Annotated in this window: 44 protein-coding genes and 2 pseudogenes (2 of these 46 only partly in view); 23 read left to right on the forward strand and 23 right to left on the reverse strand. The window is 73.7% G+C overall.

The genetic code is table 11. The annotated features are described in order from the left end of the window. The 5 genes in view from HCK00_RS09935 to HCK00_RS09955 are tightly spaced (at most 6 nt apart) and all read left to right on the forward strand, a layout consistent with a single transcriptional unit that may run on beyond the window. On the forward strand, positions 1-190 hold the final stretch of the coding sequence (locus HCK00_RS09935; RefSeq protein WP_168101455.1) for an amino acid synthesis family protein. Its footprint begins 362 nt before the window's first position; only the last 190 of its 552 coding nucleotides appear in the window; its start codon lies beyond the left edge, outside the window; its stop codon occupies positions 188-190. Positions 191-196: 6 nt separating this feature from the next. Beyond that, entirely contained in the window at positions 197-928 is a 732-nt protein-coding gene (locus tag HCK00_RS09940) for an alpha/beta fold hydrolase (RefSeq protein WP_168101456.1), read from the forward strand. Then, complete coding sequence (locus HCK00_RS09945) at positions 921-2,408, forward strand: aldehyde dehydrogenase (protein ID WP_168101457.1); 1,488 nt, start codon at positions 921-923, stop codon at positions 2,406-2,408. Before HCK00_RS09940 ends, HCK00_RS09945 begins: the two co-directional genes overlap by 8 nt. 1 nt (position 2,409) lies before the next feature. Further along, entirely contained in the window at positions 2,410-2,712 is a 303-nt protein-coding gene (locus HCK00_RS28435) for a tautomerase family protein (protein WP_311765242.1), read from the forward strand. Then, positions 2,709-3,752 carry an LLM class flavin-dependent oxidoreductase gene (locus HCK00_RS09955; RefSeq protein ID WP_168101458.1) on the forward strand — a complete coding sequence of 348 codons (1,044 nt, stop codon included), beginning with the start codon at positions 2,709-2,711 and terminating at the stop codon, positions 3,750-3,752. The genes HCK00_RS28435 and HCK00_RS09955 overlap by 4 nt, the downstream gene beginning before the upstream one ends. 199 nt (positions 3,753-3,951) lie before the next feature. On the opposite strand, the gene HCK00_RS09960 is transcribed toward HCK00_RS09955, so the two are convergent. Beyond that, positions 3,952-4,317, reverse strand: a complete 366-nt coding sequence (locus HCK00_RS09960) for an STAS domain-containing protein (protein ID WP_206320149.1) — start codon at positions 4,315-4,317, stop codon at positions 3,952-3,954. A 608-nt stretch (positions 4,318-4,925) separates the two neighbouring features. Between HCK00_RS09960 and HCK00_RS09965 the strand changes: the two genes are divergently transcribed. Together HCK00_RS09965 and HCK00_RS09970 are read left to right on the forward strand one after the other, a co-directional pair. Beyond that, positions 4,926-9,002 (forward strand): SpoIIE family protein phosphatase, encoded by a 4,077-nt coding sequence (locus tag HCK00_RS09965; RefSeq protein WP_240965458.1) that lies wholly within the window; start codon positions 4,926-4,928, stop codon positions 9,000-9,002. Then, entirely contained in the window at positions 8,999-9,313 is a 315-nt protein-coding gene (locus HCK00_RS09970) for an STAS domain-containing protein (protein ID WP_168101459.1), read from the forward strand. The genes HCK00_RS09965 and HCK00_RS09970 overlap by 4 nt, the downstream gene beginning before the upstream one ends. Before the next feature lie 228 nt (positions 9,314-9,541). Here HCK00_RS09970 and HCK00_RS09975 read toward each other — a convergent pair whose 3' ends face one another. After that, positions 9,542-10,138, reverse strand: coding sequence for a dihydrofolate reductase family protein (locus HCK00_RS09975; RefSeq protein ID WP_168101460.1), 597 nt, complete (start codon positions 10,136-10,138; stop codon positions 9,542-9,544). Between the two features lie 638 nt (positions 10,139-10,776). On the opposite strand from HCK00_RS09975, the gene HCK00_RS09980 reads away from it, so the two are divergent. Then, on the forward strand, positions 10,777-11,604 hold the full coding sequence (locus HCK00_RS09980; RefSeq protein WP_168101461.1) for a pectate lyase: 828 nt from the start codon (positions 10,777-10,779) through the stop codon (positions 11,602-11,604). A 477-nt stretch (positions 11,605-12,081) separates the two neighbouring features. Here HCK00_RS09980 and HCK00_RS09985 read toward each other — a convergent pair whose 3' ends face one another. Then, on the reverse strand, positions 12,082-12,615 hold the full coding sequence (locus HCK00_RS09985) for a hypothetical protein (RefSeq protein ID WP_168101462.1): 534 nt from the start codon (positions 12,613-12,615) through the stop codon (positions 12,082-12,084). Positions 12,616-13,378: 763 nt separating this feature from the next. Here HCK00_RS09985 and HCK00_RS09990 point away from each other — a divergent pair. From HCK00_RS09990 to HCK00_RS10000, 3 genes are read left to right on the forward strand one after another with little or no spacing between them, the layout of a single operon-like run. Next, positions 13,379-13,852 (forward strand): nuclear transport factor 2 family protein, encoded by a 474-nt coding sequence (locus tag HCK00_RS09990; protein WP_168101463.1) that lies wholly within the window; start codon positions 13,379-13,381, stop codon positions 13,850-13,852. Positions 13,853-13,876: 24 nt separating this feature from the next. Continuing rightward, on the forward strand, positions 13,877-14,425 hold the full coding sequence (locus HCK00_RS09995) for a TetR/AcrR family transcriptional regulator (protein WP_168101464.1): 549 nt from the start codon (positions 13,877-13,879) through the stop codon (positions 14,423-14,425). A 34-nt stretch (positions 14,426-14,459) separates the two neighbouring features. Further along, complete coding sequence (locus tag HCK00_RS10000; RefSeq protein ID WP_168101465.1) at positions 14,460-14,660, forward strand: DUF397 domain-containing protein; 201 nt, start codon at positions 14,460-14,462, stop codon at positions 14,658-14,660. Between the two features lie 107 nt (positions 14,661-14,767). On the opposite strand, the gene HCK00_RS10005 is transcribed toward HCK00_RS10000, so the two are convergent. The 9 genes and pseudogenes from HCK00_RS10005 to HCK00_RS10045 form a co-directional block, all read right to left on the reverse strand. Beyond that, the gene (locus tag HCK00_RS10005; RefSeq protein WP_168101466.1) at positions 14,768-15,214 is read right to left on the reverse strand and encodes a hypothetical protein; all 447 of its coding nucleotides are present in this window, start codon (positions 15,212-15,214) and stop codon (positions 14,768-14,770) included. A 52-nt stretch (positions 15,215-15,266) separates the two neighbouring features. Continuing rightward, complete coding sequence (locus HCK00_RS10010) at positions 15,267-16,463, reverse strand: hypothetical protein (RefSeq protein WP_168101467.1); 1,197 nt, start codon at positions 16,461-16,463, stop codon at positions 15,267-15,269. A 73-nt stretch (positions 16,464-16,536) separates the two neighbouring features. Next, complete coding sequence (locus tag HCK00_RS10015) at positions 16,537-18,471, reverse strand: hypothetical protein (protein WP_168101468.1); 1,935 nt, start codon at positions 18,469-18,471, stop codon at positions 16,537-16,539. Positions 18,472-18,491: 20 nt separating this feature from the next. Further along, on the reverse strand, positions 18,492-19,328 hold the full coding sequence (locus tag HCK00_RS10020) for a toll/interleukin-1 receptor domain-containing protein (protein ID WP_168101469.1): 837 nt from the start codon (positions 19,326-19,328) through the stop codon (positions 18,492-18,494). Positions 19,329-19,347: 19 nt separating this feature from the next. Beyond that, the gene (locus tag HCK00_RS10025; protein WP_206320150.1) at positions 19,348-20,658 is read right to left on the reverse strand and encodes a helix-turn-helix domain-containing protein; all 1,311 of its coding nucleotides are present in this window, start codon (positions 20,656-20,658) and stop codon (positions 19,348-19,350) included. A gap of 328 nt (positions 20,659-20,986) precedes the next feature. Then, positions 20,987-22,627, reverse strand: a complete 1,641-nt coding sequence (locus HCK00_RS26910; RefSeq protein WP_206320151.1) for an erythromycin esterase family protein — start codon at positions 22,625-22,627, stop codon at positions 20,987-20,989. 195 nt (positions 22,628-22,822) lie between these two features. Beyond that, positions 22,823-23,944, reverse strand: coding sequence for a DUF5954 family protein (locus tag HCK00_RS10035; protein WP_168101470.1), 1,122 nt, complete (start codon positions 23,942-23,944; stop codon positions 22,823-22,825). 388 nt (positions 23,945-24,332) lie between these two features. Beyond that, a pseudogene (locus HCK00_RS10040) lies at positions 24,333-25,367 on the reverse strand (glycoside hydrolase family 10 protein); the annotation flags it as partial. 660 nt (positions 25,368-26,027) lie between these two features. Next, entirely contained in the window at positions 26,028-27,464 is a 1,437-nt protein-coding gene (locus HCK00_RS10045; RefSeq protein ID WP_168101472.1) for a glycoside hydrolase family 10 protein, read from the reverse strand. Positions 27,465-28,237: 773 nt separating this feature from the next. On the opposite strand from HCK00_RS10045, the gene HCK00_RS10050 reads away from it, so the two are divergent. From HCK00_RS10050 to HCK00_RS10060, 3 genes are all read left to right on the forward strand, one after another. Then, positions 28,238-28,636, forward strand: coding sequence for an SH3 domain-containing protein (locus tag HCK00_RS10050; protein ID WP_168101473.1), 399 nt, complete (start codon positions 28,238-28,240; stop codon positions 28,634-28,636). Between the two features lie 309 nt (positions 28,637-28,945). After that, positions 28,946-30,454, forward strand: a complete 1,509-nt coding sequence (locus tag HCK00_RS10055) for an FtsW/RodA/SpoVE family cell cycle protein (protein ID WP_168101474.1) — start codon at positions 28,946-28,948, stop codon at positions 30,452-30,454. Then, complete coding sequence (locus tag HCK00_RS10060) at positions 30,451-31,917, forward strand: peptidoglycan D,D-transpeptidase FtsI family protein (protein ID WP_168101475.1); 1,467 nt, start codon at positions 30,451-30,453, stop codon at positions 31,915-31,917. Before HCK00_RS10055 ends, HCK00_RS10060 begins: the two co-directional genes overlap by 4 nt. A gap of 47 nt (positions 31,918-31,964) precedes the next feature. On the opposite strand, the gene HCK00_RS10065 is transcribed toward HCK00_RS10060, so the two are convergent. Further along, positions 31,965-32,369, reverse strand: coding sequence for a DUF397 domain-containing protein (locus tag HCK00_RS10065; protein WP_168101476.1), 405 nt, complete (start codon positions 32,367-32,369; stop codon positions 31,965-31,967). 9 nt (positions 32,370-32,378) lie between these two features. Beyond that, the gene (locus HCK00_RS10070) at positions 32,379-33,266 is read right to left on the reverse strand and encodes a helix-turn-helix domain-containing protein (protein WP_168101477.1); all 888 of its coding nucleotides are present in this window, start codon (positions 33,264-33,266) and stop codon (positions 32,379-32,381) included. A gap of 259 nt (positions 33,267-33,525) precedes the next feature. Between HCK00_RS10070 and HCK00_RS10075 the strand changes: the two genes are divergently transcribed. After that, a complete protein-coding gene (locus HCK00_RS10075) occupies positions 33,526-33,981 on the forward strand; it encodes an ATP-binding protein (protein WP_168101478.1) in 456 nt (151 codons plus the stop codon). A 150-nt stretch (positions 33,982-34,131) separates the two neighbouring features. Here HCK00_RS10075 and HCK00_RS10080 read toward each other — a convergent pair whose 3' ends face one another. Further along, positions 34,132-35,076, reverse strand: a complete 945-nt coding sequence (locus HCK00_RS10080) for an ADP-ribosylglycohydrolase family protein (RefSeq protein WP_206320152.1) — start codon at positions 35,074-35,076, stop codon at positions 34,132-34,134. 219 nt (positions 35,077-35,295) lie between these two features. Here HCK00_RS10080 and HCK00_RS10085 point away from each other — a divergent pair, with 219 nt between their 5' ends. The 3 genes and pseudogenes from HCK00_RS10085 to HCK00_RS10095 all read left to right on the forward strand — a co-directional run bounded on the left by HCK00_RS10085 (position 35,296) and on the right by HCK00_RS10095 (position 37,878). Beyond that, the gene (locus HCK00_RS10085; RefSeq protein ID WP_168101480.1) at positions 35,296-36,225 is read left to right on the forward strand and encodes an AurF N-oxygenase family protein; all 930 of its coding nucleotides are present in this window, start codon (positions 35,296-35,298) and stop codon (positions 36,223-36,225) included. 427 nt (positions 36,226-36,652) lie between these two features. Beyond that, positions 36,653-37,411, forward strand: a pseudogene (locus tag HCK00_RS10090) (TetR/AcrR family transcriptional regulator); the annotation flags it as partial. 197 nt (positions 37,412-37,608) lie between these two features. Then, on the forward strand, positions 37,609-37,878 hold the full coding sequence (locus tag HCK00_RS10095) for a DUF8847 domain-containing protein (protein WP_168101481.1): 270 nt from the start codon (positions 37,609-37,611) through the stop codon (positions 37,876-37,878). Positions 37,879-37,951: 73 nt separating this feature from the next. On the opposite strand, the gene HCK00_RS10100 is transcribed toward HCK00_RS10095, so the two are convergent. The 5 genes from HCK00_RS10100 to HCK00_RS10120 all read right to left on the reverse strand — a co-directional run bounded on the left by HCK00_RS10100 (position 37,952) and on the right by HCK00_RS10120 (position 44,492). Beyond that, the gene (locus HCK00_RS10100; protein ID WP_168101482.1) at positions 37,952-39,205 is read right to left on the reverse strand and encodes a styrene monooxygenase/indole monooxygenase family protein; all 1,254 of its coding nucleotides are present in this window, start codon (positions 39,203-39,205) and stop codon (positions 37,952-37,954) included. A 101-nt stretch (positions 39,206-39,306) separates the two neighbouring features. Continuing rightward, entirely contained in the window at positions 39,307-40,053 is a 747-nt protein-coding gene (locus HCK00_RS10105; RefSeq protein ID WP_168101483.1) for a GTP-binding protein, read from the reverse strand. Continuing rightward, complete coding sequence (locus tag HCK00_RS10110) at positions 40,034-40,447, reverse strand: DUF742 domain-containing protein (RefSeq protein ID WP_168101484.1); 414 nt, start codon at positions 40,445-40,447, stop codon at positions 40,034-40,036. Before HCK00_RS10110 ends, HCK00_RS10105 begins: the two co-directional genes overlap by 20 nt. Continuing rightward, positions 40,444-40,995 (reverse strand): roadblock/LC7 domain-containing protein, encoded by a 552-nt coding sequence (locus HCK00_RS10115; protein WP_168101485.1) that lies wholly within the window; start codon positions 40,993-40,995, stop codon positions 40,444-40,446. Before HCK00_RS10115 ends, HCK00_RS10110 begins: the two co-directional genes overlap by 4 nt. Beyond that, positions 40,992-44,492: a nitrate- and nitrite sensing domain-containing protein gene (locus HCK00_RS10120; RefSeq protein ID WP_168101486.1), complete on the reverse strand. Its 3,501-nt coding sequence runs from the start codon at positions 44,490-44,492 to the stop codon at positions 40,992-40,994. The genes HCK00_RS10115 and HCK00_RS10120 overlap by 4 nt, the downstream gene beginning before the upstream one ends. A gap of 455 nt (positions 44,493-44,947) precedes the next feature. Between HCK00_RS10120 and HCK00_RS10125 the strand changes: the two genes are divergently transcribed. Then, on the forward strand, positions 44,948-45,853 hold the full coding sequence (locus HCK00_RS10125) for a protein phosphatase 2C domain-containing protein (RefSeq protein WP_168101487.1): 906 nt from the start codon (positions 44,948-44,950) through the stop codon (positions 45,851-45,853). A gap of 397 nt (positions 45,854-46,250) precedes the next feature. Here the strand turns inward: HCK00_RS10125 and HCK00_RS10130 are convergent, their stop codons facing one another. The 3 genes from HCK00_RS10130 to HCK00_RS10140 all read right to left on the reverse strand — a co-directional run bounded on the left by HCK00_RS10130 (position 46,251) and on the right by HCK00_RS10140 (position 50,748). Continuing rightward, entirely contained in the window at positions 46,251-46,751 is a 501-nt protein-coding gene (locus HCK00_RS10130; protein WP_168101488.1) for a MarR family winged helix-turn-helix transcriptional regulator, read from the reverse strand. 412 nt (positions 46,752-47,163) lie between these two features. Continuing rightward, positions 47,164-49,596, reverse strand: coding sequence for an endopeptidase La (gene lon / locus HCK00_RS10135; protein ID WP_168101489.1), 2,433 nt, complete (start codon positions 49,594-49,596; stop codon positions 47,164-47,166). A 672-nt stretch (positions 49,597-50,268) separates the two neighbouring features. Beyond that, positions 50,269-50,748 carry an ATP-binding protein gene (locus HCK00_RS10140; protein ID WP_168101490.1) on the reverse strand — a complete coding sequence of 160 codons (480 nt, stop codon included), beginning with the start codon at positions 50,746-50,748 and terminating at the stop codon, positions 50,269-50,271. A 187-nt stretch (positions 50,749-50,935) separates the two neighbouring features. Between HCK00_RS10140 and HCK00_RS10145 the strand changes: the two genes are divergently transcribed. The 4 genes from HCK00_RS10145 to HCK00_RS10160 form a co-directional block, all read left to right on the forward strand. After that, positions 50,936-51,757 carry a spermidine synthase family protein gene (locus HCK00_RS10145; protein WP_240965436.1) on the forward strand — a complete coding sequence of 274 codons (822 nt, stop codon included), beginning with the start codon at positions 50,936-50,938 and terminating at the stop codon, positions 51,755-51,757. Between the two features lie 95 nt (positions 51,758-51,852). After that, positions 51,853-52,602 carry a response regulator transcription factor gene (locus HCK00_RS10150; RefSeq protein WP_168101491.1) on the forward strand — a complete coding sequence of 250 codons (750 nt, stop codon included), beginning with the start codon at positions 51,853-51,855 and terminating at the stop codon, positions 52,600-52,602. Beyond that, complete coding sequence (locus HCK00_RS10155; protein WP_168101492.1) at positions 52,599-53,723, forward strand: HAMP domain-containing sensor histidine kinase; 1,125 nt, start codon at positions 52,599-52,601, stop codon at positions 53,721-53,723. The genes HCK00_RS10150 and HCK00_RS10155 overlap by 4 nt, the downstream gene beginning before the upstream one ends. A 286-nt stretch (positions 53,724-54,009) precedes the next feature. Beyond that, positions 54,010-57,671: the 5' portion of a multifunctional oxoglutarate decarboxylase/oxoglutarate dehydrogenase thiamine pyrophosphate-binding subunit/dihydrolipoyllysine-residue succinyltransferase subunit gene (locus HCK00_RS10160; protein WP_168101493.1), read on the forward strand. It continues 187 nt past the right edge of the window; 3,662 of the gene's 3,849 nt are visible here — the first part of the coding sequence; it begins with the start codon at positions 54,010-54,012; its stop codon lies beyond the right edge, outside the window.

Here is a 57,671-nt window from a genome sequence, read left to right on the forward strand (position 1 = left end):
CGGCCCGGCCGGCGTGGTCTTCGACATCCCGCTGAAGCACATCACCGACGCCACGATCCGCTCGCACCACCAGAGCTTCGAGGTCCGCGTCTCCGACGCCCCCCACCCGGACGAGATCGTCATCGCGCTCGCGGCGGCCGCCCAGGGCCGCCCCCAGCAGCGCCTGGCGCCGCTCACCACCGAGCAGTAACCCGCCATGAGCAAGCCCACCGTGGTCCTGCTGCACGGCGTCGGGCTCGACCACACCATGTGGGAGCCCGCCGCCGCCCTGCTGGCCGACCGTTTCACCGTGCTCACCCCCGACCTGCCGGGCCACGGCAGCCGCCCGCCGGTGGGCGACGGGGTGAGCCTCGCGGACCTGGCCGACGGAGTCGCCGGGGACATCCCGGCCGGCTCACACCTGGTCGGCTTCTCCCTCGGCGCTCTGGTCGCCCAGCATCTGGCGCTGCGCCGCCCGGCGTCGGCGGCCACGCTGACCTCGGTCAGCTCGGTCTGCCGGCGGACGGCCGAGGAGCGGGCGTCGGTCCTCGCCCGGCTGAGCCGGGCGGAGGCCGACTTCCCCGCGAGCGCCGCCGCCTCCCTGGAGCGGTGGTACGCCGGGACGGGCGTCGGCCCCGACCGGGTGGCCCGCACCAGGGCCACGCTGCTCGCCAACGACACCGGGTCCTTCCTCGCCTGCTACCGCGTGTTCGCCACGGCGGACGCCGACCTCGCGCCGGAGCTGGCCGGCATCACCGTCCCCGCGCTGGCCGTGACGGGCGAGAGAGATCCCGGCTCCACCCCGGCGATGACCCACCGGCTCGCCGCGGCGCTCCCCGACTGCCGCGCGGTGGTCGTCCCCGGAGCGCGTCACATGCTGCCCGTCGAGCGCCCCGAGGAGTTCACCGACTCCCTCACCACCTTCATCGGAGAGTGCGCGCATGTCTGACCTCACCACGCTGGAGCACTTCATCGGCGGGGAACGGGCCGGGCCCGCGTCGGGTGAGTACTTCGAGAGCACCAACCCGGCCACGCGCGAGGTCCTCTACCGGGCCGCGCGCGGGAACGCCGCCGACATCGGCAAGGCCGTGGCCGCCGCGCGGACGGCGTTCGAGGACCCGCGGTGGCGCGACCTCAGCCAGACGCGGAGGGGGCACCTGCTGCGGCGCCTGGGCGAGCTGATCGCCGAGAACGCCGAGGACCTGGCCCGCACGGAGAGCCTGGACAACGGCAAACTGCTGCGCGAGATGCGCGGGCAGCTCGCCACCCTGCCGGAGTACTACCACTACTACGCCGGGCTGGCCGACAAGATCCACGGCGATGTCATCCCCACCTCCGACCGGCGGGTCCTCAACTACACCTCCCGGGAACCGCTCGGCGTGGTCGGCGCGATCACGCCCTGGAACTCCCCGCTGACGCTGACCAGCAGCAAGCTGGCGCCCGCGCTCTGCGCCGGGAACACCGTCGTGATCAAGCCCTCCGAGTACACCTCGGCCTCGGTCCTGAAACTCGCCGAACTGGCGCTGGAGGCGGGGTTCCCGCCGGGCGCGGTGAACGTCGTCACCGGCTACGGCGCCGAGGCCGGGCAGGCCCTGGTCGACCACCGTGACCTGGCGAAGATCTCCTTCACCGGCTCCACCGCCACCGGGGCGGCCATCGCCGCCGCGACGGCGAGCCGTTTCATCGGCTCCACCCTCGAACTCGGCGGCAAGTCGCCCAACATCGTCTTCGAGGACGCGAACGTCCCGAACGCCGCGATGGGCGTCGTCGCCGGCATCTTCGCCGCCGCCGGGCAGACCTGCATCGCCGGGAGCCGGGTGCTCGCGCACCGCTCCGTCTACGACGAACTGCTCGAACGGGTCGCGGAACGCGCCGGGTCCATCGTCATGGGCGACCCCCTGGACGAGCGGACCGAACTCGGCCCGCTGGCCTTCGAGGCCCAGCGCGACAAGGTCGCCGGCTACGTCGACCTCGGGCGCGGCGAGGGGGCCCGGGTGCTGACCGGGGGCCGGGCCACCGACGGCGGCCTCGGCGGTTACTTCTACGAACCGACGATCCTCGTGGACGTCGACAACGGCATGCGCGTCGTGCGCGAGGAGATCTTCGGGCCCGTCCTGGCGATCATGCCGTTCGACACGGAGGAGGAGGCCGTCCGGCTGGCGAACGACACCGACTACGGCCTCGCCGCCGGCGTGTGGACGACGAACCTCGCCCGCGCGCACCGGATGGCGGCGCGCCTGGACGCCGGGACCGTGTGGGTCAACACCTACCGGGCCATGTCCCCGATGTCCCCGCGCCAGGGGTTCAAGACCAGCGGCACCGGCGTCGAGCACGGCACCGAGACGATCCGCGAGTACACGCGGCTCAAGAGCGTGTGGATCAACACCGGCGAGGAGCCCGTGGCCGACCCCTTCACGATGCGGAGCTGACATGCCACAGGTCGCCATCACCCTTGCCGGGGGCCGCACCCCGGCGCAGATCCGGGAACTGATGCACGAGGTGCACGCCGCGGTCCTGCGCACCGTGGACACCCGGCCCGAGTACATCCGCGTCGTCGTCCACGAGGTGCCCCGGACGCACTGGGCCACCGGCGACGTCACCCTCGCCGAGACGGACGCCGCCCGCCCGCCGGCCACCGGGGCGGACGGCGCGGCGGACCCGGCGGCGTCCCCCGCGGCGGACGCGGCAGACGCCGTAGCCGTGGCAGACGCGGCAGACAAGGAGCAGTCATGAGGTTTTCGTTGTTCGTGCACATGGAGCGCTGGGACGAGGAGGTCGGCCACCGGCAGCTCTTCGAGGAACTCTCCGAGCTGGTCGTGCTGGCCGAGGCCGGCGGGTTCCGCACCGTGTGGATCGGTGAGCACCACGGGATGGAGTTCACGATCTCCCCCAGCCCGATGCCGCTCCTCGCCCACCTGGCCGCGAAGACCTCCACCATCCGGCTGGGCGCCGGGACCGTCATCGCGCCGTTCTGGCACCCGATCCGGGTCGCCGGTGAGTGCGCGCTGCTCGACGTCATCAGCAACGGCCGGGCGGAGGTCGGACTGGCCCGGGGCGCCCACCAGTTCGAGTTCGACCGGCTGGCCGGCGGGCTGCCGGCCGCCGACGGCGGGAAGCACCTGCGGGAACTCGTGCCGGCCGTCCGGGCGCTCTGGCAGGGCGACTACGCGCACGACGGCGAGATCTGGCAGTTCCCGACCTCGACCAGTGTGCCCAAGCCGGTGCAGCGGCCCACCCCGCCCATGTGGATCGCCGCCCGCGACCCGGCCTCCCACGACTTCGCGGTGGCGCAGGGCTGCAACGTCATGGTCACCCCGCTGATGAAGGGGGACGAGGAGGTCGCCGCCCTCAAGGCGAAGTTCGACACCGCCGTGGCGAACCACCCGGACGTGCCGCGCCCCGAGCTGATGGTGCTGCGCCACACGCATGTCCACTCCCCCGACGAGCCGGAGGGCTGGCGCCCGGCCGCGGAGGCGATCAACCGCTACTACCGGACCTTCGACGCGTGGTTCGGCAACAAGACCACCCCGCGGAACGGGTTCCTGCCGCCCAGCCCGGAGTCGAAGTTCGAGGAGCGCCCGGAGTTCCGGCCGGAGTCGCTGCACAGGACGGCGGTGATCGGCACCCCGGACGAGGTGATCGAGCGGCTGCGCGGCTACGAGGAACTCGGCGTGGACGAGTACAGCTTCTGGATCGACAACGGTCTGCCGCACCGGGAGAAGCGCGCGTCGCTGGAGAGGTTCATCAAGGAGGTCATGCCGGCCTTCGAGTGAACCGGCACCATCCCGGGCCACCCCGGCTCACTCCGGCGTCACGTCTGCCGGGCCCCGCCCGGACGCCACCGGGCGAGACCGCCGTGGCGTGAACGGCGTCCCCGCCCGTGAACCGCTCCGCCCGTGAAGCCGTGAACCCGTGAACCCCGTGAGGCCCACCGGCCTCACGGGGTTCACGGTTTCCGGGGGAGCGCCGGGGTCACCTCCCCAGCTGCTCGACGGCTTCCTCGGTGCTCGCGTACAGGGTGAAGAACTGGTCGAGACCGACGATGGTGAAGACCCGCCGCAGATCGCGGCTGAGGCCGGCGATGCCGAAGCGCGCCCCGCCGGCCTCGGCCCGCTGGTTGGCGCTGATCAGTACGGTCAGGCCGGTGGAGTCGCAGTAGGCGAGCTCCGTCACGTCGAGGATCACGTCCGTCCCGGCGGAGAAGGTGATCTCGTCGAGGGCCCGGCTGAGGCGTGGAGCGGTGTGGTAGTCCAGCTCGCCGTCCAGGTGGAGCACGATCGGCCCCGCCGGGTGGGACCGGTGGGTGACGGTCAGTGTGCGCTGTGCCTCGGTCACCATGCCTCCTGTGCTGCTGCCCGTACGGACCGGATGGCCGCGGCACGGCGGGCCGGGCCCGGAGTGCGCCGGGCGGTGCCGTGGACCACGCGTTCCGTAGGTGTCAATTCTCTGCCTCGTGTCTGCTGCTTCTGCTGGATGGACCGGGCAGGTCTCCAGGCCGGCTGGCTTATCCTACGAAGTCGCAGAGCCTCCACAAGGGACGGTCTCGCGAAGCGGAGTCCGGACGTCACCGCGACCCTGCGACGCCGGTGGACGGGGGAGACGAAAGACATGGCGGCCTTGTGCCCGGTCTGCGGCTTTTCATCAGCGGCAGGCGCCGGCAACCGAAGATCCGCGTGTCGGTCTCCCGTCTCCCCCGCCGGTCGCGTGTGGTTTCCGGAAGATGCGCGGCAGGAACGGAGAGGTGTCGTCACGTGGTGCGTTCCGGAGACGAAGACGGGGACCGTGAGCCGCCGGTGACGACCGGGGCGGAGGTGTTCGCCGCGGACCCCGAGATCGGCCCGGACCTGGCCCGGGTCGACTGGGCGGCCACCCCCCTCGGAGTGCCCGAGGAGTGGCCGCAGAGTCTCCAGACGGCCGTGAGCATCCTGCTGTCCTCCCGGTTCTCCATGTGGATGGCGTGGGGACCCGATCTCACCTTCTTCTGCAACGCCGCCTACCGCCGGGACACTCTGGGCGGGAAGTACCCCTGGGCGCTGGGCCGCCCGGCGAGCGAGGTGTGGGCGGAGATCTGGGAGGACATCGGCCCCCGGATCTCCGCCGTGCTGGAGACCGCCCAGGCCACCTGGGACGAGGCGCTGCTGCTGTTCCTGGAGCGCTCCGGTTACCCGGAGGAGTCGTACCACACCTTCTCCTACAGCCCGCTGCGGGACGACGCCGGAGCGGTGGTCGGCATGTTGTGCGTGGTGAGCGAGGAGACCGAACGGGTCATCGGGCAGCGGCGGATGGCCACCCTGCGGGACCTCGGCTCCGACCCGAGCGTGGTCCGCACCGAGCGGGAGATCCTGGACTTCACCGGCCGGCAGCTCGACCGCAACCGCGAGGACCTGCCGTTCACGTTGACGTATCTGCTCGACGAGGACGGCTCGGCCCGGCTGGCCGGGGCGACGGGCATCGGGCGCGACCATCCGGCGGCGCCGCCCGTGCTGCGCGTGGACGGGGCGGACGGCACGCCCGGGGAGGCGGCAGGCGGGACGGGTGCGCGCGATACAGGCGGTACGGGCGGTGAGCGCCCCGGCGGCCCCGGTGACACCGGCGCCCTCTGGCCCGTCGCGGCGCTCTCCCGCGGCGAGGAGGCCCTGATCCCGCTGGAGGGCCCGCCGTTCACGGACCTGCCCTCCGGCGCCTGGCCGGAGCCGCCCACGCAGGCGCTGGCCGTGCCGCTACTCCAGCAGGGCGGCGCCCCGTACGGCTTCCTGGTGACCGGGCTGAACCGGTACCGGCCGCTGGACGACGGCTACCGCGGGTTCGTCGAGCTGGCGGCGGGCCACATCGCGGCCGGTGTGGCCAGCGCCCGCAGCTACGAGACCCAGCAGCGCCGGGCGGAGGAGCTGGCGGAGCTGGACCGCGCGAAGACCGCCTTCTTCTCCAACATCAGCCATGAGTTCCGCACCCCCCTGACCCTGATCATGGGGCCGGTGGAGGAGCTGCGCACCCGTTTCGCCGACAGCGATCCGCAGGCGCGGCAGGAGCTCGACGTCATCCACCGCAACGGGCTGCGGCTGAGCAAGCTCGTCAACACCCTGCTGGACTTCTCCCGGATCGAGGCCGGCCGGATGCGGGCCACGTACCGGCCCGTCGACCTGTCCGTCGTCACCGCCGAGCTGGCGAGCGTCTTCCGCTCGGCCGTCGAGAAGGCCGGGCTGGGCTTCCACGTCGACTGCCGCCCACTCGCCGGGCCGGTCTTCATCGACCGCGACATGTGGGAGAAGGTGATCCTCAATCTGCTCAGCAACGCGCTGAAGTTCACCTTCACCGGCTCGGTCCGGGTCACCGCGGCCGACGACGGGACGCACGCGGTGGTCACCGTCGCCGACACCGGGATCGGTGTCCCGGCCCACGAGATGGACCGGCTGTTCGAGCGGTTCCACCGCATCGAGAACGCCCGCTCCCGCTCCAACGAGGGCAGCGGTATCGGCCTGGCCCTCGTCCAGGAGCTGATCGGGCTACACGGCGGCACCATCACCGCGCAGAGCACCGAGGGCGCCGGCACCACGTTCACCATCCGCCTGCCCTACGGCACCGCGCATCTGGACCCGGAGACGATCGCGCCGGACGCCGAGCCGCGCCCCACCTCCCTCGCGGCCGCCCCGTATGTGCAGGAGGCGCTGCGCTGGCTGCCGGCCGGCTCCTCCGGCGCCGAGCCCGCCGGCCCCGGCGATCCGGCCACCCCCGGCGATCCGGCCACCGTCCCGGCGCCGGCCACCACGGCCCGGGTGCTGGTCGCCGACGACAACGCCGACATGCGGGAGTACCTCACCCGGCTGCTGGCCGGCGCCGGGTACCGCGTAGACGCCACCGCCGACGGCCGGGAGGCCCTGGAAGCCGTCCGCCGGGACGCCCCTGACCTGGTCATCAGCGATGTGATGATGCCCGGCATGGACGGCCTGGAGCTCGTCGCCGCGTTGCGCGGGGAGACCCGCACGGCGTCGGTGCCCGTGCTGCTGCTCTCCGCGCGCGCCGGGCAGGAGGCCTCCATCGAGGGGTTGCAGGCCGGGGCGGACGACTACCTCGTCAAGCCGTTCGCCGCCGCCGAACTCCTCGCCCGCGTCCGGGCGAACGTCGAGCTGGCGCGGTTGCGCGGCCACCACGCGCGCTGGCGCACCGCGCTGGTGGACTCCTTGCAGGAGGCGTTCTTCGTCTGCGACGAGGACGGCGCCGTCATCGAGATCAACGCCGCGTTCACCGACATCCTCGGCTACGGCCCGGAGAACCTGCCCTACCCGGCAATCCACCCCTGGTGGCCGGACGCCGCCACCGACCCCGAGGCGCACCAGCTCGTCGAGGACGCCTTCGCGCTCCTGCTCGAGAGCAACCAGGGCACCTACACCATCCCCGTCGACCACCGTGACGGGCACCGGCTGTGGGTGACGGCCACGTTCGCCCAGGCGCAGGATCCCGACAGCGAGCGCAGCGTCACGGTGGGCACCTTCCGGGACGTCACCGCCGAGCACTACGCCATCCAGCGCGAGAGCGCCCTCGCCTCCCTCAGCACCCGCCTCTCCCGGGCCACCAGCCTCACCGAGGCCCTGGGCGGCGCCCTGGCCGAGTTCCAGGAGCTGTGGCGGGCGCGGTGCGTGCTGGCCGCCGTCTTCGAACAGGGCGAGGAGCCCTTCCTGGCCGCCACCGACACCACCGCCTGGCAGGACCTGCCCGCGGAACGCCGCCGCGTGATCGCCGACGTGCGCCGGCAGCCGCTGCTCGCGCCGGTGGTCGTCGAGCACACCGGCGCGGGCATCCTGCTGGAGCACCCCGAGGGGCCCATGGTCGTGTGGATCGACCTCGGCGAGAACCGGCCCTTCACCGAGGAGGACCAGCTTCTGCTCTCCCTGCTCGCCGGTCACCTCGCGCAGGCCCTGACCCGCGCGCACCAGATCGACCAGCAGCGCGAGACGGCCATCGCCCTGCAACGCGCCATCCTCGGCCCCTCCCACCTGCCCGACGGATTCGCCGTCCGCTACGAGCCGGCCACCCAGCCGCTGGAGGTCGGCGGCGACTGGTACGACACCGTCCCGCTGCCGGACGGGCGGATCGGCATCGTCGTCGGTGACTGCGTGGGCCGCGGCCTGGAGGCCGCCACCGTCATGGGTCAGCTCCGCAGCGCCTGCCGCGCCCTGCTGCTCCAGGACGCCAGCCCCTCCCGCACCCTGATGGCCCTGGACCACTTCGCCGCAGGCGTCCCCGGCGCCATGTGCACCACCGTCTTCTGCGGCGTCCTCGACCCGGGGACGGGGCAGCTCACCTACTCCAGCGCCGGTCACCCGCCCGGCATCCTCACCCACCCCGACGGCACCACCCTGCTGCTGGAGGACGGGCGCTCCCTGCCGCTGGCGGTCCGCCCCGGCCGGGACCGCCCCGACGGGCAGTGCGCCATGTCCGCCCGCTCCACGCTGCTGCTCTACACCGACGGGCTCGTCGAACGCCGGCGCCGCCCGCTGAGCGCGGGTATCGACCAGGCCGGGGCCGCCATCCAGGCCGGCCGCCACTCCGCCGTGGACGACCTCGCGACCCAGGTCATGAGCCGGCTCGCCCCGGCCGAGGGCTACGACGACGACGTCGCCCTGCTGCTCTACCGCCACCCGGCCCCGCTGGAGATGGCCTTCCCGGCCGAGTCCTCCCAGCTCGCGCCGGTCCGCAAGGCACTGCGCGGCTGGCTCGACCAGTGCGAGCTGCCCCCGCGCACGGTTCAGAACGTCCTGGTCGCCGCCGGCGAGGCCTGCGCCAACGCGATCGAGCACGGCCATCGCAGTACCCCCGGGGACACGGTGCGCATCCGCGTCGAGGCCTTCGTCGACGACCTGCGCCTGACCGTCACCGACACCGGGCGGTGGAAGGCCCCGCAGCCCGAGCTCAACACCCACCGGGGCCGCGGCATCGCCCTGATGCGTGCCCTGATGCAGCAGGTCACCATCACCCAGGGCGCCGCCGGCACCACCGTCGACATGCACACGAGGATCGCTTCATGACCACGCAGCTCACTCTCATCCCCGGGCAGCGCCCCGACGGCACCCGCAAGCTGTCGGTCGCGGGCGAGATCGACATGAGCAACACGGGGCTGCTCGCCGAGGCGCTGGACGCCACCTCCGGCCCGCTCGTCCTCGATCTGTCGGGTGTGGAGTACCTCGACAGCGCCGGGCTCAGTGTGCTCTTCGCCCACGCCGAGCGGCTGGAACTCATCGCCACCCCGCTGCTCGGGCCCGTCCTGACCATCTCCGGGCTCGCCGAACTGACCACCGTGCACGGGCTCGACGGGGCCGACGGGGTGGCCGGGGTCTGAGCCGGACGGGGCGGGCCGGACGGGGCGGGCCGGGAGGCGGAGGGGCCGGGCCGGGCGGGCCGGAAGCCGGAAGGAGCCGGGCCGGGAGCCGGGCAAACGGGGGAGCCGGGCGGGCGGAGCGGACGGGCCGCCCGCCGGCCCCGCCGGCGCGGACCCCCGTCCCGCGCCGGCGCGGACCCCGTCCCCCCGCCGGCGGTCCCTCCGTCCCGCGCCGGGCGCCGGGGGCCGTCACCCCTCCGTGGCCGCCGGACGGTAGGTGCAGAGCTGGACGCCGGTGGGCGTGGTGGCCGAGGACACCAGTTCCAGCGCGCGGAGCCCGCCGCCGGCGGGGAAGATCGACTTCCCGCCGCCGAGCAGCACCGGCATGACCATGAGCCGGAGTTCGTCCACCAGCCCCTCCGCCAGCAGGGTGCGCACGAGCGTCGCGCTGCCCATGACGAGGAGGTGCCCCCCGTCCGCGGCCCGGAGCTCCCGGATGCGGGCGACGGCCTGGTCGCCGGGGATGTGCTCGCTGTTCCAGCGCAGGTCGCCCTCGCCGAGCGTGCCGGAGACGACGTACTTGCGGATCTCGTTCATGCGGTCGGAGAAGGGGTCGCCGGACCGCTCCGGCCAGGCGTCCGCCATCGTGCTCCAGGTGCGGCGGCCGAAGAGCAGCCCCTCGGCCCCGGACAGGCCCTCGTCCACGTAACCCCCCAGCACCTCGGGCTCGAAGAAGGGGTGGGTCCAGCCGCCGTGCGCGAACCCGCCCTCGGTGTCCTCCTCCGGCCCGCCCGGGGCCTGCACGACGCCGTCCAGGCTGATGAACTCGCTGACCACCATGCGCACGGGGCTCACTCCTCTTGTTCCGCTCCCGGTGTTACGGCAGTGCAGACGGCGGGCCGGCCCGGAACTCATCGCCCCGGCACCGGGGAGCTGTGTGATGTGGGACACATTGGCATACCGGGCGGCGAGAGGCGCCGCGCTGCGCGCCGGCCTCCACACCCGATCAAGCGGAGCGGAGAAAGCGCTGACATCGGGCCGGCCTTCCGGCAGGCCGACGCCCCGGTGGACACCGCCACGGAGACGCACCTCGCGAACACCGCGGCGCCGGCACTCCGATCACCCGCCTGAACTGGGGGTACGGTGGATTCCGCGACCTCCCCGGACGCCGGGTCTTCCCGGATCCCGGTGAACGCCGACGGCACGCCCACCCCGAAATCCTCACCACCGTTCCGTGCCGGACCCGTTGACGAGAAAGCGCTTACCCTCTACTTTCCGTTCAGCGGCCCGCACCGTCCCTCTCGCCCCCGGCCCCCGCCGACGGCAGGACGCCCCGCCCCGGACCGCGCACGACCGGCCCCCGCTTCCCCGCCCGGGGACGCGCCGGGCCGCGCACGCCCAGCTCACCGTTCAGCCCGCACGCGCGAAGGCTCCTCGCCGGGCGCGTGCGGAACCAGCGGAATTCTCCCGAAAGGCACAGTGGCATGCGTCTTCGTCCCCCACTCTCGCGTCTCCGCCGGGCGGCTCTCGCCGGGCTCGGCGCCACCATCCTCGCCGCGTCCTCCGTCCTCGCGGGCGGCACGGCGGGCGCCGCCGGCACCGCCGGCACGTCGGCCGCCGCCGCGGCCTGGCCGAACCCGAGCAGCAGTGTGCCCGTCTCCTCCACGATCAGCGTCTCCGGCACCTACGACGGCAAGCTCCAGCGGTTCTACGGCAGCGGCAGCCTCGGCAGCGGCGGCCAGGACGAGGGCCAGAAGCCCCTGTTCAACCTCGCCGACGGCGCGACGCTGAAGAACGTCGTCCTCGGCGCCCCCGCCGCCGACGGCGTCCACTGCGCCGGGAGCTGCACGCTCCAGAACGTCTGGTGGGAGGACGTCGGTGAGGACGCCGCCACCTTCAAGGGCAAGTCGTCCTCCGCGCGTTACACCGTCAGCGGTGGTGGCGCGCGGAAGGCGTCCGACAAGGTGTTCCAGTTCAACGGCGCCGGCACGCTGACCGTGACCGGCTTCCAGGTCTCGGACTTCGGCAAGCTGGTGCGCTCCTGCGGCAACTGCTCCACGCAGTACAAGCGCTCGATCGTGGTGCAGAACACCGATGTCACGGCGCCCGGCAAGCAGATCGTCGGCATCAACCAGAACTACGGCGACACCGCGAGCCTCTCCGGCATCCGCGTCCACGGCGACAGCAGCAAGAAGATCAAGCCGTGCGTCCGCTACGAGGGCAACAGCTCCGGCAAGGAGCCGAAGGAACTCGGCAGCGGGTCCGACGGCACGTACTGCAAGTACAGCTCGTCGGACATCTCGTACAACTGATCGGCGTACGAGCCGGTGCCCCCGCCGCCGGGCGGGGGCACCACCCCACTCGCTCCCCTCCCCCACCCCCGCCGCACCGGCTCCCCGCCGCGCGCACGGAAGTTCTCGGCGCGAGACCGGCGCCCCCACCGCGGGTGAACCGCGTCGAGCCCGTGACCCGGCGGGCACCCGGGCCGGGCGGCGGGCCAGGAGCCGGCACGTCCGCCCCGCCGCGCCGCGCCGCGTGGCGCCACGGGGGCGTGCCGGCTCCGTTCCCTTCCCTCCCTCCCCGCCGCGCCTCGTTTCCGGCCCTCCGGCCCTCCGGCTCTCCGGTGCGGCGGGGGTGGTGATGTGCGGCCAGGGGGCGCGGGGCAGGTGCCGAGAACGGTCCCGTGGCGGTGACCCGATCCGGGGGGGCCGGTCTCCGGCCCGTCTCCGGCCCGTCTCCGCGTGCCGGCCCGGCGGCTCCGGGAGGCGGGTGACGTCTCAGCTGACGTCTCAGCCCAGTCTTTCGACGACGCGGATGACGGCGAGGCAGCTCTCGATGAAATCCCGGGCGGCTGCGGGCGTGACGTCCCCGGCCCCGTGCAGGGCCCGGTTCCGCAGGTCGCGCAGCTGGTCGAACGCGCTGACCGCGTCGGGCGGCAGCCCCACCCGCTCCAGCCGGCGCACCATCTCGGGCGCGGTGGCGCGCTCGGCATCGGCGAAATGCTCCCCCAGCACCCCGGCGCTCACGCCGATCAGAACGCTCCACGCCTCGTCCACGGCCCGGAGCGGGAAGTCGCCGGCCAGCCGCCACGCCTCGTCCAGGACACCACCGCCCCGCAGCGGAGCCTGGGCCTGCGCGGGGTCGCGGACCCGGCGCTTACGGCGCCTGGTGCGCTCGGGGGTCCAGGGGACGGGGTACGGCCCCCCGTCCGTTCCACCCGGCCCGGGACCCTGCGGGGGCGGGGAGCCGTACCCGGGGGGCGGGAAGCCGTACCCGGGGGACGGAGGCCCGTAGCCGGGCGCGGGGAACGGGGGCGGGGACACCGCGCCGTCACCGGCGGGAGGGGGAGGCGGCGGGACCGGGCCCGGGTCCGCGCCCGGGTCGGGCTCCGGGGCCGGGGGCGAACCCGGTGGAGGGGCCGAACCCGGTGGCGGGGTGTCGTCCCGCGACGGCGGACCGGCGGGCTCCGGAACCGGCTCAGGCCCCTGCGGCCGGCCATCCGGCTGTGGCTCCGGATGCGGCTCCGTTTCCGTTTCCGGCTCCGGTGGGACGGGGACCGGAACGGTGTCCCAGGGCGTCCACGGAACCGGCGGCGGGACGGGCGCCGGGGCCGGAGCGGGTGCCGGCACAGGAGCCGGAGCGGGTACCGGAGCCGGGAACGGGGGCGGGACACCAGCCCTGTCCGCCTGATCGGCCGCCGCCTGCGCCTGCCGCAGGGTGTCCCGCACATCGAGGGCGAACTCGACGGCCCCGGCCGGGGTTTCGAGCCGCGTCATCCGCCGGAACGCCTGCCCGAGATGACGCCGCAGGCTCCAGACCAGCCCGACGGTCACCAGCGGCCAGGCCAGCGCCTCGACGTACTTGAGGACGAGTTCCGCGATCTCCACCCGCCCATGATCCCGCCAACTCCGCCTCCGGCAAGGCCCGTACCCGACTCCGTGACGGAGAAGAGACGTGCCCCGGGGCGGGGCGCGGAGGGCGGGGCCGGGTGACCACACACAGTCGGGTGACCACACAAAGGCCCCGGGTGGTACGGTGCGGTTAGTTATCGATCGACCACTAACCACTCCGACCCGTGGAGACCGCATGGCCACCGAGCAGGACCCCACCGGCCGCCGCACCGCCGCCCAGCACGCCCTGGCCGAGCATCTGCGCCTCACCTCCGCGGGCGAGGTCGACGCGTGGGTGAAGCTGTTCACCCCGGACGGGGTGCTGGAGCTCCCCTACGCGCCGGACGGCGTGCCCCGGCGGGTCGAGGGGCGGGACGCGCTGGTCGCACACATGCGCCACTTCCCCGAGACCTTCGACGTCGAGTTCCGCGACCTGGTCTTCCACGAGACGCTCGACCCGGGTCTCGCGATCGCCGAATTCCGCTCAGTGGGCACCGCACTGCCGACGGGCAAGCCGTACGAGCAGACGTGCATCTCCGTCGTCCGCACCGATGACGACGGGCTCATCACCCACTACCTGGACTACTGGAACCCGCTGGTGGCGATCGAGGCGCTCAACCCCGGCGACGCACCCTCCGGCCCCGGCCCGGGCGTGACTTTCGGGGCCTGAGGCCACCGTGCTTAACTGAGCCCCATGCCCGCCGCCGGCACCAGCACGAAGAGCGACGAACGACGCCGGACCATCGTGGCCGCCGCGGTCGAGTGCTTCGCCCGAAAGGGTTTCTACGGTACGACGACCCACGAGATCGCCGACTGGGCCGGCATCTCCCAGCCGTACCTCTACCGCCTGTATCCGAACAAGGAAGCCCTGTTCGCGGCGGTCGTCGACCACGTGTCCACCGTCATGACCGAAACCCTGACCGCGCACGCGCCGGCATCGGGCGGGGCCGGCGAGGCGCCCGGCGCGGCGCTGGACGCGGCGCGCGGTGCCTACGCTGCCCTCGTCGCCGACCGGAACATCCTCCGCTTCCTCATGCACGCGAACTGCGCCGCGGGCGAGCCGCTGGTGCGGCAGGCCGTACGCCGGTGCTACGCGAAGCAGGTCGCCACCGTTCAGCAGCTCCTGGGCGACGACGAGGCCGTGCGGCACTGGTTCGGTGCCGGGATGCTCGACAACGTCGCGACCATGCTCGGACTGGCCGACGTCGACGAGCCCTGGGCCCGCGTCCTCACCGCCCGCTGACCCGGCCCGGGCCCCGGGCCAAGGAGTACCAGGAATGAAGAACCCAGGCCAGAGCACGCCTCACCTGCCGGGCGCGATATGGCGCAGCAGCAGCTACAGCGGCGGTAACAACGAGTGTGTCGAGGTGGCCCGTCTCCGGGACGCCGTCCCCGTCCGGGACAGCAAGCGTCCGGCCGGGCCGGTGATCGGCTTCAGCCCCGCCGCGTGGCGCGGGTTCCTCGACAGCCTGCGCTGAGCCGGCCGGGAGTACGCGGCAACGCCGTATCTGCTCCGCGTGGTGGGCCGGGGCCGCCACCCCGTGGGCAGCCGCGCCCCGGCCCCCTGCCGCGAACTGTTCCTCCCTCAGGCGTCCGGCTCCGGTTCGCCGGAGCCGGAGTGGATGGTCAATCCTGTGATCAGGCCGCTCTGGATGACCGGCCCGTTCCTGACTTCGCCGTTCACGACGTTGTGGACACCCTCCAGTGAGGGTGACGGTGTGTCACCGCGGCCGAGTTCATCGAGGAGACGGCCGAGTTCCCGGCCGGCCGCCGGGTCGGTTCCGAGCAGGCCGGCCAAGCGGGACCGCCACTCGGCTTCGACCAGGGCCGCCGCCTCCTCGTCGTCGTCGCGGTGGGCGGCGACGAGGACGCGCCTGGAGCGTTCGAGTTCGCCGGCCGGGGCCCGCCCGGCCCGCCCGCCGCCGAGGAGCCTGCCGATCCGGTCCCTGATGTGCGGCCAGGAATCGGACACCATCAGGCCGACCAGTGTGGATGCCGCCGTCCCCGCCAGCGCCAGGATCTCGGACTCCATGGGTCACTCCCTTCCGTCGGAACGGGCTCCGGCCGGTGCGGACGGCGGCCGGTCAGGGTCCCGGGGCATGAGGCCACGAGGTCTCCCCGTTCGAGGATTCGGCGTTCGGGAAACCGCTGTCCGGGGAATCGCCGCCGAACGGGGAGGGCTCATCCGGGTCACCGGGGTCACCGGGGTCATCAGGGGCGGGGCCCGGGGGCCTGGGAGTGAGGTCGAAGTGGAGCCGTAGGGCCTCGGCGGCGTCGGGCCGTCCGTCCTGTTCGAGGAGGCTCGCGATCTGCTCCGCCAGGAGCAGACGCTGCGGTGCGTCGGCCGCGAAATCCACGGAGCGGAGAAAGGCGTCCAGGTGCTCCCCCGGACCGTCCGCGCGAGGGACGCCGTTTCCGGCGCCGTACCGGCCGTGCCACTCGTCCCCCGGGAGGGGCGGGGCCACCGGCGCGGCTTCGGCGGCGGACGCGAGGTGCGGTACGAGGGCGTGGTACCGCTCCGGGATGTCCTCGTCCCTGGCCGCCGAGGAGAGCTGGGCGAGCAGACCGATGTCACCGACGGTTCTCTCGACCTGGTCGTCGTTCTTCGCCAGCCACCAGACGACGGCGCTGCCGGTGTTCCTCAGCACGTCCTTGCCGAGGTACTCCCGGCGGCTCTGTTCGTATTTCCGCTCGTGCTGCCACACGGCCTCGTCCTTGCGGACGGCGGCGAGCTTGTCCAGTCGTTCCTGGTCGCGCTCGGAGAGGGTGAGGGTGACGGATTCCGCCATGGCCCGCAGATGCCCCGTCGCGTCGGGGCGCATCAGTCCCAGCGCTCCGTTGAGTTCGTGCTGGACGAGGCCCGCCCGGCCCGGTTCACGCTGCTCGGTGATCGCGCGGGCTCGTGCGATCACGGCCTCGGCGGCGAGGCCGCCCGGGTTCACCACCGGTTCGTCCACGGCGGCGCCCGTCGGGCACCAGCGCACGGTGGCGGTGAAGAGAAAGTCGTAGTCCGCCCACTTGCTCGGCAGGGTGACCCCGCTGACGCGCAGCTCCCTGCGTTCCACGGGTTCCAGCGGCAGATGCGCCACCATCTCGGGTGGCACCAGGGCCGGGCGGCGGCGCGCGGACCAGGTCACGGCCACCGGGGCGCCCGCCAGCACGACGAGCAGCAGCCCCCAGGCCCAGCCCGGCCACTCCAGGCACAGGCCGAGGACGGAGAGCAGCAGGCCGCAGATGACGGTCAGCAGTACCGTCACGGTCGTGCGACCGGAATGGTTCACGGTGGTGTCCCCCTCGGTTCTCTTCATCGGTCGGGGTGATGGTCGGGTCGTCGCCGGGTGCCGCGCACGCGCGTCAGGCGGCGCGCAGCCCCTGGGCGTCGTTGATCTTCCGGAGCAGACCTCCGGCCAGGGAGTCCCTCGCGGTCGCCGGCGGGCCGGCCACCGGCTCCCGCGCCCAGCGCCGCGCGACGCCGTAGAGGCGGGCCAGGGTCTCGCCGTTCCCTCCGGCACCGTCCACCAGGAGGGTGAGCAGCGGACCCGCCCGTTCAGCGTCCGTACTCGCGGCGGTGTACCAGCGGCGTACGTGTTCCTCCCACCGGTGCTGCGGGAGGTGGCGGAACACGGCTCCCCAGCCCGACACCACGGCCTTCCTCACCCCCGGTTCCGCGAACAGCGCGTCCAGGCGGCTCTCCCGCGCGCCGGGCGCCGCCGGGTCGGTCAGACGGAGAAAGAGCATGGCGTCGGCCGGCCAGTCGTTCCTCATGAGGGGGCCGGCCAGCCGTTTCAGCATGAGGCGCACGAGGCTGCGGTCCCTCCCGAGGAGACGCAGAAGAGCTTCACGGGCCTCGGCGACGTGTCTCTCCCGCCGGGCCAGGTGGTGCAGACGGACCACAGCCTGGTCGGGGTGGCGTACCGCCATGACCTCGGCGCAGACCCCCACGAGCACCCGGGCCAGGCCGGCCGGCAGCGACCTTCTGGCCCACTCCAGGATCTCCTGCCGGAAGTACCGGGCGTGGCGCTGGTTGTTGAGGCCCTGTTCGAGTGCCTGGGCCGCCGCTCGCAGCCGACCGGTGTGGACCGTCGAGGAACTGCACTGGAAGACGAGGTCGCGGAGCAGCGAGGTGTGCCCGGTACGCAGGCACTCCGCGGAGAAGCGCCGGACCAGCCGGTCCTGATCGTCCTCTGTCAGGGCCACCCGCTCCACGGTGGTGCCCGTCCAGTCCCGGAGGTGTTCGCGGAGTTCGGGGATGTGGTCCCAGAAGTGCCGGCGTACCGCGGCCTCGTAGTTGACCTTGCCGAAGATCACGCGGCCGTCGCCGGCCGTCTCCGCGCCGACCTCCTTCAGCCGCTCGGCGAGATCGGCCCGTTCCAGCAGGTGCTGGTCGTCCCGCGGATAGCCGGTGGTGGACAGCAGGTTGAGGGTTGCCTGGTGCACGGTGTCGGCGGGGGCGCCGTGCAGCATCGCGGTGGCGAGCAGGAGGGCGCGCTGCGGGCCCCGGCGGAGCGTTTCGACCTTGTCCGCGACGTCCCGGAGCCACTGGTCCATCGCGGCGCGGGCCTTCTCGCACCACTGGGGATACCCCGCCCCCGGAGCAGCGGACCGGGCCCGTACGACCAGCGAGGCGAAGGCCGCCACCTCCGCCATCGGCCGGCTCCGGCTCAGGAACGCGTTGACGGCGGGAGCGGACGCCACCGTCTCCTCGGCGGGTACTTCCGCCGAGCGGAGGTGACTCTGGAGCACCCGCCCGGCCAGGGGCGGCCGGATCTCCGCGAGGTACTCCCGTGGTTCCCCGGTGACCGGTCCGGACCGGTGGTGCGGCAGGACGATCACGAGGTGCGCGCCGCGCTGCCGGACCGTCTCCCGGAGCGCGGAGAGCTCCGGCCGGACATCCCGCCAGAGCTGCTCGTCCCCGTCGGAGAGGTCGAGCAGCAGCAGGTCGCTGTCACCGACGGCTTCCCGGTCGAGGCGGTCGGCACCGTTCCGGGGATCGTCCGGCAGCAGTTCGTGCAGGTGCCGCCCGGGGCCGCCGATCTCGCGGAGGAGTACGCGAGCCGCCGCGTTGCGTCCGCTCCCGGGCGGTCCGTCGAGGATCACGGTGCGCCGGCCGTGGAGGATCTCCCGCGCCGCCGCGAAGCCGGGCGGATACACGAAGCGCCGGCGCAGCCGGGTGACCTCCTCCAGATCCACCGCGCGCGGGGTTCTGCCCCGCGAGTCGTGGAACAGCTGGGTGATGTTGTTGTACTGATCACCCGGACCGGTGTTGACCGGACCCCGCGCGTCGGCCACCCACGAACTGCTCCCGCCGTTCACCGGTCCCCGTCCTCGCCCTCGCGCTCCGCCGGGCGGCCGGTGGTCTGCTGGTGACGGATTCCCTGGTGGTTGTCCCCCGCGACATAGGTCGTCCCCTCACCGGTGAAGTGGTGGGAGTCCTGGTGGTGACGGGAGTTCTGGTAGTGCGCCGAACCCTCGTAGTGCGCGGAGCCCTGGTAGTGCTGGGCGTCCTGGTAGTGCGGGGAGTTCTGGTAGAGGTTGCCGCTGCCCGTGTGTACCGGGCCCCGGCTGTCCTTCACCACGTTGTGCCCGACATCGCCGGTGAAGTCGCGGGACTGGACGGCCGTACCCCGGACCTCCGAGATGGAGTTGCGCACTTCGCCGGTCTCCCGTTCCTCCGCGGCGGCACGGTCCCGGGCGCCGAGTGCGGGCACCAGGTCGGCGAGCGTGTCACCGATGCGGGCCAGATCGGCTTCCGACGTCTGCATGTCGAGGCGCAGCGACTGGATCTCGGCCAGCTGCGCCAGCCCGGCGGGGAGCGACGCGGGGTCAAGCCGTGCCGTTGCCCGGCCCAGCAGGACGGGGAGCAGGGGGATATGACAATCGAGGGCCTCCACGATCTCCTTGCTGACCCAGTCGTTGCTCCGGCCCAGTCCACCGGACTTCGTCCAGGCCGGGCCGATGACGGAAAGCAGGACGCTGCTGCGCCGCACACCCTGGAGCAGTTCCACGGGGAACGTCCTGCCGGGCTTGATGGAATCCGAGGCCCGGAAGGCCGTTCCGTCGCCGAAGCGGTTGTTGAGTTCGCGTGCGATCAGCGTGGCGGCCTGGTCCCCGTCTCCGGTGCGGTAGTTGACGAACACTTCTGACATGGAAGGTCTCCGTTTCCCATCAGGTGGGGATGGTGGGCAGTGCCGCGCTCAGCCGGGGCGACAGTTCCCGGGCCGAGGCGTTGCGCGGGTGACGGGCGAGGGTGCGCGCCACCCGCCGCAGATCGGCGGCGACGGTGGCGGAACTGACGGTGGTGGTGTGGTCGAGCAGATCCGCGGTCAGCGCGCAGGCGTGGTCGATCTCTCCGGCCGCCGCGGTGGCCAGCGCCCGCCGCACTCCGTAACGGACCCGGGTACGGAGGGCGTGTTCGGGCACCTGTGCCAGCTGACGGCCCAGGACGTCGGCGGCCTCCGCGGGCCGCCCGAGATCGTGGAGGCACCACCCGGTGATCATCGACACGGGATCGGAGAGGTGCGTGGTGCCGATCACCGGGGTGTCCGTGTCGGCCCCGGAAGAGGAGAGCAGTTCACGAGCCCGGTCCAGGCAGCGCATACAGGCGTCGTAGTCCCCCGCCAGCGCGTGGCCCTGGGCTTCGCGCTGCGCGGCCAGACCACGGATACGCGGAGGGAGCGCGCCCTCCTGGGCCCGGGCGGCCAGGTCGATGGTCTGCCGGGCGTCGTCCTGGTAGAGGGTGACGAGGGCGCGTCGGACCTGGGCGTATGCGGCCAGGTGCCGGTCCCCTCCCGCCGCGGCCAGTTCGACGGCTCGCCGCGTCCACCACAGAGCGGCGCGATCGTCCCCGGTTTCCTGAACCAGCCAGCCCACGTACTCGGCGTAGCGCGAGCCCATCCTCAGCAAGGCGGGGCGGGTGCGGGCCCCGCCATGGGCCGCCGTCTCCCGCAGGGTGTGGGTCTGGGCGATGAGCGCGGGGAGCAGGAGCCGTGGGTCGGCGGTCTGCCCGAGTCGCCGGTAGTGGTCGAACAGGGAACGCGACATCTCCAGCAGCGGCTCCCCCGAACTCTCCGCGTGGGCACCCGATGTGCCCAGGCCCAGACCGACCACCGAGGCCGCGCCCGCGGCCACGGCCTGGCGCCGGCCCATCGGCCGGAACCAGCTCCGCCCGTCGGTGGACAACTCCATGACCCACACCTCCTCCTGTGGTTCGCTTCCCGGCTCCGCCTCGGCACCCGCTGCCGGACGGAGAGGTACCAGCGCCGCCAGTGCGCCCCCGGCGTCGAGCGCCGTGTCGCACAGCCGGGCGAGTTCGTGGCTCGGGGCCTTGCCGCCACGTTCGACCTTGCTCAACTGGCCTTTGCTGTAGTGCACCCGGCCTGCCAGGCCGGTCAGGGTGAGCCCCGCGGCAAGCCGTCGCCGCCGGAGTTCCGGTCCGAAGCCGCCGGACGGCTGGATCTGCTGGATCTGCTGGACCAACGTCGACCTCCGTCACCGCCGTCCGTCCCGGCCGGCCGAGTGACGCCGCCTGTAGCGTGCGCCGGACGGCACCGGACGAACAAGGCGAATGCCCTTGTTTCCCGTTTCCAGTTCCGAGACCCCAGGTCAGCAGTGGGGCGCGGCGCTGTCGAGACCGCGCGGCGCGGAGGCGCGGTCTCCGGAGCGCGGGGTGTGACGGGGGGTGACGACGCGCGCGGCGCGACGGTCGATGACCGCCGCGCCGCTTCCCTGATCACGGTGGGCCGCACCGCGCGCGTGAGGCACCGGAGGAAGTGCGAGCCGGAGCACCGGACCCCGGGCGTCCGTGTCAGTTCTCCGGGAGGAGGTCCGACGCGTGGACGGAGTGGAGGTGGATCAGGATGTCGTGGTTGCGGGAGAGCGCGATGGGGCGCGCCGGGTCGGGGTAGGCCGTGCCGATGCTGCGGGTGGGGTGCTCGGTGGCGAGCCAGGCGCGGGCGGGGCCGCGGGCGGTGCGGAGGTCCAGGACGTAGTCGCGGTGGCGGACGCGGTCCAGCAGGTGTTCGGTGGTGCCGGGGGCGGCGGGGCCCGCCGTGTGGGCCTTGAGCCGGCCGTCCGCCGTGTCGTACGCCTGGAGTGATCCGCGCTCGAAGGTCAGGCCCGCGCTGACGTAGCGGGCGCCGAGACGGTCGCGGAGGAAGGCGCCCTGCATCTTCGGGTACGAGCGGTCGTACGGCTGGTAGCCGACGTGCGCGTTGTGCGCGGAGAGCAGGGTCTTGCCCCCGGTGAGCCGGTTCCACCGGATGACGGTGTCGGCCATCACCCGGTCCCGGTAGCGCATCGCGTCCGCCGACCCGGCCTCGTCGTCGAGGTCGTGGGCGTAGAAACGGGCGGTCCGGTGGATCGCGCGGGCGTCCTCGACGGCCAGGTCGTGGGCGCGCCGGGCAGCCGGCCCGGCGGCGGGTTCGCTCCGTTCCAGCAGGCGGAGGGCTTCGCGCGTGCGGGCGGCGTTCGCCTTCCGCTCCGCGAGGGGACGGGCCGGGTACTCCGCCATCCAGGTCCCCGCGCCGGTCTCCGGGCGCAGACCCCGGTGGAGCCCGGTGATCGTGGGGAGGAGACCGGGGTGGGTGGCGGACACGTACGCCCGGAGCCGGTCGTGGAGTTCGGGGCCGGCCCAGCCCAGGTCGTCCCCGGCGAAGCGGACGGGGTCGCCGGGGTGGCGGCGGTTGTGGTCGCGCATCCAGTGGATCAGGTCCAGGTACTCCTGCGTGTTCCACAGGCGGTAGGAGCCCTGGAACTCCTCGCGGAGGATCCGGCGCGGGTCGCCGGCGCCGGTCCGGACGTACGTGTCCAGCCGGAGGCCGGTGCTCCAGCTCGCCTCCAGGGCGAAGGTGCGGAACCCCTTCTCCCGCACGAGGTGGCGGAAGACCCGGTGCTTGAGCTGGAAGAACTCACGGGAGCCGTGGGTGGCCTCGCCCAGGCCCACGACCTCGGCGCCGCCCACCATGCGGCTCAGCGGGCGAAGGTCGGCGTCCGCGCCACGGGGCTCGGTGGTGCGCAGGGGATGGGCGGTGCGTTCCAGCGCCGCGACGACGGCGGTCTCGGTGGATCCGGCCGCCTCCGTGAACCCGGCGGAACCGGCGGACCCGGCGGACCCGGCGGACCCGGTGCTCGCGGTGGCGGGGACCGCGGATGCGTGCGGGGGTGCGGCGCTCAGCAGGGTGGCGAGGGAGAGCAGAAGGGTGAGGGCCGCGGCGGTGCGGTGACGCCGGATGCCACCGGGCCGGGCGGGCCGGGCGGGCCGGGCGGGCTGGGCAAGCCGGGCGGGCCGGGCGGGCCGGGCGGGCCGGGCAAGCCGGGCGAGCCGGGCGGGCCGGGCAAGCCGGGCGAGCCGGGCGGGCCGGGCAAGCCGGGCGGGCCGGGCGGGCCGGGAAGCGGCGGGGGCGTACGGGGCGGTGGGGACTGCTGGGGTCGTGCCGTGGCGTGTCATGCCGTCAGACTGGCCCGGCGCGGCGGGGGCCCACCAACCGTCCGCCACCCCGGTGGTGGGTGGTGCCGGCACCACCCGCCACCGGGTGCGCGCGGGCAGCGGGCGGGCCGGCCCGCGGCTGCGCCGCCGCGGGCCGGCCGCCGGCCGGTCCGGCCCGTTCGGGCCGGTCGGGCCGGTCACCCCGGCCCCCGCCGGTCAGGCCTTCCCGTCCGGCCCATCCACCCCCTTCGCGCCGTCGCCCCCGGTACCCTCGGCACCCTCGGCGCCACCGGTGACTTCGTCGCCCTCGTCGTCCTCGTCGTCCTCCTCCCAGAGGCCCTGCTCCTTGAGCTGCTGGACGTGGACCTTGATGGGCGGTTCGGGGTCGAAGTCCGACGGGCGCGGGGTCTCCGGGCCGTCCGGGCCGACGCGGACGAGCCGTTCGACGCGGGCCACGCGGTAGCGCACGCCCGCGACGGTCACCTCGTCGAGCCGTTCCTCGGCCATCCGGGCGCCCGCGGCGGCGAACTCGGCGTGCAGTTCGGGTGTCATCTTCCGGAACTGGGCGAAGAACGGACCGCCCCAGTGGGCGGCCACGCCGTCCCGCGCGGCCTGCGGGCTGTAGGCGGTGCCGTCGGTGTCGGGGCGCCAGTGCCCGTCGGAGTCCTCCGCGATCATGAAAGTCGGGGGGAGGAGGACCCCGCCGGGGTGGGTGTGCAGGGCCCGCCGGGAGTCGGCGCGCATGTCGTCCGGGACGGTGCCCTCGGCGCGGACCATGGACAGGAGTTCGGTCTTGAGGATCCCCTCCGACATGCCGGTGGCGGTGGTGGTGTCGATGACGAAACCGACGGAGGGGTCGGGGTGGTGGTGGGACTCGCCGGGTTCGGCGGGGTCGGGGTCGGAGGGGCGGGGCGGCTCGGGTCCCTCGGGGCCCAGGCGGATGAACCGCTCGGCCCGCACGATGCGGTACCGGGTGCCCAGCACCGTCATGTCGTCGATCACCTCCCAGTCCAGCCGCTCCGCCGCCTTCAGGCAGGTGTCGCGCACGGCGGTGTCGCCTTCGGCCTCGCCCAGGTCACGGGCCATCAGCCGGAAGACGGCGCCCAGGCTGTCGCGCGCACCCTGCGGTGCGGTGTTGCAGAAGTACGGCCGGATTTCCCAGCCGCCTTCCTCACGCTCGACCGCGATGCCGAAGATGGGGGCGCCGGCCGAGCGGATCTCCGGGTACGCCTCTCGCGCCTCCCATGCCTCCAGGTCCGCCATGGCGGCGACCGGATTCTCCAGGGCGGTCACCCGGACGGTTCGGTACGCGGGGTTCTGCTCGTCAAACTGATTCACGCGCTCAGCATGGACGGCGGGCCGGGGTGAGAACAGCAGGATCCTCGCGTATCCCTCGTACAGTTGGATTCTGTCGGCCCCCGTCGGATATCTGTCCTATTCGGCGCGGGAGCCACGGGAAGCCGGAGGCCGGTACGGGCGCGTGAGGGGCGGGGCCGGTCCGGGCGACGGACGAGGGGCGCCGGGACGCGACGGTGACGGTGACGGGACGCGGCGGGAACGCGCGGCATCCCCGGGCCCCCGGACCCCCGAACGCCACGGCGGCGCGGGCCGCGGGCGCACACGCGAACGGCGCGGCGACCGTGGGGGATCGCCGCGCCGCGCGCGGTGCCGTGGGCGGTACGCCGTCCGCGGGGACGACGAGGCCCGCCGGCCGGTGTCAGCGGTTCAGTTCCTCCAGCACCGCGTTGTACGCGGGCTTCTTGTTGTAGTTCCGGTCGAACAGCAGCGGGGTCTGGTCGGCGCGCCAGGAGTAGTGGTCCGGGATGCCCCAGACGGTGATCCCGGTGCAGCGGGAGACGTTGAGGCAGGCCCGCGTGACCGTGCGGTAGGACTCCGCCTGCTGCTGGCCGGAGCCGGCGATGTCCAGCTCGGTGATCTGGACGTCCACCCCGAGGTTGGCGAAGCTCTGGAGGGTGGTCTGGTAGTTGCCGGGCACCGGGCTCTGGTTGTTGAAGTGCGACTGGAGACCGACGCAGTCGATGGGCACGCCACGGTTCTTGAAGTCGCGGACCATGTTGTACACGGCCTGCGTCTTGGCGTGGCTCCAGTCGTCGGTGTTGTAGTCGTTGTAGCAGAGCTTCGCGTTGGGGTCGGCCTGCCGGGCGGTGCGGAACGCCTCCTCGATCCAGCCGTTGCCCAGCCGCTGCTGGAACACCGAGTTGCGCCGGGCGCCGCTGCCGCCGTCCTCGAACGCCTCGTTCACCACGTCCCAGGAGTGGATCTGGCCCCGGTAGCGGCCGGCGAGCTGGTTGATGTGGTTGTTCATCGCCGACCGGAGGTTGTTCGTGTCCAGCCCCTGGACCCAGCCGGGGAGCTGGGAGTGCCAGACCAGCGTGTGCCCGCGGACCATCTTGCCCTGGCCGCGCGCGTGGTTGACGATCCGGTCGGCGTTGCCGAACTGGAAGTTGCCGCGGGAGGGCTCGGTGGCGTCCCACTTCATCTCGTTCTCCGCGGTGACGCTGTTGAACTCGCGGTTCAGCGTCGTCACGTAGTTCGACTCGCCGAGGCGGTGGTTGGCGACGGCGGCGCCGAAGTACCGGCCCTTCTCGGCCGCCGACTGGCCGAGGGTGGTGCCCGCGGCGGCCGTGCCGGCCGTGGCGAGCACGCCGCTCGCGGCGAGGAGACCGGCCAGCCCGAGGACGACCGCCTTCCGGGCGCCCGATCCGGGACGTCCGCGTACGGCTGACGAAACGTTGATCATTGGTGCCCCTTCTTCCGGGGTGGCGGACGGAGGTGGAGGAGCCGTCCGCTGTGGGGGTGGGATGACCGGTGCGCCGTTCCGGTCCCCGCCGTTCCCCGAGGGCGCGGTGAACGGAGGAAACCATGGCGGTCGGCAACGATCGCTCCGGAGTATGGCGGCGGCTCCGAGGGGGCGTCAACGCTCATTTCCGGAAGTTTTCGATGGGGTGACGGGGCCGATCGGACCGCCCTGCCGGTCTGAGCTGGAGAGCTGTACACGGGGAAGCGGCTGTACCGATGACGGAGATACGCCGGGCGCCCGCCTTCCCGGCAAGTTTCCGTTAGACGGCCCTGGGGCTCCGCACCGTTGTGGCCGGAGTCCGACCGGCGCCGAAGCGGACGACCGTCCGTGGCCTGCGGAATCACCGCCCAGGGGTGGCCGGCGACGGGTGGCGCCGTTCCGGAAGGCCCTGCGTCGGCCTTCCGGACGAGTCTGTCCCGGGGAACGCCGGTTCGGCGGATCAGCGGTGCCTGCGGCAACCCGGCCCGGCCGGTCCGCACGTCACGTCCCGGCCGGACCGGCCGGTTCCGGTCACCCGCCGGGGACGGGCGGGTGACCGGAGGTGGCGGGACCCGCCGCGGCGTGGGGGGAGGATCCGCGGCGGGTGGGCGCGGGGCCCGGTCAGGAGACCGAGCAGGCACCGATCCTGGGCTGGGACCAGTTGCCGTTCGCCATCACCGTGAAGCCGAAGCTGGTGGAGGATCCGGCGGACAGGGTGCCGTTGCCGTTCGGCCGCATCGTCATGACGTTGCCGCTGCCGTCCCAGGTGGGACTGCCGTTCCAGGTGGAGGAGATCCGCTGCGGCGAGGCCACGGTGACGGGCACCGACCAGCCGCTGATCGGCCCCCCGGTCGCGGTGACGGTCACCTGGCCGTTGAAGCGGTCGCCCCAGCGGTCGGTCTGGGTGTAGGTGGCCGTGCAGGTCGCGCCGTTGCCGCCGTCGTCACCACCGCCGTCGTCACCGCCGCCGTCGTCACCGCCGGAGTTGCTCCCGCCGAGTGCTTCCAGCACCGCGGTGTAGGCGGCCTTCTTGTTGTAGTTCCGGTCGAACAGCAGCGGGGTGTCGCCGGAACGCCAGGAGTAGTGGTCCGGGATGCCCCAGACGGTGATGCCGTTGCAGCGGGAGACCGCCAGGCACGCCTGGGTGATGCCGCGGTACTGCTCCGCCTGCTGCTGGCCGGAGCCGGCGATGTCCAGCTCGGTGATCTGGACGTCCACCCCCAGGTCGGCGAAGTTCTGAAGAGTGGTGTGGTAGTTGCTCGGGACCGGGTTGCCGCTGTTGAAGTGGGCCTGGAAGCCGACGCAGTCGATGGGCACGCCACGGGACGTGAAGTCCCGGACCATGGCGTAGACGGCCTGCGTCTTGGCGTGGCTCCAGTTGTCGGTGTTGTAGTCGTTGTAGCAGAGCTTGGCGTTCGGGTCGGCCTGCCGCGCGGTGCGGAACGCCTCCTCGATCCAGCCGTTGCCCAGCCGCTGCTGGAACACCGAGTTCCGCCGCGCCCCGCTGGAGCCGTCCTCGAACGCCTCGTTCACCACGTCCCAGGAGTCGATCTGGCCCCGGTAATGGGCCATCACCTGGTTGATGTGGTTGTTCATCGCCGATCGCAGGTCATTGGTCTGGAGGTTCTGCACCCAGCCGGGAAGCTGGGAGTGCCAGACCAGGGTGTGCCCGCGCAGCTTCATGCCCTGGCCACGTGCGTGACTGGCGATGCGGTCCGCGGTGGCGAACTGGAAGCTGTTCCGGTTCGGCTCCAGCGCGTCCCACTTCATCTCGTTCTCGGCGGTGACGCTGGTGAACTCGCGGTTCAGGGTGGACACGTAGGTCGACTCACCGAGGTGGTTGGCGGCCACGGCGGCGCCGAAGTAGCGGCCCTTCTCGGCCGCCGCGGCGCCCAGGGTGCTCGCCGCCTCCGCGGTGGAGGCGGTGGCGACCAGGCCGGTGGAGGCGAGGACGGCGGCGGCCCCGAGGACGGCCGCGCGGCGGAGCTGCCGCAGGACGCGGGATCGCGTGGGTCTTCCGGACCGGCCGGCCCGTTCGGCCGGCGCATGACTGTTCATGACTGCCCCTTCTTCCGGGGACCGGACGGGAGTGGAGGAACCGTCCGGGCATGGTGGGTGGGACCGGCCGCTTCTCGCGGGACGCCGTCCGTTCCGTGGGGGACCCGTGGGGGAGGGGAAGGAACGCCCGGCGCGGTGCGCTCATCGGTCGGCCGATCCGGAGTATGGCCACACCACTGACACAGCGTCAACGATAGTTTCCGGAAAATTTTCAGCGGGGCAACCTGGGGGTTATCCCCGAATGCCCGAGATTGACCAGGGGGTACTGCGAGCCAAGGTGCGGTTGAACTGCGAACTTCAGCGGATCCCGTGATTCGATTTCCGGAATTTTCGGCGGCTCGACCCTTTCTTTACCTTCACCTCCGGCCCAGACCTTCCCCCACAGGGGATGCAGCCCGCCGCCACCTGGCCCTTCCTTCGACGCTCCCGGCCGGCGAAGGGCGCTCACCGCGGCACACCTTCCGGAAGGCCCCGTCGACCGCCTCACTCACCCCCGAGGATCACCGGCCCCCTCCAGCCACCGAGCCGCCCCGGCGGGCCACCGGCACCGGGCCCGGCGCCACCGGGGTCGGCACCTCCGCCGCGACCACCTCCGGCGGGGCCGCCGCCCACTCGCGCCGGAGCGTGACAGGTTGCGGGCGCACGGTGACCGATTTAGCGTCATTTACACCGGTTGATAACGGTCAACGAAGTCCACGCGTCAGCCGGTCAGCCGAGACCACTCCGCCCGTTCCCCGGAGGCCGGGCACTCCCCGCCACAGGAGGCATCGCAGATGCTGCAGTCCACGTTCCGCAAGATCGCGGTCGGCGTCGCCACCGGCGCGCTCGCCGCTCTCACCGCCGCCGCCCCGGCCGTCGCGGCCACCGCGGCGGCCCCGGTCACCGCCCCCACCGGTGGTGGCTGGGACCACCCCCGCGGTGACCACGACGGCCACCACCTCTACAAGGGCCGCGTCATCGCGCACTCCGGCCTGCTGCTGCGCTCGGCGCCCAACCAGGGCGGCCGTGTCGTCGGCTCCAAGCCCTACGGCGCCATCGTGAAGATCAAGTGCAAGGTCAACGGCCAGAACATCGACGGCAACCCGCGCTGGTACCTGCTGGCGGACGGTCAGTACGCCTTCGCCTCGGCCCGCTACATCGAGAACATCGGGCCGGCCCCGCGCTGGTGCTGACGGCACCCCGGCCGTGACGGCCCGCCGGCCGCGTGACCCGTACGGCCTCACTCCGCCGCACCCCCCGCGCACCGCGTGCACGGGGGGTGCGGCGGGTGCGGCGGTGCGGGACACGACGGCCCCCGCGCCCCCGGGCGGGCGCCGCTCCCGGGCGTGCGCCGGCCAGGGCGCACCGGGCCCCGCCCGGCATAGGTCACGGAGCCCGCGGGCAGGGTTACGTCCACCGCGGGCGGCCGGCCCAGGACCGAGGGCCGCCGTCGGCTCCGACGGCGCGTCGGAACTCTCCCGAAGTGGGTGACGCTCTCCGGTATGGCCGCATCGACAGCGGGTCCTCCCCCGGACGGTCCGGGCGCGTCCCTGCACACCGATCCGGCGGAATCGCCGCCTCCGCCGGTGCGGCACCCCCGGCGGCGCGGCACCGAACTGCTGCTCCTGCTGATCGCGGTCCTGATCTCCGGTTACGGCTACGTCGAGGTCGGCCTGGCCACCGGCGGTGCCGTGCCGGCGGGCGCCGCGGGCTACGGCGCCGGTCTCGGGCTGCTCGCCCTCCTCGCCCATGGGGCCGTACGGCTGCGCGCCGGTTACGCCGATCCGCTGCTGCTGCCCATCGCCGTGCTGCTCAACGGGATCGGCCTGGTGCTGATCTACCGGCTCGACCTGGCCACCCCGTCCGACGAGGCGGCGCCCACCCAGCTCGTCTGGTCCGCGCTCGGCGTCGGCCTCTTCACCGCCGTCGTGCTCCTGCTCCGGGACCACCGGACGCTCCAGCGCTACGCCTATCTGAGCGTCGCCACCGCCCTCGTCCTGCTGGTGGTGCCGATCTTCTTCCCCGCGGTCAACGGCGCCAGGATCTGGATCCGGGCCGGAGGGCTCTCCTTCCAGCCCGGCGAGTTCGCCAAGATCCTGCTCGCGATCTTCTTCGCCGCCTATCTGGCCGTCAACCGGCATGCCCTGGCCTACACCGGGCGCCGGATCCGGAAGCTCCAGTTCCCCACCGCCCGGGTGCTGGGCCCGGTGCTCACCATCTGGCTCGCCAGCGTCGGCGTGCTCGTCCTCGAACGCGACCTGGGCACCTCGCTGCTCTTCTTCGGCCTCTTCGTCGTCCTGCTCTACGTGGCCACGGGCCGCACCGGCTGGATCGCGGTCGGGCTGCTGCTGGCCGCCGCGGGCGCCGTCGCCGTCGGCTCCCTCGAACCCCATGTGCACAGCCGGGTGGAGAACTGGCTGCACCCCTTCGCGTCCATCGAGGCCGGGGAGGGCGCGGGCCAGCTCGCCCAGACCTACTTCGCCTTCGCCTCGGGCGGGCTGCTGGGCAGCGGACTCGGCCAGGGGGACTCCATCCTCATCGGCTTCGCCGCCAAGTCCGACTTCATCCTCGCCACCGCGGGCGAGGAGCTGGGCCTGGCCGGCCTCTTCGCGATCTTCCTGCTCTACGCGCTGCTGGTCGCCCGGGGGCTGCGCGCCGGGCTGGCCCAGCGCAACCCCTTCGGGCGGCTGCTGGCCACCGGTCTCGCCTCGATCGTCGCGCTCCAGGTCTTCGTCATCGCGGGCGGCGTGACGGGGCTGATCCCGCTCACGGGGATGGCGATGCCGTTCCTCGCCCAGGGCGGCTCGTCCGTGGTCACCAACTGGATCATCGTGGCGCTGCTCATCCGGATGAGCGACGCGGCCCGGCGCCCGGAACCGGCGCCGGAGGGACCGCCGGACGGACCGGCGGACGGGCCCGGGGACGGCACGGGGGCAGGACCGGCGCCGTCCGGGGGCGGCCCCGGCGGTGTGCCGGGCGGTGCCCCCGGCGGAGAGGGGAACCGAACGTGATCCGCCAGATCCGGCACCTGTCCGCGTTCTTCCTGCTCCTGCTGGTGGCGCTGCTGCTGAACGCCTCCCGGCTCCAGGTGGTGGACGCGGAGGAGTACCAGGACAACCCCGCCAACCGCCGCCAGAACATCGCCCGTTACAGCGCGCCGCGCGGGAACATCCTCGTCGGCGAGGAGTCCGTCACCGGCTCCCGCGACACCGGCGAGCGGCTGCGCTACGAACGCACGTACACCAACGGCCCGCTCTACGCGCCCGTCACCGGCTACGCCTCGCAGATCTACGGCACCGCCCTGCTGGAGGACGCCGAGGACGACGTCCTCTCCGGCGCCGACCCCCGGCTGGCGGCCTTCCCCGGCTTCTCCCTGTGGCACGCGCTCACCCGGGAGCGGGAGGCCGCCGGTGACGTGCACACCACCATCGACCCCGCCGTGCAGCGCGCCGCCGCCGACGGGCTGGGCGGCGCGCGGGGCGCCGTCGCCGCCCTCGAACCCGGCACGGGGAAGATCCTCGCCCTGGTCTCCAGCCCCTCCTACGACCCGGCGGAGATCTCCGGCAACGGCACGGCCGCCGCCGACGCCTGGCGGCGGCTCACCACCGCCGGTCAGCAGCCGATGCTCAACCGGGCGCTGCGCCAGACGTACCCGCCGGGCTCCACCTTCAAGGTGGTCACCGCCGCGGCAGCGCTGGACGCGGGGGTGGTGACGGACCCCGACGAGGCGACGGACTCCCCGTCCCCGTTCACCCTCCCCGGCACGGAAACCGAACTGACCAACGAGGCCCAGGGGTGCGAGAACGCCGATCTGCGGTACGCCATGGAGGTCTCGTGCAACACCGTCTTCGCGAAGCTGGGCGTGGAGACGGGGCTGGACCGGATGGCGGACGCGGCGGAGCGGTTCGGCTTCAACGACGACGGGCTGAGGGTGCCGTCCCGGGCCGCCACGTCCGTCTTCGACACCGACATGAACGACGCGCAGCTCGCCCTCTCCGCCATCGGGCAGTACGACACCGCCGCGACGCCGTTGCAGATGGCCATGGTCGCCTCGGCCGTGGCGGGCGGCGGGAAGCTGCGGCGGCCGTACCTGGTGGACCGGATCACCGACGCCGACGGCGACACCGTCTCCCGCACCCGCGCCCGCACCTACGACCGGGCGATGAGCGCGGACACGGCCCGGACACTGCGGGAGCTGATGCGCGGGGTGGTGGAGAACGGCACGGGGCGCAACGCCGCCCTCCCGGGCGCCGAGGTGGGCGGCAAGACCGGGACGGCGCAGCACGGCGTGGGCAACGAGGGCGTGCCGTACGCCTGGTTCATCTCCTGGGCGCGGGCCGACGGGGCGGAACAGCCGGCCGTGGCGGTCGCGGTGGTGGTCGAGGACGCGGCGGCCGACCGCGCGGACGTCAGCGGCGGGGGTGACGCGGCCCCGATCGCCCGCGCGGTGATGGCGGCGGCGCTGGGGCGGTGAGCACGGGCCGGGGCGCGCAGGGCGGGGGCCGCGCGGCGCCCCGGCCCTCACCGCGGGGGAGGCCCGGACGGGCGGGAGGGCCGGGGGACCTGGGCCGGCCGGGCGGGCCGGGAAGGCCAGGAGAGCGGGGAGGACCGGGCCGGGGGCGCGAGCCGTGCGAGGCGGGAGAGGCGGGTGAGGTCGTCGTACTCCCCGGCCTTGACGGCCCGGGTGAACGCCGTCCAGATGCGGGGCGCGACGGTCAGCACGGCGCCGGGCTCGTCGCTCTCGCGGAGATGCACGAGGCCCGCTCCGGAGCCGGGGCCGGGGCCCGCTCCGGAGTCCGATCCGGAGTCCGAGCCGGGGCCGATTCCGGGGCGGTCCGGGGATTTCTCCCTTCCGGCGGCGACCTCCACGCATTCGGTGTTCCCCGCGGTGCTGTACGAGGACTTGGTCCACGCGAGTTCGGGCATCGGCTCTCCCTACAGCTCGTACATGAGGTGCTGGATGAGGCTCAGCGAATCACGGCTCTCATGGGATTCCGGCGCCGTCTCGGGATCGACCGGGGCGAGTGCGAGAGCGCTGAGCCGCCGGAACATTCTTCCGTACTCGGCCAAGCGCCCGCCATCCCCGATGAATACAGGGCTTCCGAAAGTGTCCACATAAGCCGTGTCCAGTTCGGGGGACGCTCCGCCGAAGAGGACGAACGGCCCCGCGAAGGCCGGGTGCGCCCCCGCCGCGAACGGGAAGACCTGCAACGTGACCTGCGGCAACCGCGCCGTCTCGATGAGTTTCAGCAGTTGCCTGCGCATGGTGCGGGCGGAACCGACGCGGACCCTCAGCGCCGATTCGTGAACAATGGCGTGATACGGGACCGCGCCGGCCGTTTCCCGCTCCAGCACCCGCTGCCGGGCCAGTCTGAACCGCACATACCGGTCGACGTTTTCCCGGTCCTCCTCCAGGGTCGAGATGACCGCGTGCGCGTAGTCCGGGGTCTGCAGCATCCCGGGAATGAAGACGGGCTCGTGCATACGGATACCGGTGGCACGGGCCTCCAGTTCGGCCAGGTCCAGCAGGGAACGGCCGAGGATTTCCCCGTATTCGTCCCACCATCCTTTGCCGCGGTCATGTGCCATTTCCATCAGGCCGTCGAAGAACGGGCCTTCCGGGCAGCCGTAGGAACGCAGCAGCCGGTAGAGGCCGTTGCGCGGGACGTCCATCCGGCCCGCCTCGATGTGGCTGATCCGGGTGCGGTCGGCGTCGAGCAGCACCCCGGCCGCGTCACCGGAGAGCCCGGCCCGCCGCCGCAGCTTGCGGAGTTCGGCGCCGAGGCGGCGCTGCCGCTCGCTCGGCCGCGTCCTCGCTGCCATGTGGTCCTCCCTCGGCGATCCCGCGCAGTGTGACCGCCCCGGGGGAAAATGGTCCAACGATCGCCTGGGGGCCACTCTTCCGGGTGATCTTCTTCGTTCACGGTTGTAACTGGCTCATGCGTGACCGTAGGTTCGCAGCGCTTCACCGACTCGCCGCCCCGTGCGGCGACCGGCCTCCCGCGACCGGTGACCAGGCGCGGCCGGCCGCAGTGGTGCCGGTCACGCCCCTCCCCCGCCGGGCGTTCGCCAGGAGGCCGTCATGCTCGCCACCCCCACCCCCGACTGTTCCCTCGTCTTCCCGCCCGACCCCGTCTGGGTGCGCGCCGCGCGGGAGGCCGTCCGTGCGCTGCTGGCGGCGGCCGGCCGTCCCGATCTGACGGGGCCGGCCCTGCTGCTCACCTCCGAGGTGGTGACGAACGCCGTCAACGCCTGCCGCAGCAAAGGCTGCACGACGCCGGTGACGGTCTTCGCGGAATGGCTGGGCACCTCCCCGGGCCGGCTCCGGGTCCTGGTGCACGACGAGGCACCGGGGCTCCCGGTGCGCCGCACCCCCCGCCCGGACGAGGAGTCGGGACGCGGCCTGCTGCTGATCTCGGCCGGGGCGGACGACTGGGGCGTGTACCGGCACGGCCCGGGAGAGGGCAAGGCGACCTGGTTCGAGCTGGGCGTGCGCGAGACGGAGGCCGTCCCGGTCCGGCCCGGGCAGCCGGCCTGATACGCCACCCCCGCCGCTGCCCCCGCCCCACCCCGCCGCCGTACCGGGCCCGGCTCCCGGCCGGCGGCCGGGGACCCCGGCATCCGGGTCCCCCAGCCGCCCGGATTCCCCAGCCGCCCGGATCCGCCCGGCGCCGGCGCACCGGCCGGGTCAGGCCGCGAAGGCCGGCGGCAGGGGTTCCGCCCGCTCCCGCCACGCCGCCGGCACGTCGGCCACGCCGGTCCGCCCGCCGACGACCCCGCCCGCGATGGCACAGGTCGTGTCCACGTCGCCCAGCCCGGCCGCCGTGGCCCACAGCGCCTCGGTGAGGTCCTCCGGGTGGCCCGCGGCGCACCAGAGGGCGAACGGCACGGTGTCGTCGGCGCGGAGGCGGTACCCGCTGCCCAGCGCCGCCGCGGCGGCGGCCGGTGCGGTGCCCGGGGCCAGCCCGGCGGCGCGCAGCAGACCGTCCCGCACGGCTCCGTGCGGGGTGTGGCCGGCCACCTCGGCGAGCAGTTCGGCCCGCGCGGGCGGCTCGCGGTCGCGGTCCGCGGTGAGCGCTGCGGCCACGGCGACGGCCACGGCTCCCGCGACGCCCTCCGGGTGCGCGTGCGTGACCTGGGCCGAGAGCGCGGCCTGCGCGGCGGCGCGCTCCGGGTCGCCCGCGTACCAGGCGCCGAGCGGTGCGACGCGCATGGCCGCGCCGTTGCCCAGGCTGCCCTGGCCGCCGAAGAGCGCGTCCGCCTTCTCCCGCCAGAGGTCCGGCGTCTCCGCCAGCAGCGGCAGGAGCTGGTGCATTCCGCTGCCGTAGCCACGGCCGGAGTCGGCGGTGTAGCGTTCGCCGAACTCACGCGCGAGCTCCGCCTGCTCCACCTCACCCTGCCGGTCCAGGACGGCGAAGACGGCGAGGGCCATCGCGGTGTCGTCCGTCCAGGGCCAGTGGCGGGGCTCCGGCAGCCGCCGTTCCCGGATGGCCCCGGCGACGTTCCCCGGGCCGTGGCTCAGCGGGAACCAGCGTTCGCCGAAGGAGTCGCCGAGGGCGAGAGCGCTGAGGCTGTCGTGCGCGGCGGCGCGGTCGCCGGTTCCGGGACCGCCCGGCGGGGTGTCGGTCGTCATGGGGCACATGGTGTCAGCCGCGGGGCCCGGTGGCACGGGGCCGGCGGCCCGCTCCCGCGCGTGGCGCCGGGCGCCCGTCCGGGCACCACCCGGTCCGCGGCGATCACCACCCCTTCACATCCGGCGGACACCCTCCACGGCCAAGGGTGTTGACCCTTGCTGACAAAAAGTCTCATAGTTGAGTACCGCGGGTAACTCACAAGCGAGGTGGCCGACAGCATGACGATCACGACCGGGACAGCGGCGCAGCGGGACGCCCTCGGGGAGTTGAAGGACCGCGAGCAGGTGGCGCGGCGGCTGCTCGACGCCTCCGCCAAGCACTCCTTCGACCCGGAGACCGAACTCGACTGGGACGCCCCCTTCGTGGAAGGGCTCTGGTACTGGCCGCCGGAACTGGTGTCGCTCTACGGCACCCCGCTGTGGGAGCGGATGTCCGAGGAGCAGCGTATCGACCTCTCCCGGCACGAGGCGTGCTCGCTCGCCTCGCTGGGCATCTGGTTCGAAATCATCCTGATGCAGCTGCTCACCCGGCACATCTACGACAAGCCGGCGACGAGTTCGCATGTGCGCTACGCCCTCACCGAGATCGAGGACGAGTGCCGCCACTCCAAGATGTTCGCACGGCTGATCGAGCGGAGCGGCACCCCGGTCTACCCGGTGAGCCGCTTCCACCACGGGCTCGGCCGGGCGTTCAAGACGGTCTCCACCACCCCCGGTTCGTTCACGGCGACCCTGCTCGGCGAGGAGATCCTCGACTGGATGCAGCGGCTGACCTTCCCCGACGAGCGGGTCCAGCCGCTGCTGCGCGGCGTCACCCGGATCCACGTCGTGGAGGAGGCGCGGCACGTCCGGTACGCCCGCGAGGAACTGCGCCACCAGATGCTCACCGCGTCGCGCTACAGCCGCGGGTTCACGCGGATCAGCTCGGGCGTGTTCTCCCAGGTCTTCTCCAAGGCGTTCATCAACCCCGAGGTCTACACCCAGGTCGGCCTGGACCAGAAGGAGGCCCTGGCGCAGGTGGCGGCGAGCGACCACCGGCGCGATGTCATGCAGACCGGGGCGAGGAAACTCACCGAGTTCCTGGACGAGATCGGCGTGCTGCGCGGTGTGGGCCGCCGGATGTGGAAGGGCTCCGGCCTGTTCGCCTGACGGGGGCCGCGCGGGGGCCGCGCAGGGGCCAGGCACGGACCGCGCAGGCGGCCAGGCACGGACCGCGCAGGGGGCCAGGCACGGACCGCGCGCAGGGAACACGCGGGCGGAGTCCGCGCACGGACCGCGCGTGGACCGCGGCCGTCATCCGGGGTCGGGTCGCCTCCCTCCCCCGCCCCCTCCCCGGTCCGTTCCCCGTCCCCTCCCCGGCCCGTCTCCCGGAGGCCGGCGCGGACCGGGGGCGTCCGCGCGCCCCGCGCCGGCCTCCGGGACGACGGGCCCGCGGAGCTTCCCCCCGCGGGGCGTGCCCCTGCCCTCGCCGCTCCGGCCACCGCTCCGGACGGCGGGCTGCCCGCTCCGGCGCCGGGCCCGGTGCCCACCGGCGCCCGAACCACCGCACTCCGGGCCCGGCGGTTACGCTGCGGACATGAACGGCAGCGGCCCCGCCCCGACAGCCTCACGCGGACGCCGGTCCGGCCCCGGCGCCGCGTACCGGCGGCTGACCGTCGAGCAGCGCCGGCAGCAGCTCCTGGACGCGGCGCTCACGCTCTTCGCCGAGCGGGCCCCGGAGGAGGTCTCGCTGGACGACGTGGCGCACGCCGCGGGGGTGTCCCGCCCGCTGGTCTACCGCTACTTCCCGGGCGGCAAGCCGCAGTTGTACGAGGCGGCGCTGCGCAGCGCCGCCGACCGGATGGAGCAGTGCTTCGCCGAGCCGCGCACCGGGCCGCTCACGGAGCGGCTGAGCCGGGTCCTCGACCGCTACCTGGCCTGCGTCGACGAGTACGGCACGGGGTTCAGCGCCCTGCTGCGCGGCGGCAGCGTCGCGGAGACCGCCCGGACCTCGGCGATCGTGGACGAGGTCCGGCGGGCCGCCGCCGGGCAGATCCTGCTCCACCTGGACGTCCCCCGGCCGGGGCTGCGGCTGCGCACGACGCTCCGCACCTGGATCGCGGCGGTCGAGGCCGCCTCGCTGATCTGGATCGACGAGGAGAAGCAGCCGCCCGCCGACCAGTTGCGGGCCTGGCTGCTGGACCACTTCGTCGCCCTGCTCGCCGCCACGGCCGCCGGGGACGCCGAGACCCGCGGTGTCCTCCGCGGCGCGCTCCGCCGGGAGCGGCCGGACGGTCCCGGCGGTGACCTGGCCCGGCGGCTGCTGGCGCTGCTGCCGGACTCCGGGCACCTGCTCGGCACGGCCGGGGACGCCACCCCGTCCGCCGGGGCGGCCTCCCCGGCCGTGCCGCGTCCTGCCGGACCGCCGCCTTCCGGGCCGCCGTCTTCCGGCCCACCGCCTTCCGGGCCCGCTCCGTCCGCGTCCGCCCGGTCCACACCCGCTCCCCCCGCGCCCGGTCCGGCGGACGGGCGGGGCCCCGGGAAGGAGGCGCGGTGAGAAGCGAGGAGACGCCCTTCGTCGGCGGGCCGCTGGACGGCCGGACGCTGCCGGTGCTGACCGGTGCGACGGGACATCCGCCGAAGGTCTACGAGGTGCCGGTGCCGGACGGGGACGGCGGGAAGCCGGTGGTCCACGTCTACCGGCGCGAGGTCGGCGGCCACAGCCGGCGGCTCGGGCTGCCGCTGGGCTGGGTCTACGTGTACGACCCGGAGGGGCGCCGGGCGGGCGGCCTGAAGTGGCCCTGGTCCAGGCCGCGTTCCTGAGCGCTCCCGGACGCCCCGCCCCCGCCCCGGGGGTGCGCACCGGGACGGGGGCGGGCCGGGGCGCCGGCCGGGCTCAGGCGCCGGACGCCTGGGCCGCGCCCGCGACCTCCGCGATGTAGGCCTCGTTCCGCGCCGGGTCGTAGAAGAAGTTCTCCAGATCGGCGGGGTTGTCGAAGGCGTTGACGAACCGGTCGGCGATGGGCGGGAACTGCCCGGCGGCGCCGATCAGGTTGAGCACGTGCTCCGGCGGCGGGGCGAGCATGGCGTTGGTCCACTTGGTGACGTGCCGGGCCGTCTCCCAGTAGCGGTCGAAGGTGGACCGCATCCACGCCTCGTCGAACGGGCGGTCGCCGTGTTCCACGATGCTCGCCAGGTACGCGGCGGCGCACTTGGCGGCGGAGTTGGAGCCCTGGCCGGTGATCGGGTCGTTGGCGACGACGACGTCGGCCACGCCGAGCACGGCGCCGCCCGAGGGGAGCCGGCCCACGGGGTTGCGCACGGTGGGGGCGTAGCGGCCGGCGAGGGTGCCGTTCGCGTCGGTCAGCTCGACCTGGGTGGCGCGGTCGTGCTCCCAGGGGAGGAAACGCTTCATCAGGTCCAGCGTGATCGCCAGGTGCTCGCCCGGGTCCCGGACGCCGTTGAAGACGTCCAGCGGACCGCCGGGGACGCCCTCCCAGAAGAGGATGTCGGCGCGGCCGGAGAGCGTGAGGGTGGGCATGATGAACAACTCGCCGACGCCCGGGACGAGGTTGCAGCGCACGGCGTCGAACTCCGGGTGCTCCGGCCGCGGCCCGAGCCCGTGCACGTAGGCCACGGCCAGCGCGCGCTGCGGGGCGTCGTACGGCGAGCGGTCCGCGTCCCGGCCGAACATCGAGACCAGCTCGCCCTTGCCGGCGGAGACCAGCACCAGGTCGTAGGAGCGGGCGAAGTAGTCCAGGTCGGAGACGGCGGCACCGTGGATGACGAGCTGCCCGCCGCGCTGGGAGAAGGTCTCCATCCAGCCGGCCATCTTGAGCCGCTGGTCGACGGATTGCGCGTAACCGTCCAGCTTGCCCACCCAGTCTACGGGGCGGCTGCCGTCGGGCCCGGCGACGGAGACGCCGACGCCGTCGATGTTCGGGGCCTGGCTCTCCCAGAAGTTCAGGCCGAGGTCGCGCTCGTGCTGGAGGGCGGTGTGGAACATGCACTGGGTGGACATCACCCGGCCGGAGCGGATCTCGTCCGCCGTGCGGTTCGACATCAAGGTGACCTCGTAGCCGTGCTGTTGCAGGCCGAGGGCGAGCTGGAGACCGGACTGGCCGGCTCCGACGACGAGTATCTTCCGCATGGCGGTGGCTCACTTTCGAAGGATTCGGAACACCACGGTTCGGACAACCGAAAAACAGGCGGTCCCGAGTGGAACCGCCTGTTCCGGTGGGTGAGGTTACGTCACTCGGGGGTCAGGTCAAGGGTGTGGGAGACCAGCGCGAGCAGCGCCCGGATCACGGTGGACGGGTCACGCGCGTCCATGATCTCGACGGGGACGTGCTCCGGCACGGTGAGCGCGTCCCGTACGTCCTCCACCGCGAAGTACTCGGTGCCCTCGAAGTGGTTGACGGCCACGATGTACGGCAGACCGCAGCTCTCGAAGTAGTCGAGCGCGGGGAAGCTGTCCTCCAGCCGGCGGGTGTCGGCCATCACGACCGCGCCGATCGCGCCGCGGATCAGGTCGTCCCACATGAACCAGAAGCGCTTCTGGCCGGGGGTGCCGAAGAGGTAGAGCACCAGCGCGTCGTCGAGGGTGATCCGGCCGAAGTCCATGGCCACGGTGGTCGTGGTCTTCTCCGGTGTCGCGGAGATGTCGTCGACGTCCTCGCTGGCCCGGGTCATCACCGCCTCGGTGACGAGCGGGGTGATCTCCGAGACGGAGCCGACGAACGTCGTCTTGCCCACGCCGAAGCCGCCCGCCACCACGATCTTGGTGGAGACGGGGGCGCTGTCCCGGTCGGTCTGCCAGCTCCGGACGGCCTCGTCGCGCGCGGGGACGGCGCCCGCAGCCGCCGGAGCCGGGACACCGGAGCCACCCGGGGCCCCCGGGGCAGCGGGGGCCCCGGGGACGCCGGGAGACGGGGCGGTGGTCGTGCCCGCGGGAACCGGACCCGCGGCGGTACTGGTGTCAGAGCCTGCGAAGTCCACTCAGGACCCTTTCGAGCAATGCGCGGTCGGGGCGCCCGGAGTCGGTGCCGGGGCCGGTGCCGTAGATGCGGATCTTTCCCTGGTCGGCCAGGTCGCTGAGGAGGACGCGGACGACACCCAGCGGAATGCGCAGCAGGGCCGAGATCTCCGCGACGGAGCGCATCCGCCGGCAGAGTTCGACGATGGCCCGCATCTCGGGCATCACGCGGTCGGCCCAGTTACCGGCCGTCAGTTCGGGCCGCTCCTCGGGAGCCTCGATGGCCGAGACGAAGCTCTCGACGAGCAGCACGTGCCCGAAGCGGGTTCTGCCGCCGGTGAGCGCGTACGGGCGGACGCGGGCCGGTTTGCGGTGCCCGCCGTCCGCCTTGCGGACCGGGAGTCGGGAGGAGGTCACGTGCGGCTCTCCAGGGACTGGCGCAGTTCGTTGCGGATTTCGGGGGTGAGGACATGTCCGGCACGGCCGACGAAGAGCGCCATGTGGTAGGCCACCGCGCTCATGTCGGAGTCCGGGGTCGCGTGCACCCCGAGCAGCGAGCCGTCACTGATGGACATGACGAAGACGCTGCCCTCGTCCATCGAGATCATCGTCTGCTTCACCGGCCCGGCGTCCATCAGCTGGGAGGCGCCGGTGGTCAGCGCCGCCAGGCCGGAGACGATCGTGGCCAGATCGGCGCCGGACCCCCGGGGGCCGTTCCGCGGGCCGGCCGGTGCGGCGTCCCCCGCGCTCCCTGCTCCGGCCGGGGCCCCGGCGGCCGCCGTCCGGGTGGCCAGCTCCGGGTCGGAACTGAGCAGCAGCAGACCGTCGGAGGAGACCACGGCCACCGCGTGGACGCCGGGCACCTCCTCGACCAGGTTGCTCAGCAGCCACTGAAGGTTGCGGGCCTCATGACTGAGGCCGTAACCGTCCTGCGCCCGCGGGCCGGGCGTGGTATACGCGTTCAACCGCGTGCCTCCTCGACTGATCCCCCGTCATCCGTTCCCCCCATGCGCTGTTCACCGGGTCCTTCGGACCCACCGGGTCCACCGGTCTGCTCGGCGATCTCCGCGTCCGCGTCACGCCGCCCCTCCTTCGAGCCCCTCTGGAACCCCCCGAGCTTCGCCCGGAGGGCTTCCGCGTCCACCCCTCGCGCCCGGGTCCGGACCGGACCTGCGGGCTGCGCCGTGCTTGCGGGCGTCCGCTTCGGGAGGCCCTTGTCCGTCAGGCGCCGGGGCGCCGGGGCGGGAGCCGCCCCCTCGGCGGCGCCGGAGGCGTCCGCCGGCGTGCTCCCGGCCGGCGGCGCTTCCCCGGCGCCGCCTGCCGTACCGTCCGTGCCGGCCTGCCCCGGTCCCCCCGGGGTGGCCTGATCCCGTCCGCCCGCGCCACCGGCGGGCCCCTCGGGCCGGGCGGTGGCGCCGGACTCCGCGGCGTCCGGGCCGGGCAGCCGGAACTCGTGCGTCGGCTGGTCGGTCACCCCGTCCGGGGCACCGTCCGCGGCGCGCGCGTGCTCGTCCCGGGCGCCCTCGCCCTCACGCACGCCGTACGGGTCGCTGACGACGAGCCCGGAGCCCTCACCGGGGGCGGGACCCGGCGGCACGTAGTCGTGCGGCACGGTGACGTACGGGCCCGACTCCGGGCTGGAGGACGGGGGTCCGCTCGGTGCGCCGGGGGCGGGACGGTCCTCAGCACCTCGGCCACCGGCCGCCGCGTCGGTGGCGGTCCCGGGGCCGTGGCCGTGGGCGGTGCCGTGGCCGCTGACCGTGCCGGTGCCGGTGTCGATGCCGGTGCCGGTGCCGATGCCGGTGCTCGTGTCGAAGCCGGTGTCGCTCCCTGTGTCGGCACCGCTGCCGGTCCCGGCGGGCGCCGAGGCCGCTTCCGAGGCCCGGACCGCCTCCTCGGCCGCGGCCACCAGCGGGTCGAGCCCGGCGTCACGCGCCAGTCCCCGGTCCTCGGCGGGCCAGGGCGCGGCGGTGTCTCCCGTCCGGGCGGACCCGGCCGGCTCGGCTGACCCGGCCGGCTCGGCGGGCGCTCCCGGGGGAGCCGCCTCGGGGACGTCGTGGCCGTCGTGGCCGGGGGCCGCCGGGGCATCGTGCCCCGGAACCGCCGGCAGGTCCGGCCCGGGGGCCGCCACCGCGGCGGGCTCGGCGGGCTCGGCGGGCTCGGCGGGGGCCGCCGGCGCGGCCGGTCCGGCACCGTCCGCGGACCCGGTGGTACCGGCTGTACCCGCCCCGGTCTCCACCCCGGCCTCCGTCCCGGCGGTGCTGCCGTTCCCCGCCGGGACGGAGGCCGCGGCGGAGGCCCGCCCGGCGTGGCGGAGGGCGAGGGAGCCGCCCCGGCGGTGCGGCAGCGCGTTGGAGTTGACCTCGGCCACGGAGCCGGGCAGGGAGACCCCGCCACCGGCCTCGGGACGGCCCGCGGGGACGTTCGACGGCTCGGGCCGCGCCGGCAGCAGCGAGGACGGCAGGAGGACGACGGCGGTCATCCCGCCCGGCTGCTGGTCGCGGAGTTCCACCCGGATCCCGTGGCGCGCGGCGAGCCGCGCCACCACGTAGAGCCCGAGGCCCAGGGCGTCCTCGTCGGCGCCGGCCGCCTCGGTGCCGGGGTCGGGCTCGGGGTCGGCGAGCCGGGCGTTGACCTGGGCCAGCCGCTCCTCGGTCATCCCGATGCCCTCGTCCCGGACGGAGAGCATGACCTCACCGTTCTCCAGCTGCCACCCGGAGAGCTCCACCGCGGCCTCCGGCGGCGAGAACGCGGCGGCGTTCTCCAGCAGCTCGGCGACGAGGTGGCTGACCGCGTCGGCGGCGAACCCGGCCACGCGGGTGTGCGGCGGCAGCGAGTTGATCCGCACCCGCTCGTACCGCTCGATCTCGCTGACCGCGGCGCGCAGCACGTCGAGCAGCGGCAGGGAGGCGCTGTGCGCCGTGCTGTGCTCGGCACCGGCGAGGACCAGCAGGTTCTCGCTGTGGCGCCGCATCCGGGTGGCGAGGTGGTCGAGCTTGTAGAGGGTGTCGAGGTCCTCGGGGTCGTTCGCCCGCTCCTCCAGGCCCTCGATGACGCCGAGCTGGCGTTCGATCAGGCCGAGGGTGCGCAAGGAGAGGCTGACGAAGCTGCTGTGCACCCGGTCCTGCAAGCCGGACAGGCGCTCGGCCAGCTCGTCCTTCTGCCGCGCCAGGGCGTCCTTCTGGCGGAGCAGATCGTCCCGCTTGCCGGCGAGGTTGCGCCGCTCCTGGATCAGCCCGCCGCGCTCGGCACGGAGGGTCTCCAGCTCGCGGTGGAACTCCGCGGCCCGGTCCTTCAGCTCGTTGACGGACCGGACGACCTGCGCGTACTCGTCGTTCCGTCCGGTGAACCGCACGGGCTCCTCGCCGACCGGATCGGCCGCGACGCGCTTGGCGCCGAGCCGGAGCACGGCCAGCGGCCGGGTCATGGAGCGGGCGCCGGAGGTGCCGGCGGCAACCGCCACCAGCAGACACGCGGCGAGCAGCCCGATGGCCAGTTCGAGGGCGCGGACGTCGGCATCACGGAGGCTCGCCAGCCGGCCGGTCTCCTCGGTGGTGAGGGCGGACTCCACCGCGCGCATCAGGTCGATTCGGCCGGAGAGGGCGGTGTCCACCCGGCCCGCGTCGAGCGCGAGTTCGGCCTCGGAGAGCTTGGGCTGCGCGGTGAGGTTGCGCAGATAGCGCTCGGCCCGGGTGGCCTGGTCGCCGTTGACGGTGCCGTCGTAGCTGTCCTTGGCCTCGGCCGGGGCGGTCTGCCGGAAGTCGGCGACCGCGGCCCGCTCCTGGACGTAGGTGCGCTGGGCGGTGGCCGTCAGGTCACCCGCGTCCCCCGACGCGAGCGCGGAGAGCAGCAGGGTGCGGGTGGCGGCGGCCTGCTCCACGGCGCGGTTGAGGTCGGGCAGCGCGTCGCCCGGGCCGCCGGAGCCGCGCGGCGGGATCCGGCGCGCCAGGTCGGCCGAGACGCCGTGCAGCGCCTGCACCAGCTCGGTGTAGCGGGCGAAGGTGTCCTCGGCCGTACCGGAGCCCTCCAGCGCCGCCTGCCGGATCTCCGGGAGTTGCGCGAGCCGGCCCCCCAGGGAGGCGGGCGCGTTCGCCCGGATCTCGGCGAGCTGCCGGTCCACCCGGGCCCGGCGCCGTTCGGAGATGCCGGCGGCCTCGCCGGAACCGGCGGCGCGGCCGGAGGCGACGAAGCGGGTCATGGTGTCGCGCTCGTCGGCCAGTGAGTGGGACAACACGACGGCCTGCTCGTTCAGCTCGGAGAGCGTGACGAGCCGCTGGGTGTCCGTGAGCTCGGAGGAGGCGGTGAGCACCGCCGGGGCTCCGGCCCCCGCCACGGCCGCCGCCACGACGGCCACCGAGATGACCAGACGGTTGCGGACCTTGGCGGTGCGCTTCCCGCTCGGCGGTGCGGAGGCCGTTCCCGCGGTCCGCGCCGACTCACGTTCCCTGCCCCGAGGACGCATTTTTCGCACCGGTGCTCGCAATCCTGTCTCGATCTCCGCAAAGTGCCGGGGGCACCGGCGAACCGCCTGCTGCCCTCGGTACCGCTGGAGCGCGGACGCCGACGGGCGTTCCTCCCCTGGGCCGGACGCGGAATCGCCGCGGAATGTGCGCGATTCCCGCACCGGTGGGCAGGGCGGCACCCTTCGCCCGCCTGACCACCGAACGAGTGAACATCACTCATGAGTTGACGAACAACCCCGATGCCCCACGTTGCCGTCCGGATGAGACGCACGGGTTGGAAAACCCCCGCCCGTCCTGGCAAGATGCGCGCCCGCACCACCCACCGACGGGGTGATTGCGGAGGAATCCGGACACCCCGGCCCCGCGTCGCCGCGCGCCACCCCTCATCCACCTACCGTCACCGCAGGTCATGGAGGTGACGGGACGGCACACCCCGGCCCGGCAGACTGACGCCATGCACATCGATCTCGCCGGCGAGCCGGGCGACCCCCGAATCCCCAACGAGGACTACGCCTCGGTGGCTCTACCAGCGTCCGGCGCGGGCGGCGCGCTGGTCGTCCTGGACGGGGTGACGCCCCCTCCGGACGGCGGCGGCTGCGTCCACGGAGTCCCGTGGTTCACCGCCCGGCTGGGCGGCGCGCTGCTCGAACTGTCCGTTTCGCGGCGGGATATGACGCTGCGCGAGGCGTTGACCAGCGCAATCGAACGCACCGCCGAGGCCCACTGCGGGACCTGTGACCTTTCTCACCCGAGGACCCCGCAGGCGACGGTGGTGGCCGCCCGCTGGGACGAGACCGCCGTGGAGCATCTGGTGCTCTCCGACTCGGTGCTGGTGGTGGAGGAGCGGGACGGCCGCGTCACGGCCGTGGCCGACGACCGGCTCACGCGGCTGCCCCCGCCGGTCCCCGCCCTGCGCGCCGCCGTCGCCACACTGCCGGAAGGGTCGGCGGAGCGCGCGGCCCGGGTCGCGGAGTACGCCGGCGCCGTGGAGGCGCTGCGCAACACGGAGGGCGGATTCTTCACCGCGGCCGCCGGCCCGCAGGTCGCGGAACGCGCTCTGACCGGCGGTTTCACCCGCGCGCAGGTCCGGTCGCTGACCGCGCTGACGGACGGGGCGACCCGGTGGGTGGAGGTCTTCCGGGAGGGCGGCTGGGACGGGCTCCCGGCCCTCCTGCGCACCGAGGGGGCGGCCGGGCTCCTCAGCCGCGTCAGGGCGGCCGAGGCCGCGGACCCGGACGGCCGGGCCTTCCCCCGCGGCAAGCGGCACGACGACGCGACGGTGGTCCACGCCGACTTCGGCGCGGCGGCCGGCGCGCCCGCCGCCGCCCCGGGCGGTGGCACGGAGCGGCCCCCCGGATGAACCGCGCCGGGCCGGCAGTGGACCGGGGGCCGCCGGTGAGCGGTGAATCGGGAGGTTTGCCGTGAGCCCCACCGCGGAAGAATTCCCGGTTTCCGGTGGGCTGGTGACGGGGCATCAGTGCAGGCGGCGGAGCGGAAGCGGCCCCCTCTCCGGCGAGTGACCGGTCCAGGCCGGCGGAGGACGGAGGGCGGCGCGGGGCCGCCCCGGTCCGGCGGCAGGCACGCACCGCGCACCGCGCACCGGCGGACGGTCCGGGCGGACAGCCGGCTCGCGGCGCGGCGGATCCAGGGGCGCCGCGAACCCCGCGAACCGCCCGCACCGGCGGCCGGAGCGAGCGCCCCTGGAAGCCGGACCGCGCGGGCCGGGAGGAGAGGCGGGCACCGGCCCCGGCGGGGGCTCAGCTCTCCGCGCCGTTCACCTCGTTCAGCCGGTGCAGCAGCCGCGCGAGTTCGGCGATGTCCGCCCGGTCCCAGTCGCGCAGGCGGCGGGCGTAGCGGTGCCGGCGGGCGCTGCGCACGGCGGCGAAGCGGCTCGCGCCCTCGCCGGTCAGCGCCACCAGCGAGGCCCGGCCGTCGGCCGGATCGGGGCGGCGGCTGACGATGCCCAGCTCCTCCAGGGTCCGGAGCTGCCGGCTCATCGTGGCCTTGCCCACCCCGAAGTACGCGGCGAGCGCCGTGGCCCGCTGCTCGCCCGTCTCCGCCAGCCGCAGCAGCAGCCCGTACGCCGCGGGCTCCAGCTCCGGATGGACCTCGCGGGCCAGCTCACCGGAGGAGGCCCGGGCCCGGCGGAAGAAGACCGACAACTCGCGCTCCAGCGCCAGGAAGGCGTGGTCCAGGCCACTGACGGCGGGGTCCGGCGGCGCTCCGTCGCGCGCCGCCGCCCCGGTCTCGGCGCTCATTCCGGCTCCGTTCCGGCGCGTGGTCATGGTCCAAGGCCCTCCCGCCGTGTCCGCATCCGGCTCTCCGGACGGAATTCCTGGTGCTGCGTTCCGGGTGCTGCCCGAGGCGCGTGCGGGGTGGCTCCCGTCGCGTCGCCCCCAGTATTTCGCAGTCGGGGCCCGCCGGGGGCACGCGGGCCCGGCCCGGGGCGCGCGCCGGTGCGCCTCCGCGCCGGGTCCGGCGCCCGGGCACGCGAACGGGACGGTGGCGGCCGGTCCCGCCCGGCCACCACCGTCCCGCGTCTCCGCTCGTCCCGTCTCCCCGGCTCCCGGCGCCGCCGCGATCCCCCATGCACCGGTGTCAGCGTGCCATCGTGCCATCGTGCCGCCGCGCCGTCGCGCCAGAGCCTCGCCGGGTTGCCCCGGGACCGGGTCAGGCGACGGCGGGCACCTCCGGTTCGCTCCCGGCGGGCCGGGCCGTGGTGGCCGGCTCCAGCGCCAGCCGCAGCACCTGCCGGACGTCCGAGACCGGGTGCACCTCCAGCGTCTCCAGCACCTCCGCGGGCACGTCGTCCAGATCGGGCTCGTTCCGCTTGGGGATCACGACGGTGGTGATGCCGGCCCGGTGGGCGGCGAGCAGCTTCTGCTTGACGCCGCCGATCGGCAGCACCCGCCCGGTCAGCGACACCTCGCCCGTCATCGCGACCTCCGGGCGGACCCGGCGGCCGGAGAGCAGCGAGGCCAGCGCCGTGGTCATGGTGATGCCCGCGCTCGGCCCGTCCTTCGGCACCGCCCCGGCCGGTACGTGCAGATGCACCTGGCGTTCGGCCAGATCGCTCACCGGCAGTTCCAGCTCGCCGCCCCGGCTGCGCAGGTAGGAGAGCGCGATGTGGGCGGACTCCTTCATGACGTCGCCGAGCTGGCCCGTGATCCGCAGGCCGGTGGCGCCGGTCTCCGGGTCGGCGAGGGAGGCCTCGACGTGGAGCACGTCACCGCCCGCGCCCGTGACGGCCAGCCCCGTCGCCACGCCCGGTACGGCGGTGCGCCGCTCCGCGGGGTCCTGCGCGGACTCCGGGACGTGGTGCGGCCGGCCGAGGTAGCCGGGCAGGTCGCCGGCGCCGATGGTGACCGGCAGCGCCAGCTCGCCGAGTTCGTGGCGGGCGGCGGCCTTGCGCAGCACCCGGGAGACCGCCCGCTCCAGGTTCCGCACCCCCGCCTCGCGGGTGTACTCCCCCGCCAGCCGGCGCAGCGCGGACTCCTCCAGCACGACCTCGCCGGCCTCGAGCCCGGCCCGCTCCAGCTGCCGGGCCAGCAGGTGGTCCCGGGCGATGGTGACCTTCTCGTCCTCGGTGTAGCCGTCCAGCCGGACCAGCTCCATCCGGTCCAGCAGCGCCTCGGGGATGGCCTCCAGCACGTTGGCGGTGGCCAGGAACACCACGTCGGAGAGGTCGAGTTCGACCTCCAGGTAGTGGTCGCGGAAGGTGTGGTTCTGCGCGGGGTCGAGGACCTCGAGCAGGGCCGCGGCCGGGTCGCCGCGGAAGTCGGAGCCCACCTTGTCGATCTCGTCGAGGAGGACCACCGGGTTCATCGACCCGGCCTCCTTGACGGCCCGGACGATCCGTCCCGGCAGCGCGCCGACGTAGGTGCGCCGGTGGCCGCGGATCTCCGCCTCGTCCCGGACCCCGCCGAGGGCGACCCGGACGAACTTCCGCCCCATCGCCCGGGCGACGCTCTCGCCCAGGCTCGTCTTGCCGACCCCGGGCGGCCCCACCAGGGCGAGCACGGCGCCGCCGCGCCGCCCGCCGACCACCCCGAGCCCACGCTCGGCCCGGCGCTTGCGCACGGCCAGGTACTCGGTGATCCGCTCCTTGACGTCGGCCAGCCCCGCGTGGTCGGCGTCGAGGACGGCCCGGGCGCCGGGGATGTCGTAGGAGTCCTCGGTGTGCTCGTTCCACGGCAGGTCCAGCACGGTGTCCAGCCAGGTCCGGATCCAGCCGCTCTCCGGGCTCTGGTCGGAGGCCCGCTCCAGCTTCTCGACCTCCTTGAGCGCCGCCTCGCGGACCTTCCCGGGCAGCTGAGCCGCCTCGATCCGGGCGCGGTGGTCGCCGGACTCGTCCTCGGACTCGCCGTTGAGTTCGCGCAGTTCCTTCCGGACGGCCTCCAGCTGACGGCGGAGGAGGAACTCGCGCTGCTGCTTGTCGACGCCCTCCTGGACGTCCTTGGCGATGGTCTCGGCGACATCCTGCTCGGCGAGGTGCTCCCCCAGCCACCGCACGGCGAGCCGGAGCCGGGCCACCGGGTCGGTGGTCTCCAGGAGTTCGACCCGCTGGGCGGTGGTGAGGAACGGCGAGTACCCCGAGTTGTCGGCGAGCTGCCCGACGTCGTCGAGCTGCTGGACCCGGTCGACGACCTGCCAGGCGCCCCGCTTGCGCAGCCAGCTCGTGGCCAGCGCCTTGTACTCCTTGACGAGTTCGGTGACGGCGCCGGGCAGCGGGTCGGGCACCGGTTCATCGGCGAGGACGCCCTCCACCCAGAGCGCCGCCCCGGGCCCGGTGGTCCCCGCCCCGATCCGCACCCGGCTCACCCCGCGGATGAGCGCGCCGCGGTCGCCCCCGGAGAGCCGGCCCACCTGCTCGACGGTGCCGAGCGTGCCGAGGCCCGCATAGGTGCCGTCGATCCGTGGCACGAGCAGCACCCGCGGCTTGCCGCCGCTCTCCCCACCGCCGCCCGTCGCGGCCTGGGCGGCCTCCACCGCGGCCCGCACCTCGGCGTCGGACAGGTCCAACGGCACCACCATGCCCGGCAGGACCACCTCGTCGTCGAGCGGCAGCACGGGCAGGGTGAGCGACACAGACGTCACAGGCATGATCTCCCCTTCGGCAACCAAGTTGAGCTGTATCGACTCAATGCGCTGCCGGCCCCGGGTGTTCCCCGGGGGCCGTTCGCCGTGAGCGAACGGGGGTGGGCCTGCCCGGGAGGCGGCCGAAGGCCCCGGGAGGGCGCCCGCCGCCACCCCCGGGCGCCGGGGCCGAGGGGGGAGCGGCCCTGACGCGGACCGGCGCGAGACGGGCGCCGGGAGGGTGCCCGGGGAGACCACCGGCGGTTCCGCGGGAGGGCGTGTCGGCGCGGACCGGGGGGCGCGTCGGGTGGTGAGAGGCGTGCGGGAGGGCGCGCACCCGGGAGCCGGCCAGGGGGCACACACGGCACCCGCGCCCGGGAGACGACCTGGGGACGCACACGGGACCGACGCGGCGCCGGGCGGATCACCCCGGAGCGGAGGGGCCTTCACCGCGCCGGGGCGCCGGACGCTCGCGTCCCCCCACGAGCCCGGCGGTGGACGGACGGCCCGGCGACCGGGCTCCTGGACCGGGACGGCCGGGTCCGCGGGCGCCCGGGCGCGTGAACGCGTGGACGGTCGGGCGCGCGGACCGGCGGGCGCCGCGTGAACGGTCGGCCACGCGGGCGGGCGGATGGCGGATGACGGTCAGGCGCGCGGACGGGCGGATCCGCGGGAGGGACCGGCCGGAACAGGGGCCGGTCAGAGCACCGCCGGGGGCTGCGCGGGCCGGGCCAGGGTGAACCAGACGACCTTGCCGGCCACGCCCGGGTGGCGCTTGGCCAGGTCGAGGATGCCCCAGTCGTCCGCGCAGAGGGAGAGCAGCAGCAGTCCGCGGCCGTTCTCGCTGTGCGGGCCGGCGGTGACGGGCGCCGGGCATCTCGGGGAGGTGTCCCAGACACTGACGCGCAGCGTGCCGTCGCGCCATCTCAGCCGCACGGCCACCTGGCCGTCGGAGTAGCGGAAGGCGTTGGTCGCCAGTTCGGAGGTGAGGAGTTCGGCGCGGTCGGCGAGGTCTCCCAGGCCGTGCTCCGCGAGCACCGTACGGACGGTCGAACGGGCTATGCGCGGGCCCCGCGGATCGTGCGGAAGTTGCAGGGAGTACTCCCAGTTCTCCGGGGGCTCCTGCGGGACGGTGGCGTGGGCGCGGACCCGGGGGGCCGCGGCGATTTTGGTGGTCATGGCTATCTCCTGTCCCGGTTTGCACGCGCGGGAACCTCTCCGCGCGCGCGAGCCGGGTGCGCGGGCGCGGACGGCGACCCCGCCCGCTCCCCCGCCCCTGGTGGCACGGGTCCGGCGCTCCCGCCGCCACCGGCCCTTCACCGGTCCGGCACCGGACCGCCCCCGCACGGTCACTACCCTGGGCGCCATGCCACCGACCCAGCAGCCGCTCCCCCTCCCGCCGGCCCCGCCAGGAGACGCCGGTGGAGCCGGCGGGCCGGTCACCCTGGACCGGCGCGACGGCCCGTACGGCGAGGTGGTGCTGCGCCGCCGCGGGCCGCGCCCCACCGCCGGCGGGGGCAGCGGGACGCCTGAGGACAGCGGGACCCACGGGGCCGCCGGGCCCGCCGGGACGGAGCCGCCCGGCGGCGCCGTCTACGAGATCATCGCCAACGGCTGCTTCCTGATGGACACCTCCGACGGCCGCTCCGAACGGCTGCTGGTCGACGCGGCGCTGGCGGCGCTCCCGGCCGGCCGCGCCCGTCCGGCCGTGCTGATCGGCGGGCTCGGCGTCGGCTTCTCCCTGGCGCACGCCGCCGCCGAACCGCGCTGGGGCCGGATCACGGTGGTGGAGCGCGAGGCGGCGGTGATCGACTGGCACCGGTCCGGACCACTGGCGGAACTCTCCCGCGCCGCGCGGGCCGATCCGCGCACCGAGGTGGTCCACGCCGACCTCGTGGATCATCTCTGCGCCACGGAGCGGCGGTTCGACGCCCTCTGCCTGGACATCGACAACGGCCCCGGCTGGACCGTCACCGAGGACAACGCCGGCCTCTACTCCCCCGCCGGCCTGGCACTCTGCCGTGACCGGCTGACCCCGGGCGGCGTGCTCGCCGTCTGGTCCGCGCAGCCCTCGGCCGCTTTCGAACTCACCTTGCGGAATGCCGGGTTCCTAGAGGTAAGGACGGAAGAGGTACCCGTTGCCCGGGGCGTACCGGACGCCGTCCACCTCGCCGTCGGTCCTGCGTAGCCGCGGCCCGCTCCCTGCCTCTACGCTGCTGGTGAAGCACGCGCCGCGGGCGGACACGGGGACACAGGCACGGGGAAACGGCAGAGGCATACGGAATGGATCAGACACAGAACGGCGCCGCCGGGGGCGCGGGGACCGCCACGGGCAACCAGCGCCGCGTCCTGGTCGTCGAGGACGACACGACCATAGTGGACGCGATCTCCGTGCGGCTGCGCGCCGAGGGCTTCCAGGTGCAGACCGCGCATGACGGCCCGTCAGCCGTCGAGACCGCCCAGGCGTGGCAGCCGGACCTGCTCGTCCTGGACGTGATGCTGCCGGGCTTCGACGGCCTGGAGGTCTGCCGCCGCGTCCAGGCCCAGCGGCCGGTCCCGGTGCTCATGCTGACGGCCCGGGACGACGAGACGGACATGCTGGTCGGCCTCGGCGTGGGCGCCGACGACTACATGACCAAGCCCTTCTCCATGCGGGAACTGGCCGCCCGCGTCCACGTCCTGCTGCGCCGGGTGGAGCGGGCCGCGCTCGCCGCGCACACCCCCCGCAGCGGCATCCTGCGCCTGGGCGAGCTGGAGATAGACAACGCGCAGCGGCGGGTGCGGGTGCAGGGGGAGGACGTCCATCTCACCCCCACCGAGTTCGACCTGCTGGTCTGCCTGGCGAGCACGCCCCGCGCGGTCCTCTCGCGCGAGCAGCTCCTCGCCGAGGTGTGGGACTGGGCGGACGCCTCGGGGACCCGGACGGTCGACAGCCACATCAAGGCGCTCCGGCGCAAGATCGGGGCGGAGCGCATCCGCACGGTCCACGGGGTGGGGTACGCCCTGGAGACCCCGGCCGCGCCCGCCACGTGAGAGGCCGCCCGCCCGAACCCGCCCGGCACGGCCTGTGGGCGCGGCTCTGGGAGGTCCTGCGGCCGTTCGACCCGTTCCGCTCGGTCACGGCGGCGCTGGGAGCCCTGGTCATCACCTCGGTGACGATCACCACACTGCTGGTGATCATGGCGATCAGCACCGCCACCGAGCTGCGGATCGTCACCATCTTCTCGATCATCGCGACGCTGCTGATCACGCAGTTCGTGGCGCACGGGCTGACCTCGCCGCTGGACGAGATGAAGACGGTGGCCCGCGCCATGGCCAACGGCGACTACAGCCGCCGGGTCCGCGAGGACCGCCGCGACGAGCTGGGCGAACTGGCCCGCACCTTCAACCACATGGCGGCCGACCTGGAGGCGGTGGACCGGCACCGCAAGGAGCTGGTCGCCAACGTCTCGCACGAGCTGCGGACCCCGATCGCGGGCCTCCGCGCGGTCCTGGAGAACGTGGTCGACGGGCTCTCCCGGGCCGATCCGGAGACGATGCGGACGGCGCTGCACCAGACGGAGCGGCTGGGCCGGCTGGTGGAGACGCTGCTCGACCTCTCCCGCCTGGACAACGGGGTCGTCCCGCTCCGCTCCCGCCGTTTCGAGGTCTGGCCGTACCTCTCCGGGATCCTCAAGGAGGCCGGCATGACCAACGCCGCCCGGAGCCGCGGCCCCGGCGGCGGGGTCCCGGGCCGCACCGACGTCCATCTCCACCTGGACGTCTCCCCCCCGGAGCTGACCGCCTACGCGGACGCGGAGCGGCTGCACCAGGTGGTGGCCAATCTGGTGGACAACGCCGTCAAGCACAGCCCTCCGCAGGGCCGGGTGACGCTCCGCGCACGGCGCGGGGACGAGCCGGAGAGCATGGTGCTGGAGGTGCTGGACGAGGGCCCGGGCATCCCGGAGCCGGAGCGGGCCCGGATCTTCGAGCGGTTCAACCGCGGACGCGTCTCCACCCCCCACGGACCGGGCAGCGACGGCGGTACGGGCCTCGGTCTGGCCATCGCCCGCTGGGCCGTCGACCTGCACGGAGGGTCGATCGGTGTGGCCGAGTCACCCCGGGGCTGCCGCATAAAGGTCACTCTCCCGGGAAGCCGTGCAGTGCAGGGTTGACGTAGGGTGCGAAAGCGGAAGTGATTGTTCGGAGGGGACGCGCCGCCGTCCCGCCTGCGACGGCCCAAGGGCCTCGGCGGCGGGCGCCTGTGGCGCCGGTACGCCCGGGGACCGCCCGACGCGGCGGAACCGGGGTTATTTCCCTACGAGAGCTGCCCCGAAACCAGTCGGCGAATGTGATGTACGCGACGACTGACCGGCCCGGCCTGCACCGGACCCGGTAGGGGGCGTAGCCTTTGTTTCCGCTGTCCACCACCTCAGGAAGCGGAAGAGGGCGGTAGCCGCCGTGTCGCCACAGTCCCCCAACACTTCGAGCGTCTCGACCGACCAGGACGGGCGGGGAACCACCCCCGCCGCGGCCTTCGGTCCCAACGAGTGGCTCGTCGACGAGATCTACCAGCAGTACCTCCAGGACCCGAACTCGGTCGACCGAGCCTGGTGGGACTTCTTCGCCGACTACAAGCCCGGTGGTGAGGCCGGCGCGGCCGCCGCCGGGAACGGGAAGCCGGCCGCCGCGGACCGGGCCCCGGCACAGCCGAAGCCCGCCCGGGCGGAGGCCGCCGAGGCGCCCGCCCCCCGGAAGTCCGCGCAGGCGGAGGCGCGGCCCGCGCCGGAGCAGAGCGCGAAGACGCAGCCCGCGCCGGAGCAGAAGCCCGCCGCGGAGAACGCCGAGAAGGCTGCGAAGCCGGCGAAGGCCGAGAAGGCCGAGAAGGCCGAGAAGAAGGCCCCCGCGAAGAAGGCTCCCGCCGCTCCGTCCGAGAGTACGGAGGGGCCCGAGTACGTCACCCTGCGTGGCCCGTCCGCCGCCGTGGCGAAGAACATGAACGCCTCGCTGGAGCTGCCGACGGCCACCTCGGTCCGCGCGGTCCCGGTGAAGCTGCTCTTCGACAACCGCATCGTCATCAACAACCACCTCAAGCGCGCCCGCGGCGGCAAGGTGTCCTTCACGCACCTCATCGGCTACGCCATGGTGCAGGCGCTGAAGGCGATGCCGTCGATGAACTGGTCGTACACCGAGAAGGACGGCAAGCCGACGCTGGTCAAGCCGGACCACGTCAACCTCGGCCTGGCGATCGACCTGGTGAAGCCGAACGGTGACCGGCAGCTCGTCGTCGCGGGGATCAAGAAGGCCGAGACGCTCACCTTCTTCGAGTTCTGGCAGGCGTACGAGGACATCGTCCGCCGCGCCCGCTCCAACAAGCTGACGATGGAGGACTTCACCGGCGTCACGGCCTCCCTCACCAACCCCGGCGGCATCGGCACCGTCCACTCCGTGCCGCGGCTGATGCCCGGTCAGGGGCTGATCCTCGGCGTGGGCGCCATGGAGTACCCGGCCGAGTTCCAGGGCACCTCGCAGGACACCCTGAACCGGCTCGGCATCTCCAAGGTCATGACGCTGACCTCCACCTACGACCACCGCGTGATCCAGGGCGCCGCCTCCGGCGAGTTCCTGCGGATCCTGCACCAGCTCCTGCTCGGCGAGAACGACTTCTACGACGAGGTCTTCAAGGCGCTGCGCATCCCCTACGAGCCGGTCCGCTGGCTCCGCGACATCGACGTCTCCCACGACGACGACGTCACCAAGGCCGCCCGGGTCTTCGACCTGATCCACGCCTACCGGGTCCGGGGCCACGTCATGGCCGACACCGACCCGCTGGAGTACCAGCAGCGCAAGCACCCGGACCTGGACATCATCGAGCACGGCCTCACCCTGTGGGACCTGGAGCGCGAGTTCGCCGTCGGCGGCTTCGCCGGCAAGACGATGATGAAGCTCCGGGACATCCTCGGCGTCCTGCGGGACTCGTACTGCCGCACCACCGGCATCGAGTTCATGCACATCCAGGACCCGAAGGAGCGCAAGTGGATCCAGGACCGGGTGGAGCGGCCGCAGGCCCACCCGGAGCGTGAGGAGCAGCTCCGCATCCTGCGCCGGCTCAACGCCGCCGAGGCGTTCGAAACCTTCCTCCAGACCAAGTACGTCGGGCAGAAGCGCTTCTCGCTGGAGGGTGGCGAGTCCGTCATCCCGCTGCTGGACGCGGTGCTGGACTCGGCCGCCGAGTCGCGGCTGGACGAGGTCGTGGTCGGCATGGCCCACCGCGGCCGGCTGAACGTCCTGGCGAACATCGTCGGCAAGTCCTACGCCCAGATCTTCCGCGAGTTCGAGGGGAACCTCGACCCGAAGTCGATGCACGGCTCCGGCGACGTCAAGTACCACCTGGGCGCCGAGGGGACCTTCACCGGCCTGGACGGCGAGCAGATCAAGGTCTCGCTCGCGGCCAACCCCTCCCACCTGGAGGCCGTCGACCCGATCGTCGAGGGCATCGCCCGCGCCAAGCAGGACATCATCGGCAAGGGCGGCACGGACTTCACCGTCCTGCCCGTCCAGCTCCACGGCGACGCGGCCTTCGCGGGCCAGGGCGTGGTGGCCGAGACGCTCAACATGTCGCAGCTCCGCGGCTACCGCTGCGGCGGCACGATCCACGTCGTCATCAACAACCAGGTCGGCTTCACCGCCGCGCCGGAGTCGGCCCGCTCCTCCATGTACGCCACCGACGTGGCCCGCATGATCGAGGCGCCGATCTTCCACGTGAACGGTGACGACCCGGAGGCCGTGGTCCGCGTCGCGCGGCTGGCGTTCGAGTTCCGCCAGGCGTTCAACAAGGACGTGGTCATCGACCTCCTGTGCTACCGCCGCCGGGGCCACAACGAGTCCGACAACCCGGGCTTCACCCAGCCGCTGATGTACGACCTGATCGACAAGAAGCGCTCGGTGCGCAAGCTCTACACCGAGTCGCTCATCGGCCGCGGCGACATCACCGTCGAGGAGGCCGAGCAGGCCCTCCAGGACTACCAGGGCCAGCTGGAGAAGGTCTTCACCGCGGTACGCGACGCCACGTCCTCGCCGATGGCCCCGGAGGTCCCGGAGCCGCAGGCCGAGTTCCCGGTCAAGGTGGACACCGCGATCTCCGCGGAGGTCGTGAAGCGCATCGCCGAGTCCCAGGTCACGATCCCCGACCGGATCACCGTCCACCCGCGGCTGATGCCGCAGCTCCAGCGCCGCGCCGCGCAGGTCGAGGACGGCACGATCGACTGGGGCATGGGCGAGACGCTGGCCATCGGCTCGCTGCTGATGGAGGGCACCCCGGTCCGCCTCGCGGGCCAGGACTCCCGCCGCGGCACCTTCGGCCAGCGCCACGCGGTGCTCGTCGACCGGGAGACCGGCGCGGACTACACCCCGCTGCTCTACCTCTCCGAGGACCAGGCCCGGTACAACGTCTACGACTCGCTGCTCAGCGAGTACGCGGCGATGGGCTTCGAGTACGGCTACTCGCTGGCCCGCCCGGACGCCCTCGTGATGTGGGAGGCCCAGTTCGGTGACTTCGTCAACGGCGCGCAGACCGTCGTCGACGAGTTCATCACCTCCGCCGAGCAGAAGTGGAGCCAGACCTCCGGGGTCACCCTGCTGCTGCCGCACGGTTACGAGGGCCAGGGCCCGGACCACTCCTCGGCCCGGATCGAGCGCTTCCTCCAGCTCTGCGCGCAGAACAGCATGACGGTCGCCATGCCCACCCTGCCGTCGAACTACTTCCACCTGCTGCGCTGGCAGGTGCACAACCCGCACCACAAGCCGCTGATCGTCTTCACCCCGAAGTCGATGCTCCGGCTCAAGGCGGCCACGTCGAAGACGGAGGAGTTCACCACCGGCGGCTTCCGCCCGCTGATCGGTGACGACACCGTGGACCCGGCGACGGTCCGCAAGGTCGTCTTCTGCTCCGGCAAGGTCTACTACGACCTGCTCGCCGAGCGGGAGAAGCGCGGCGCGTCCGACACCGCCCTGGTGCGGCTGGAGCGGCTCTACCCGCTGCCCGCCAAGGAGCTCCAGGCGGAGATGGCCCGCTACACCGGTACGGAGAAGTACATCTGGGCCCAGGAGGAACCGGCGAACCA

Source organism: Streptomyces zingiberis, from assembly GCF_012034935.1.
GTDB classification, from domain to species: Bacteria; Actinomycetota; Actinomycetes; order Streptomycetales; family Streptomycetaceae; genus Streptomyces; species Streptomyces zingiberis.

Excerpts from the sequence above, each read along its gene's own strand:
- HCK00_RS10085 (WP_168101480.1), top strand. The coding sequence starts at position 35,296 with ATGACGATCACGACCGGGACAGCGGCGCAGCGGGACGCCCTCGGGGAG.
- HCK00_RS09965 (WP_240965458.1), top strand. The coding sequence starts at position 4,926 with ATGTGGATGGCGTGGGGACCCGATCTCACCTTCTTCTGCAACGCCGCC.
- HCK00_RS09955 (WP_168101458.1), top strand. The coding sequence starts at position 2,709 with ATGAGGTTTTCGTTGTTCGTGCACATGGAGCGCTGGGACGAGGAGGTC.
- HCK00_RS09945 (WP_168101457.1), top strand. The coding sequence starts at position 921 with ATGTCTGACCTCACCACGCTGGAGCACTTCATCGGCGGGGAACGGGCC.
- HCK00_RS10050 (WP_168101473.1), top strand. The coding sequence starts at position 28,238 with ATGCTGCAGTCCACGTTCCGCAAGATCGCGGTCGGCGTCGCCACCGGC.
- HCK00_RS10045 (WP_168101472.1), bottom strand. The coding sequence starts at position 27,464 with ATGAACAGTCATGCGCCGGCCGAACGGGCCGGCCGGTCCGGAAGACCC.
- HCK00_RS10130 (WP_168101488.1), bottom strand. The coding sequence starts at position 46,751 with ATGAGCGCCGAGACCGGGGCGGCGGCGCGCGACGGAGCGCCGCCGGAC.
- HCK00_RS10145 (WP_240965436.1), top strand. The coding sequence starts at position 50,936 with ATGCCACCGACCCAGCAGCCGCTCCCCCTCCCGCCGGCCCCGCCAGGA.
- HCK00_RS10075 (WP_168101478.1), top strand. The coding sequence starts at position 33,526 with ATGCTCGCCACCCCCACCCCCGACTGTTCCCTCGTCTTCCCGCCCGAC.
- HCK00_RS10070 (WP_168101477.1), bottom strand. The coding sequence starts at position 33,266 with ATGGCAGCGAGGACGCGGCCGAGCGAGCGGCAGCGCCGCCTCGGCGCC.
- HCK00_RS09960 (WP_206320149.1), bottom strand. The coding sequence starts at position 4,317 with ATGGTGACCGAGGCACAGCGCACACTGACCGTCACCCACCGGTCCCAC.
- HCK00_RS10150 (WP_168101491.1), top strand. The coding sequence starts at position 51,853 with ATGGATCAGACACAGAACGGCGCCGCCGGGGGCGCGGGGACCGCCACG.
- HCK00_RS28435 (WP_311765242.1), top strand. The coding sequence starts at position 2,410 with ATGCCACAGGTCGCCATCACCCTTGCCGGGGGCCGCACCCCGGCGCAG.
- HCK00_RS09940 (WP_168101456.1), top strand. The coding sequence starts at position 197 with ATGAGCAAGCCCACCGTGGTCCTGCTGCACGGCGTCGGGCTCGACCAC.
- HCK00_RS10020 (WP_168101469.1), bottom strand. The coding sequence starts at position 19,328 with ATGTCAGAAGTGTTCGTCAACTACCGCACCGGAGACGGGGACCAGGCC.
- HCK00_RS10140 (WP_168101490.1), bottom strand. The coding sequence starts at position 50,748 with ATGACCACCAAAATCGCCGCGGCCCCCCGGGTCCGCGCCCACGCCACC.
- HCK00_RS10100 (WP_168101482.1), bottom strand. The coding sequence starts at position 39,205 with ATGCGGAAGATACTCGTCGTCGGAGCCGGCCAGTCCGGTCTCCAGCTC.
- HCK00_RS09980 (WP_168101461.1), top strand. The coding sequence starts at position 10,777 with ATGCGTCTTCGTCCCCCACTCTCGCGTCTCCGCCGGGCGGCTCTCGCC.
- HCK00_RS09995 (WP_168101464.1), top strand. The coding sequence starts at position 13,877 with ATGCCCGCCGCCGGCACCAGCACGAAGAGCGACGAACGACGCCGGACC.
- HCK00_RS09990 (WP_168101463.1), top strand. The coding sequence starts at position 13,379 with ATGGCCACCGAGCAGGACCCCACCGGCCGCCGCACCGCCGCCCAGCAC.
- HCK00_RS10000 (WP_168101465.1), top strand. The coding sequence starts at position 14,460 with ATGAAGAACCCAGGCCAGAGCACGCCTCACCTGCCGGGCGCGATATGG.
- HCK00_RS26910 (WP_206320151.1), bottom strand. The coding sequence starts at position 22,627 with ATGACACGCCACGGCACGACCCCAGCAGTCCCCACCGCCCCGTACGCC.
- HCK00_RS10005 (WP_168101466.1), bottom strand. The coding sequence starts at position 15,214 with ATGGAGTCCGAGATCCTGGCGCTGGCGGGGACGGCGGCATCCACACTG.
- HCK00_RS10080 (WP_206320152.1), bottom strand. The coding sequence starts at position 35,076 with ATGACGACCGACACCCCGCCGGGCGGTCCCGGAACCGGCGACCGCGCC.
- HCK00_RS10065 (WP_168101476.1), bottom strand. The coding sequence starts at position 32,369 with ATGCCCGAACTCGCGTGGACCAAGTCCTCGTACAGCACCGCGGGGAAC.
- HCK00_RS10125 (WP_168101487.1), top strand. The coding sequence starts at position 44,948 with ATGCACATCGATCTCGCCGGCGAGCCGGGCGACCCCCGAATCCCCAAC.
- HCK00_RS09970 (WP_168101459.1), top strand. The coding sequence starts at position 8,999 with ATGACCACGCAGCTCACTCTCATCCCCGGGCAGCGCCCCGACGGCACC.
- lon (WP_168101489.1), bottom strand. The coding sequence starts at position 49,596 with ATGCCTGTGACGTCTGTGTCGCTCACCCTGCCCGTGCTGCCGCTCGAC.
- HCK00_RS10120 (WP_168101486.1), bottom strand. The coding sequence starts at position 44,492 with ATGCGTCCTCGGGGCAGGGAACGTGAGTCGGCGCGGACCGCGGGAACG.
- HCK00_RS10055 (WP_168101474.1), top strand. The coding sequence starts at position 28,946 with ATGGCCGCATCGACAGCGGGTCCTCCCCCGGACGGTCCGGGCGCGTCC.